Origin of the sequence: Terrabacter sp. 2YAF2 (assembly GCF_052114705.1) — a bacterium.
Classification (GTDB): Bacteria; Actinomycetota; Actinomycetes; order Actinomycetales; family Dermatophilaceae; genus Terrabacter.
Map to the genome: position 1 here is coordinate 112,967 of NZ_JBFRFG010000008.1, position 48,008 is coordinate 160,974.

Annotated in this window: 44 protein-coding genes (1 of these 44 cut by a window edge); 26 read left to right on the forward strand and 18 right to left on the reverse strand. The window is 71.7% G+C overall.

What is annotated here, in order from left to right; translation table 11 throughout:
* Window positions 1-1,264, forward strand: partial view of an MDR family MFS transporter gene (locus tag AB4030_RS11835; RefSeq protein ID WP_442279414.1) — the 3' portion only. 881 nt of this gene lie to the left of the window's left edge; 1,264 of the gene's 2,145 nt are visible here — the last part of the coding sequence; its start codon lies beyond the left edge, outside the window; the stop codon is at window positions 1,262-1,264.
* Window positions 1,265-1,468: 204 nt separating this feature from the next.
* Window positions 1,469-2,290, forward strand: coding sequence for an oxidoreductase (locus AB4030_RS11840; RefSeq protein WP_442279415.1), 822 nt, complete (start codon window positions 1,469-1,471; stop codon window positions 2,288-2,290).
* Here the strand turns inward: AB4030_RS11840 and AB4030_RS11845 are convergent.
* Window positions 2,272-3,183: a LysR substrate-binding domain-containing protein gene (locus tag AB4030_RS11845; protein WP_442279416.1), complete on the reverse strand. Its 912-nt coding sequence runs from the start codon at window positions 3,181-3,183 to the stop codon at window positions 2,272-2,274. The genes AB4030_RS11840 and AB4030_RS11845 overlap by 19 nt on opposite strands.
* A gap of 98 nt (window positions 3,184-3,281) precedes the next feature.
* Between AB4030_RS11845 and AB4030_RS11850 the strand changes: the two genes are divergently transcribed.
* Complete coding sequence (locus AB4030_RS11850) at window positions 3,282-4,349, forward strand: YeiH family protein (protein WP_442279417.1); 1,068 nt, start codon at window positions 3,282-3,284, stop codon at window positions 4,347-4,349.
* A gap of 140 nt (window positions 4,350-4,489) precedes the next feature.
* Here the strand turns inward: AB4030_RS11850 and AB4030_RS11855 are convergent, their stop codons facing one another.
* The 3 genes from AB4030_RS11855 to pdhA are packed head-to-tail and all read right to left on the reverse strand — an operon-like array spanning window position 4,490 to window position 8,091.
* Complete coding sequence (locus AB4030_RS11855; protein ID WP_442279418.1) at window positions 4,490-5,935, reverse strand: dihydrolipoamide acetyltransferase family protein; 1,446 nt, start codon at window positions 5,933-5,935, stop codon at window positions 4,490-4,492.
* 15 nt (window positions 5,936-5,950) lie between these two features.
* Window positions 5,951-6,937 carry an alpha-ketoacid dehydrogenase subunit beta gene (locus AB4030_RS11860; RefSeq protein ID WP_442279419.1) on the reverse strand — a complete coding sequence of 329 codons (987 nt, stop codon included), beginning with the start codon at window positions 6,935-6,937 and terminating at the stop codon, window positions 5,951-5,953.
* A complete protein-coding gene (gene pdhA / locus AB4030_RS11865) occupies window positions 6,937-8,091 on the reverse strand; it encodes a pyruvate dehydrogenase (acetyl-transferring) E1 component subunit alpha (RefSeq protein ID WP_442279420.1) in 1,155 nt (384 codons plus the stop codon). Before pdhA ends, AB4030_RS11860 begins: the two co-directional genes overlap by 1 nt.
* A gap of 235 nt (window positions 8,092-8,326) precedes the next feature.
* Here pdhA and AB4030_RS11870 point away from each other — a divergent pair, with 235 nt between their 5' ends.
* Window positions 8,327-8,710, forward strand: a complete 384-nt coding sequence (locus tag AB4030_RS11870; RefSeq protein WP_442279421.1) for a hypothetical protein — start codon at window positions 8,327-8,329, stop codon at window positions 8,708-8,710.
* A gap of 54 nt (window positions 8,711-8,764) precedes the next feature.
* On the opposite strand, the gene AB4030_RS11875 is transcribed toward AB4030_RS11870, so the two are convergent.
* The 5 genes from AB4030_RS11875 to hisC all read right to left on the reverse strand — a co-directional run bounded on the left by AB4030_RS11875 (window position 8,765) and on the right by hisC (window position 13,215).
* Complete coding sequence (locus AB4030_RS11875; protein WP_442279422.1) at window positions 8,765-10,141, reverse strand: AAA family ATPase; 1,377 nt, start codon at window positions 10,139-10,141, stop codon at window positions 8,765-8,767.
* A 42-nt stretch (window positions 10,142-10,183) separates the two neighbouring features.
* Window positions 10,184-10,612 carry a glyoxalase superfamily protein gene (locus AB4030_RS11880; RefSeq protein WP_442279423.1) on the reverse strand — a complete coding sequence of 143 codons (429 nt, stop codon included), beginning with the start codon at window positions 10,610-10,612 and terminating at the stop codon, window positions 10,184-10,186.
* A 62-nt stretch (window positions 10,613-10,674) separates the two neighbouring features.
* On the reverse strand, window positions 10,675-11,388 hold the full coding sequence (locus AB4030_RS11885; RefSeq protein WP_442279424.1) for a hypothetical protein: 714 nt from the start codon (window positions 11,386-11,388) through the stop codon (window positions 10,675-10,677).
* Window positions 11,385-12,062 carry a hypothetical protein gene (locus AB4030_RS11890; protein ID WP_442279425.1) on the reverse strand — a complete coding sequence of 226 codons (678 nt, stop codon included), beginning with the start codon at window positions 12,060-12,062 and terminating at the stop codon, window positions 11,385-11,387. The genes AB4030_RS11885 and AB4030_RS11890 overlap by 4 nt, the downstream gene beginning before the upstream one ends.
* Before the next feature lie 64 nt (window positions 12,063-12,126).
* Window positions 12,127-13,215, reverse strand: coding sequence for a histidinol-phosphate transaminase (gene hisC, locus AB4030_RS11895; protein ID WP_442279426.1), 1,089 nt, complete (start codon window positions 13,213-13,215; stop codon window positions 12,127-12,129).
* A 148-nt stretch (window positions 13,216-13,363) separates the two neighbouring features.
* Between hisC and AB4030_RS11900 the strand changes: the two genes are divergently transcribed.
* Both AB4030_RS11900 and AB4030_RS11905 read left to right on the forward strand, forming a co-directional pair.
* Entirely contained in the window at window positions 13,364-14,452 is a 1,089-nt protein-coding gene (locus AB4030_RS11900; protein ID WP_442279427.1) for a 6-phosphofructokinase, read from the forward strand.
* Between the two features lie 4 nt (window positions 14,453-14,456).
* On the forward strand, window positions 14,457-14,834 hold the full coding sequence (locus tag AB4030_RS11905) for a phage holin family protein (RefSeq protein WP_442279428.1): 378 nt from the start codon (window positions 14,457-14,459) through the stop codon (window positions 14,832-14,834).
* An 83-nt stretch (window positions 14,835-14,917) separates the two neighbouring features.
* On the opposite strand, the gene AB4030_RS11910 is transcribed toward AB4030_RS11905, so the two are convergent.
* The 4 genes from AB4030_RS11910 to AB4030_RS11925 are packed head-to-tail and all read right to left on the reverse strand — an operon-like array spanning window position 14,918 to window position 18,508.
* Window positions 14,918-15,778 (reverse strand): biotin-dependent carboxyltransferase family protein, encoded by an 861-nt coding sequence (locus tag AB4030_RS11910; protein ID WP_442279429.1) that lies wholly within the window; start codon window positions 15,776-15,778, stop codon window positions 14,918-14,920.
* Window positions 15,775-16,404, reverse strand: coding sequence for a 5-oxoprolinase subunit B family protein (locus AB4030_RS11915; RefSeq protein WP_442279430.1), 630 nt, complete (start codon window positions 16,402-16,404; stop codon window positions 15,775-15,777). Before AB4030_RS11915 ends, AB4030_RS11910 begins: the two co-directional genes overlap by 4 nt.
* The gene (locus AB4030_RS11920; RefSeq protein ID WP_442279431.1) at window positions 16,404-17,171 is read right to left on the reverse strand and encodes a LamB/YcsF family protein; all 768 of its coding nucleotides are present in this window, start codon (window positions 17,169-17,171) and stop codon (window positions 16,404-16,406) included. Before AB4030_RS11920 ends, AB4030_RS11915 begins: the two co-directional genes overlap by 1 nt.
* On the reverse strand, window positions 17,168-18,508 hold the full coding sequence (locus AB4030_RS11925) for an MFS transporter (RefSeq protein WP_442279432.1): 1,341 nt from the start codon (window positions 18,506-18,508) through the stop codon (window positions 17,168-17,170). Before AB4030_RS11925 ends, AB4030_RS11920 begins: the two co-directional genes overlap by 4 nt.
* Before the next feature lie 239 nt (window positions 18,509-18,747).
* Here AB4030_RS11925 and AB4030_RS11930 point away from each other — a divergent pair, with 239 nt between their 5' ends.
* The 4 genes from AB4030_RS11930 to AB4030_RS11945 all read left to right on the forward strand — a co-directional run bounded on the left by AB4030_RS11930 (window position 18,748) and on the right by AB4030_RS11945 (window position 24,232).
* Entirely contained in the window at window positions 18,748-19,413 is a 666-nt protein-coding gene (locus AB4030_RS11930; RefSeq protein ID WP_442279433.1) for a GntR family transcriptional regulator, read from the forward strand.
* Window positions 19,414-19,493: 80 nt separating this feature from the next.
* Window positions 19,494-20,690: an exonuclease SbcCD subunit D gene (locus tag AB4030_RS11935; protein ID WP_442279434.1), complete on the forward strand. Its 1,197-nt coding sequence runs from the start codon at window positions 19,494-19,496 to the stop codon at window positions 20,688-20,690.
* A 1-nt stretch (window position 20,691) separates the two neighbouring features.
* Entirely contained in the window at window positions 20,692-23,685 is a 2,994-nt protein-coding gene (locus tag AB4030_RS11940) for an AAA family ATPase (RefSeq protein WP_442279435.1), read from the forward strand.
* Between the two features lie 166 nt (window positions 23,686-23,851).
* Entirely contained in the window at window positions 23,852-24,232 is a 381-nt protein-coding gene (locus AB4030_RS11945; protein WP_442279436.1) for a DUF1304 domain-containing protein, read from the forward strand.
* Here AB4030_RS11945 and AB4030_RS11950 read toward each other — a convergent pair.
* A complete protein-coding gene (locus AB4030_RS11950) occupies window positions 24,225-25,580 on the reverse strand; it encodes an MFS transporter (RefSeq protein WP_442279437.1) in 1,356 nt (451 codons plus the stop codon). The genes AB4030_RS11945 and AB4030_RS11950 overlap by 8 nt on opposite strands.
* A gap of 7 nt (window positions 25,581-25,587) precedes the next feature.
* Window positions 25,588-27,312: a phenylacetic acid degradation protein PaaN gene (gene paaN, locus AB4030_RS11955; protein WP_442279438.1), complete on the reverse strand. Its 1,725-nt coding sequence runs from the start codon at window positions 27,310-27,312 to the stop codon at window positions 25,588-25,590.
* Window positions 27,313-27,416: 104 nt separating this feature from the next.
* Between paaN and AB4030_RS11960 the strand changes: the two genes are divergently transcribed.
* Window positions 27,417-28,649, forward strand: a complete 1,233-nt coding sequence (locus tag AB4030_RS11960; protein ID WP_442279439.1) for a 3-hydroxyacyl-CoA dehydrogenase NAD-binding domain-containing protein — start codon at window positions 27,417-27,419, stop codon at window positions 28,647-28,649.
* Window positions 28,646-29,107 carry a hydroxyphenylacetyl-CoA thioesterase PaaI gene (gene paaI, locus AB4030_RS11965; RefSeq protein ID WP_442279440.1) on the forward strand — a complete coding sequence of 154 codons (462 nt, stop codon included), beginning with the start codon at window positions 28,646-28,648 and terminating at the stop codon, window positions 29,105-29,107. The genes AB4030_RS11960 and paaI overlap by 4 nt, the downstream gene beginning before the upstream one ends.
* A 350-nt stretch (window positions 29,108-29,457) precedes the next feature.
* Here the strand turns inward: paaI and AB4030_RS11970 are convergent, their stop codons facing one another.
* Entirely contained in the window at window positions 29,458-31,035 is a 1,578-nt protein-coding gene (locus AB4030_RS11970; RefSeq protein ID WP_442279441.1) for a DEAD/DEAH box helicase, read from the reverse strand.
* Between the two features lie 377 nt (window positions 31,036-31,412).
* Here AB4030_RS11970 and AB4030_RS11975 point away from each other — a divergent pair, with 377 nt between their 5' ends.
* The 7 genes from AB4030_RS11975 to AB4030_RS12005 all read left to right on the forward strand — a co-directional run bounded on the left by AB4030_RS11975 (window position 31,413) and on the right by AB4030_RS12005 (window position 38,164).
* Window positions 31,413-32,546 (forward strand): ScyD/ScyE family protein, encoded by a 1,134-nt coding sequence (locus tag AB4030_RS11975; protein ID WP_442279442.1) that lies wholly within the window; start codon window positions 31,413-31,415, stop codon window positions 32,544-32,546.
* A gap of 204 nt (window positions 32,547-32,750) precedes the next feature.
* A complete protein-coding gene (locus AB4030_RS11980) occupies window positions 32,751-33,653 on the forward strand; it encodes an ABC transporter substrate-binding protein (protein WP_442279443.1) in 903 nt (300 codons plus the stop codon).
* A gap of 5 nt (window positions 33,654-33,658) precedes the next feature.
* Window positions 33,659-34,603, forward strand: coding sequence for an amino acid ABC transporter permease (locus tag AB4030_RS11985; RefSeq protein ID WP_442279444.1), 945 nt, complete (start codon window positions 33,659-33,661; stop codon window positions 34,601-34,603).
* Window positions 34,604-34,650: 47 nt separating this feature from the next.
* A complete protein-coding gene (locus AB4030_RS11990; RefSeq protein ID WP_442279461.1) occupies window positions 34,651-35,481 on the forward strand; it encodes an amino acid ABC transporter ATP-binding protein in 831 nt (276 codons plus the stop codon).
* 41 nt (window positions 35,482-35,522) lie between these two features.
* A complete protein-coding gene (gene paaK, locus AB4030_RS11995) occupies window positions 35,523-36,842 on the forward strand; it encodes a phenylacetate--CoA ligase PaaK (RefSeq protein WP_442279445.1) in 1,320 nt (439 codons plus the stop codon).
* Between the two features lie 74 nt (window positions 36,843-36,916).
* Entirely contained in the window at window positions 36,917-37,342 is a 426-nt protein-coding gene (locus tag AB4030_RS12000) for a nitroreductase/quinone reductase family protein (protein WP_442279446.1), read from the forward strand.
* A 21-nt stretch (window positions 37,343-37,363) separates the two neighbouring features.
* Complete coding sequence (locus tag AB4030_RS12005) at window positions 37,364-38,164, forward strand: DUF402 domain-containing protein (RefSeq protein ID WP_442279447.1); 801 nt, start codon at window positions 37,364-37,366, stop codon at window positions 38,162-38,164.
* Between the two features lie 425 nt (window positions 38,165-38,589).
* Here the strand turns inward: AB4030_RS12005 and AB4030_RS12010 are convergent, their stop codons facing one another.
* Window positions 38,590-38,958, reverse strand: a complete 369-nt coding sequence (locus tag AB4030_RS12010) for a GntR family transcriptional regulator (RefSeq protein WP_442279448.1) — start codon at window positions 38,956-38,958, stop codon at window positions 38,590-38,592.
* A gap of 158 nt (window positions 38,959-39,116) precedes the next feature.
* On the opposite strand from AB4030_RS12010, the gene AB4030_RS12015 reads away from it, so the two are divergent.
* From AB4030_RS12015 to galE, 7 genes are read left to right on the forward strand one after another with little or no spacing between them, the layout of a single operon-like run.
* Window positions 39,117-40,595: a cytochrome ubiquinol oxidase subunit I gene (locus tag AB4030_RS12015; protein WP_442279449.1), complete on the forward strand. Its 1,479-nt coding sequence runs from the start codon at window positions 39,117-39,119 to the stop codon at window positions 40,593-40,595.
* A 16-nt stretch (window positions 40,596-40,611) separates the two neighbouring features.
* Window positions 40,612-41,661 (forward strand): cytochrome d ubiquinol oxidase subunit II, encoded by a 1,050-nt coding sequence (cydB, locus tag AB4030_RS12020; RefSeq protein WP_442279450.1) that lies wholly within the window; start codon window positions 40,612-40,614, stop codon window positions 41,659-41,661.
* A gap of 43 nt (window positions 41,662-41,704) precedes the next feature.
* Window positions 41,705-43,306 carry a thiol reductant ABC exporter subunit CydD gene (cydD, locus tag AB4030_RS12025; protein ID WP_442279451.1) on the forward strand — a complete coding sequence of 534 codons (1,602 nt, stop codon included), beginning with the start codon at window positions 41,705-41,707 and terminating at the stop codon, window positions 43,304-43,306.
* Entirely contained in the window at window positions 43,303-45,084 is a 1,782-nt protein-coding gene (gene cydC / locus AB4030_RS12030; RefSeq protein ID WP_442279452.1) for a thiol reductant ABC exporter subunit CydC, read from the forward strand. The genes cydD and cydC overlap by 4 nt, the downstream gene beginning before the upstream one ends.
* 12 nt (window positions 45,085-45,096) lie before the next feature.
* Window positions 45,097-45,507: a BlaI/MecI/CopY family transcriptional regulator gene (locus tag AB4030_RS12035; protein WP_442279453.1), complete on the forward strand. Its 411-nt coding sequence runs from the start codon at window positions 45,097-45,099 to the stop codon at window positions 45,505-45,507.
* Window positions 45,508-45,545: 38 nt separating this feature from the next.
* On the forward strand, window positions 45,546-46,442 hold the full coding sequence (locus tag AB4030_RS12040) for a M56 family metallopeptidase (protein WP_442279454.1): 897 nt from the start codon (window positions 45,546-45,548) through the stop codon (window positions 46,440-46,442).
* Window positions 46,443-46,483: 41 nt separating this feature from the next.
* Window positions 46,484-47,500, forward strand: a complete 1,017-nt coding sequence (gene galE / locus AB4030_RS12045) for a UDP-glucose 4-epimerase GalE (RefSeq protein WP_442279455.1) — start codon at window positions 46,484-46,486, stop codon at window positions 47,498-47,500.
* 235 nt (window positions 47,501-47,735) lie between these two features.
* Here the strand turns inward: galE and AB4030_RS12050 are convergent.
* Window positions 47,736-48,008 (reverse strand): IS30 family transposase (locus AB4030_RS12050; RefSeq protein ID WP_442279456.1); only part of this gene is annotated, 273 nt, incomplete at its 5' end.

A 48,008-nucleotide genomic window follows, 5' to 3' on the forward strand; every position in this document is an offset into this window, starting at 1 on the left:
CTCCAACATCGCGGCCTTCATGGTGTCGGTCATGATGTTCGGCGCGATGATCTACCTGCCGGTCTACGCCCAGGGCGTGCTCGGCGCGTCGGCCACCAACTCCGGCCTGATCCTCATGCCGATGTCGGTCGCAATGATCGGCCTGTCGATCATCTCCGGCCTCGTGATCACCAAGACCGGCCGCTACAAGCTGCAGACCATCGCGGGCATCCTCATCATGGGCGTCGGCTTCTGGCTGCTCACCCAGCTGCACTACGGCTCGAGCCAACTCGACCTGACGCTGTCGATGATCGTCTTCGGCGTCGGCCTCGGCATGGCGCTGCAGGTCTTCACCCTCATCATCCAGAACTCCTCGCAGCGCAAGGACCTCGGCGTCGCCACCGCGTCGACACAGTTCTTCCGCAACGTCGGCTCGACCGTGGGCACCGCCGTGTTCGGCACGATCATGACGAGCGGGCTCGCGGGCAACATCGCCGCGCACCTGCCGGCCTCCGTCGTCAAGCAGATGCAGGCCTCGGGCCAGCAGGTCAGCGCCGGTTCGGTGCTCGACCCATCGGCCCTGGCCACGCTGCCGCCGCAGGTCGCCACCGGCGTGCAGCAGGGTCTGGCCGACTCGCTCCACACCGTGTTCGTCTGGGGCCTCGTGCCGTTCGTGCTCGCGCTGCTCGCCGCGCTCTTCATCAAGGAGGTGCCGCTGCGCGACACCGTCCACACCCCCGACGAGGCGGGCATCGAGCTGCTCGACACGATGTCGCAGTCAGCCGTCGACGACGAGCTCAAGGTGCCGCTCGGCCGCGAGGCCGGCAACACTCGGACGCACGAGCGCCTGCTCGGCCTGCGCCTGGGCCTGCTCGCCGACTCGGCGCTCCGCGGCGACCGTCCGCTCCTGACCCGGGCCGTGACGCAGCTCGGCGAGGGCGACCTCGACGCCGGCGCGGCGCTGCTGCACCGCACCTCGCGGATGCTGACCTCCGAGGACCCCGCGCTCGTCGCCGAGACGGAGCGGTTCGCCGTCGAGGTCGCGGCGCGGGCCAAGGTCTCGGGCGGCATCCTCGACGAGGCGCTCAAGGGCGAGCTCGCCACCGCCGTGGCCGAGCGTGACGCCCGCACGGTCATGACGACCGTCGAGCCGACCGTGGCCGAGCGTCACGAGGCGGTCGACGTCCGTCTGCTCTCCGCGGTCGGTGACGACCTCACCGCCGCCTACCTCGTCGACCGACAGAACGCCCGGGTCGCCGAGCAGGCCGAGGCCGCGGCGCGCTGACCTGACCCGACCTGACCTGACCCAACCTGAACCGTCGAGAGGCCACGTCTTGTCGCCTCCCGCACGTCGAGAGGCCAGTTCTCGCCCCCGAGGACTGGCCTCTCGACTGTCACGAGGCGACCACTGGTGGCCTTTCGACGTTTGAGGGGGGTGCTGGGAGTGGGCGGTGAGGCTGGACCCGGCGACGCGGCATACGGTGTCGGGATGAGCAAGGTAGCCCTCGTCACGGGCGCGTCGTCCGGCATCGGCGAGTCCATCGCTGTCCACCTCGTCGAGTCGGGGTGGACGGTGTATGCCGTCGCCCGCCGCGTCGAGCGCATGACCGCGCTCGAGTCCCGCGGCATCATCCCCTTCGCGATGGACGTCACCGACGACGCGTCGATGGTCGCAGGTGTCGACCGCATCATCAGCGAGCAGGGCCAGATCGACGCCCTCGTCAACAACGCCGGCTACGGCTCCTACGGTCCGGTCGAGCACGTGCCGCTCGACGAGGGCCGCCGGCAGTTCGAGGTCAACGTCTTCGGCCTGGCGCGGCTGACGCAGCTCGTCATCCCGCACATGCGCACCCGGCGCCGCGGGCGAGTCGTCAACATCTCCAGCATCGGCGGCAAGATCTACGAGCCGCTCGGCGCGTGGTACCACGCGACGAAGTTCGCGGTGGAGGGCTTCAGCGACAGCTTGCGCATCGAGCTCGCACCCTTCGGCATCGACGTCGTCATCGTCGAGCCGGGGCCGATCATCTCGGAGTGGAACACCATCGCCCGCGAGAGCATGGTCGAGCGGTCCGTTGGAACCGTCTACGAGGACCTCGCCCGCCGGATGGCCGTCATGTTCGAGCGCGTCGACACCCCGAGGATGAGCGCCGGGCCGGAGGCCGTGGCGGAGAAGGTGGTCAAGGCGCTCGAGGCCGCGAACCCGGCGGCCCGCTACCCCGCCGGCAAGGGCGCTCGGGCCATCGTCACGGCGCGCAGGGTCCTGCCCGACAAGGCGATGGACCTGCTCGTCCGTCAGGCCTTCAAGGGCTGACCGAGCCGCCGCGCCGTCGCGACCAGCTCGGCGGCAGGCCCCGTGAGGCGACGAGGTTCGCGCCACACCGCTCGCAGCCGTCGGGTGAGAACCAGGCCCTCCACCTCGACGACCCGCAGGGTGCCGGCCTCGACCTGGTCGCGCACCGCGAGGGTGCTGACCACGGCAGGGCCGACGCCGGCGAGCACGCTCGTGCGGACGGCCGCCCCGCTGGCCAGCTCGAGCAGCGGCTCGGCGCGGGGGAGGTCGCGCAGCGCGTCGTCGAGCGTCGTTCGCGTGCCGGAGCCCGGCTCGCGCACGACCAACGGCGTCGCGGCCAGCTCTTCCGGGAGCAGTCCCCTCCGTCGCCGGGCCCATGGGTGGGCGGGCGTGACCACGACGACGAGTCGATCGTGCGCCACGGTGCAGCTGTAGAGACCGCGTGGCACCGAGGGGGACTCGACGAAGCCGACGTCGCACGCGCCGGCCTCGACCTGTTCGAACACCTGGGTCGAGTTGTGCACCTGGAGCTGGATGCGCAGGTCCTCGTGGTGCCGACGCAGCTCACCGAGCCACGCCGGGACGAGGTGCTCCGCCACCGTCATGCTGGCGCCGACCGCCAGCTCTGCCCGGCGAGCTTCCCGGAGCGTCTCGGCTGCCTCGAGCAGCCGACCTGCGTCGGCGACCACCTCACGGGCCCAGTGCACCACCACGGTGCCCTGCGGGGTGAGCGCCGAGCCGCGCGGCCCCCGTCGGAGCAACGGCACCCCCAGCTCGCTCTCGAGCCTGCGCACCGCACGGCTCGCGTTGGGCTGGGCCATCCCCTCCCGTCGTGCCGCCGCACCAAGGCTGCCGAGGTCGTCGACGGCCACGAGGACGGCCAACACCGAGAGGTCGGGCCACAGGCGTGACATGCGTGGAGCATATGGCTTCACTCCCCATATCAACGAGATATGTATCCATGCAGCATGTCCGGCTACCGGGACCAGGCCGGTGCGACGAGGCTGGCACCATGTCGACCTCCGTCACCCCGCGGCACGCGAAGACCCCCGCTCGACCTGCGGCTGTGGCGGCTCGCGTGCTGCCCGGCCTCGCCGTGGCTGCCGGGGTCTCGGCGGCGGCCCTCGGCGTCAGCCAGTGGCTCCCCTCGCTCAGCCCGCTGCTGCTCGCCATCGTCGCGGGCGCCGCGCTCGCCAACGCCGGCTGGCTCAGCCCGCGCCTGGAGCCGGGCCTCGCCGTGGCATCGCGACGACTGCTGCGCCTCGGTGTCGCGCTGCTCGGGCTCCAGCTCGCGCTCAGCGACGTGCTCGGGCTGGGGTGGGGAGTCATCGGGGTCGTGGTGGCCGTCGTCGTGCTCGGGATCGCCGGCGCGATGGCCGTGGGGCGGCTGCTCGGACTCAGCCGCTCGCAGACCCTGCTCATCGCCGGGGGCTTCTCGATCTGCGGCGCCGCTGCCGCTGCGGCCGTCGACGGCGTCATCGACTCCGAGGACGACGAGCTCGTGACGTCCGTCGCCCTCGTCGTGCTCTTCGGGACGGCGATGATCCCGCTGCTCCCCCTGCTCGCGGGCTGGATCGGGCTGGGCCCGGAGCGCGCCGGGATCTGGGCCGGCGCGTCCATCCACGAGGTGGCCCAGGTGGTCGCCGCCTCGGGCGTCATCGGTGGCGGCGCACTGGCGCTCGGCGTCGTCGTCAAGCTCGGCCGGGTCCTCATGCTCGCGCCGGTGCTGGCTGTGATCAGCCTCCGTGAGCGGCGGTTGCGCTCCCGGGCCGAGGCTTGTGGCCCCATCGACGGCGCGGCAGCCGTCGGCCGCGGCGGTCGTCCTCCGCTCGTGCCGCTCTTCGTCATCGGATTCGTCGCGCTCATGGTGGCGCGGACCTGCGGGCTCGTGCCGTCTGCAGCCCTCTCGCTGGCCAAGCCGGCGGAGACCGCCCTGCTCACCATGGCGATGTTCGCCCTCGGCACCGGGGTGCGGGTCGGCTCCCTGCGGCGGGTGGGTCCGCGGCCCTTCGTGCTCGCGGCCGTGACGACGGCGTGGGTGGCGACGGTCTCGCTCGGCGGCATCCTCCTGGCCACCTGATCGTCCCGCGCCGACGGCGGCCGTCGTCCGCGGGTCCCGGCCCTGCACGTCGAGAGGCCAGCTCTCGCGACGAGAACTGGCCTCTCGACTGTCGTCAGGCGGCCAGACGTGGCCTTTCGACGGTTGGGGCTGGTGGGGGGTCAGCCCCAGACGAGTGCCTGCGCCGGGTCGGCCATGATGGCGGCGAGGTCGCTGAGGAAGCGGCTGCCGAGCTCGCCGTCGATGAGCCGGTGGTCGAAGCTGACCGCGAGCTGCGTGACGTTCCGGATCGCGATCTCGTCGTTGCCGTCGGCGTCGGTGACGACCCACGGCTGCTTGCGGATCGCGCCGAAGCACACGATCGCCGACTCACCCGGGTTGATGATCGGGGTGCCGCTGTCGACGCCGAAGACGCCGACGTTGGTGATCGTCATCGTGCCGCCCGACATCTCGGCGGGCTGGGTGCGCCCCTCACGGGCCGTCGCCGTCAGGGCACCGATGGCCTGCGCCAGCTCGAGCATCGTCATGGCGTGGGCGTCCTTGATGTTGGGGACGATCAGGCCACGTGGGGTCGCCGCAGCGATGCCCAGGTTGACGTAGTTCTTCTGGACGATCTCCTGGTTGGCCTCGTCCCACGTCGCGTTCATGCCGGGGTTGCGCCTGACCGCGAGGACGAGTGCCCGGGCGAGCACGAGCAGCGGGGTCACCTTGACGTCCTTGAACTCGCGGCTGCCCTTGAGGCGGTCGACGAGCTCCATCGTCTTCGTGACGTCGATGGTGATCCACTCGGTGACGTGCGGCGCCGTGAAGGCCGAGCCGACCATCGCCTGCGCGGTCATCTTGCGGACACCCTTGATCGGCGTGCGCTCCTCGCGCTCACCCGCGCCGAACGGCATGCGGTATGCCGTCGCGGCAAGGCTCGTGGTCGAGTCCGCCTGCGCTGCAGCGCCATTCACGGACGCGCCGCTTGCGTGGTTGGTCACGTCGTCGCGGGTGATGACCCCGTCGGCGCCCGTCGGGGTGACCGACGCGAGGTCGATGCCGAGGTCCTTGGCGAGCTTGCGCACGGGCGGCTTCGCCTTGGGCCGACCGGCAGGAGCAGCGCCCGCGTGGACGGCGGGAGCCGGTGACTCGACGCGAGCGGCAGGAGCAGCGGGTTCGGCGATCGGCGCGGCGGCAGCGATCTGCTCGGTCTCCGTGCGGGCAGCAGCCACCGGAGCGGCGACCATGCCCTTGCGTGCCCGACGGGCGGTGGCGCCGGCCTTGGCGCCGTAGCCGACGAGGATCGCCTCGGAAGCACCTTCGGCCGGAGCCGCCTTCTCGCCCGGGATCGACGGCGCGGCCGCGGGAGCCTCGTCGCCGCCCAGGCCGTCGTCGATCGAGATGATCGGCGTGCCGACGTCGATGGTCTGGCCGACCTCGACGAGCAGGTCCTTGACGGTGCCGGCCCACGGGATGGGCAGCTCGACGAGCGACTTGGCGGTCTCGATCTCGAGCACCATGTCGTTGACCTTGACGGTGTCGCCGGGCGAGACCTTCCACTCGACGATCTCGGCCTCGACGAGGCCCTCACCGGGGTCAGGCAGGTTGAACGTCTTGATTGCCATGTGTCGCAGCCCTTCTCAGTACGCGAGCGCGCGGTCGACGCCGTCGAGGATCCGGTCGAGGTCGGGGAGGAACTCCTCCTCCATCCGGCTCGGCGGATAGGGGATGTTGGCGCCGTTGACGCGGATGACCGGCGCCTCGAGCTCGTAGAAGCACTGCTCGGTGACCTGCGCGGCGATCTCGGACGCCATGCCAAGGAAGCTGCTCGCCTCGTGGACGACGACGAGCCGGCCCGTCTTGCGCACGGACGCCACGATGGCCTCGATCGGCAGCGGCGAGAGGGAGCGCAGGTCGATGACCTCGATGCTCGTGCCCTCCGCCCCTGCAGCGGCGGCCGACTCGAGCATCGTCTTGACGACGGGGCCGTAGCCGACCATCGTCACGTCGCTGCCCTGACGGATCACGTTGGCCTCGAAGAGCCCCCGAGGCGCCGACGCAGCGGACGTTTCGTACTCGGCGCGGTCGTGGTAGCGCCGCTTCGGCTCGAAGAAGATCACCGGGTCGTCGCACGCGACGGCCTGCTGGATCATCCAGTGAGCGTCCTCGGGGTTGCTGCACGCGACGACGCGCAGGCCCGCGGTGTGGGCGAAGTACGCCTCGGGGCTCTCGGAGTGGTGCTCCGGGCTGCCGATGCCGCCGCCGAACGGGATGCGGATGACCATCGGGATCTTCACCGCGCCGAGCGCACGGGCGTGCATCTTGGCGACCTGGCTGACGATCTGGTCGAAGGCCGGGTAGACGAAGCCGTCGAACTGGATCTCGCAGACCGGGCGGTAGCCGCGCAGCGCCATGCCGACCGCCGTGCCGACGATGCCGGACTCGGCGAGCGGGCTGTCGATGACGCGGTCCTCGCCGAAGTCCTTCTGGAGGCCCTCGGTGATGCGGAAGACGCCGCCGAGCTTGCCGATGTCCTCACCGATGAGCACGACCTTGGGGTCGGCCTCCATGGCCTTGCGCAGGCCGTTCGTGATGCTCTTGCCGAGGGTGACCTTCTCGAGCGCCATCAGTTCGCCTCCTCGAAGCTCGCCTTGTAGGCGAGGTAGGCGGCACGCTCCGCCTCCATGACGGGGTGGTCCTCGGCGTAGACGTGGTCCCACATCGTCTCGCCGGGCATCGTCTCCATCGTGACGCAGCCCTCGCGCAGCTCGGCGGCGAACTGGTCGGCCTCCTCGTCGATGCGGGCGAAGAAGGCCTCGTCGGCCATGCCCTCGTGGGCGAGGAGCGTCTTGAGACGCAGGATCGGGTCGCGGAACTTCCACTCCTCGACCTCGGCCGAGACGCGGTACTTCGTCGGGTCGTCGGCGGTCGTGTGCGCACCCATGCGGTAGGTGTAGGCCTCGATGAGCAGGGGGCCGTTGCCGTTGCGCGCCTCGTCGAGACAGTGCTGCGTCACGGCATACGTGGCGAGGATGTCGTTGCCGTCGACGCGGACGCCGGGGAAGCCGAAGCCGCGGGCGCGCTGGAAGAGCGGGATGCGGGTCTGCTTCTCGACGGGCTCGGAGATGGCCCACTGGTTGTTCTGGCAGAAGAAGACGACCGGCGCGTCGAAGCTCGCCGCATAGACGAACGCCTCGTTGACGTCACCCTGCGAGGAGGCGCCGTCTCCGAAGTAGCAGATGACCGCGGTGTCGCGGTCGGGGTCGCCGGTGCCGACGTTGCCGTCCATCCGCACGCCCATCGCGTAGCCGGTGGCGTGCAGCGCCTGGGCCCCGATGACGATCGTGTAGAGGTGGAAGTTGTTCTCCTGCGGGTCCCATCCGCCCTGGCTGACACCGCGGAAGAGCTGCAGCGAGCTCTGCGGGTCCATGCCGCGCACGAAGCCGACGCCGTGCTCGCGGTAGGTCGGGAAGACGAAGTCGTGCGGCTTGAGCGCGCGACCGGAACCGACCTGGGCGGCCTCCTGGCCGAGCAGGCTGGGCCACAGGCCGAGCTCGCCCTGGCGCTGCAGGGCGTAGCCCTCGGCGTCGAGGCGCCGGATGAGGACGAGGTCGCGGTAGAAGCTGCGCAGGTCCTCGGGGGTCAGGTCCGCGACGTACTTGTCGTAGTCGGGGTGGGACACGCGCTGACCCTCGGGGGTCAGCAGCTGGATCATGTCCGGGCCACCGTCGCCGACCGCGGGGGTCGGCTCCTGCAGCTCGGCGACAACCTTGTCGCTCACTGGGGCTCCTTCGCCGGTGAGACCGGCCTACTCGTTCGGCCCGCAAACGGGGGTCTCCCGCTCGTCGGCTTCTGGGGGCGCAAGGCCGCCGTTCGTGACGACGGACACGTGCTTGGTCCTCGGACCGGAACTTACCGGAGAGCCCTGCGAATCTCACAATGCGGGATGGTTCCGCGCCCGGCACGGACGGCGCGCGTGTGGCAGCATGCTCCTCAGCTCACGACAGGGGATGGACATGTCAGCCGAGGGGACCAACGGCGCACGCGCCGCGCGCAAGGCCTGGCGGTCACTGCCGCGACGGACCCGGCGTGAGCTGGTGCTCGCGGCCGTGAAGGGGCAACGACCTCGGACGGACCCGGCCACCTGGCGAACGGCACTCGACTGGGCGCAGCTGTACCCGGCCCAAGCCCTACCCCAGGTCTTGATGGCCGCCTGTTTCCTCTACCTCGCCATCCGCGGGATCTACGACCAGTTCAGCTGGCTGGTCGTGGGCTTTGCCTGCCTCCTGGTGGTCGACGCCGCCTGGACGGCGATCGCGGCCTCCCGGATCCGACGCAGCCCGGGGCCAGTTGACCCCGGGCAGCCCTCGGCGCGCACGGTCGGCCACGGCACGCCCTGACCCGTCGCGATCGATGGCGTATGCCGCGTGCTCGGGTCACGCCCACCGGTGGCGTCAGCGGCGGGTGCCCCACGTCCAGGCCGGGGTGGTGAGCAGGCCCTGACCCTGCACGACGGTCTCGCCGAGATCCTTGACGAGGGTGACGCCCCGCGCAGGTGAGCCGAGCCCCACCGGGACGTCCTGCTCGTCGGCGTCCACCACGTCGAGCTCGCGGACCAAGGCGTCGGCGTGGGAGACGACCATGACCTGGCTGCGCTCGGCCGCGGCTCGGATGAGCCGGGCGAGCGGCGCCAGCAGGTCGGGGTGCAGGGACGTCTCGGGCTCGTTGAGGACCATGAGCGGCGGCGGGTCGGGGGTCAGCAGGGCCGCGACGAGGAGCAGGTAGCGCAGCGTCCCGTCGGAGAGCTCGGCTCCGGCGAGCGGGCGCAGCATCCCGGGCTGGTGGAGGGCCACGTCGAACCGCCCGTTGTCGACGGTCACCCCGAGGATCGCGCCGTCGAACGCGTCGGCGACGGCGCGGTCGAGCTCGGACCGGCCGTTCTCACGGATCGTCTGCAGCGCCGCCGCGAGATCGCGGCCGTCGTCGGCGAGCACCGGGGTGCGGGTGCCGACCTGAGGCGTCCGGACCGGCGCCTCGGCGTCGGCACGGAAGCCGTCGTAGAAACGCCATCCCCGGATCATCCGACGCACCCGGAGCAGCTCTGGTGCGCGCTCGGGGTCGGCGAGCTCGGTGAGCATGCTCTCCCACGGGCGGATCGACCGCGTCAGCTCGGTCCACCCCGGACGGGCCGTGCGCCGGGCCGCTCGCGCTCCGGACCCCTCGGAAGCCTTGTAGGCGGCCGGGGAGCCGGGCTCCGCGACGGGGTCGGACTCCCACTCCGCCGACTCGTCGTCCCCGCCGCCTCCCCACTCGGAGGCCCAGTAGTCGTCGCCACCGACAGCGGCACGGGTCTCGACGACGCCCCACCGCCGCCTCACGAGGACGGAGCCGGGACGCATCACCGGGCCGGACCACACGACCTCGCGCTTGATCTCGGGGTCGCGCAGGAAGGCCGACGGCGAACCGGCGCCGGCGTCGCTGCCGGAGGCCTGTTGCGGCAGACCGAGGTCGACGAGGTAACCGAAGTCGTCGGAGGCGAAGCCGAGCTGCAGGCTGATCGGCCCCTTGCGCCGCGTGCCCTGGACACCGTGGCCGCGATCGCGGGCACCCCCGAGCGTTGCCGGACCGGCCCAGAGCGCGGACTGCAGGCCGCCCTCGCGGGCCAGCGTGCCGATGACGTCACCCCGACCGCAGCCGGCGAGCAGCCGAAGCGACCGGTAGAGGCTGGACTTGCCGCTGCCGTTGGCGCCGGTGACGACGTCGAGCCCGTGCAGCGGCACGACGACGTCTCGCAGGGAGCGGTAGCCGGACACGGCGACGGCGGTGAGCATGTCCCGACGGTAGGCCGCAGGTCCGACAGCGAGCGGCCGCCGTCAGCCGGGCGCCGACTCGCCCGAGGCGCCGTCCGAGCTGCCGGTCCCACCTGCTCCGCTCGACCAGGCTGGGAGCTCCTGCAACGCCCATCGGTTGCCGTCAGGGTCGCTGAAGTGGACGAAGCGGCCCCACGGCTGCTCCTCGACCTCGGACACCTCGACGCCACGCCCGACGAGCTCGGCGCGCACCGCCTCGGCGTCGGCGATGACCAGCTGCAGGTTGTCGAGGCCGCCGGGCACGATCTGCGTCAGCCCCTTGCCGATGGCGATCGAGCACGCCGACCCGGGCGGAGTGAGCTGCACGAAGCGGATCTCGTCGCTCACCGTGTGGTCGTGGTCGGCGTTGAAGCCGACCCTTTCGACGTAGAACTCCTTGGCCCGGTCGACATCGGTCACGGGCACCGCCACCAGCTCGAGCTTCATGTCCATGCATCGACGGTAGGCCCGAGCGCCGACACGCGGGGGCGATGGCCGCCGCCCTCCCGCGCGCGTCAGTCGGGGTCGTCGCTGAACCCCACTGATGGCGTATGCGTACTGCCGGGCGCCGCGTCAGCGCGCGGTGCCGCGTCAGCGCGCAGTGGCGCGAGGCGCTGCAGCACGAGGGAGGCACGGTGCTCCAGAGCCGCGCTCGGGCCCGGCAGCACGACCGGGACGACCACGAGCCCGAGCGTCACCGCGAGCACCCCGACTGACACCGCCTCGAGCCAGGCCGCTGTGGTCGTGATCTCGACGAGACCTGGCTGCGGACCCATCGACCGGTCGTCGAACGACACCCCCTCGACAACGGACCCCGTGACCGTCGCGAGCGCGACGCCGAGCCCCACGGCGGCCGTCAGCTCCCCGCGCCGCCCCGGTACGACGACCCACGTCGCAAGCCCGGCTGCCGCGAGCACCAGCACGACGACGAGGAGCACGAGCCGGGCCACCGGGTTCGGTCCGCCGAAGGCATCGAGCAGGACCCCGTCGGACGAGTAGACGACCTGCCTGCCCCAGGACCAGATGCGCTGCTCGTACCCCTTGGTGAAGTCGCCGACCTCGGGCGCCCGGACGGCGAACACGCGGGTCGGCCACACGGTCGTGGACGCGGCCAGCAGCACACCGACGCCGCCGAGCGCGGCGCCGGCCAGACGCATACGCCAGCCGTCCCGGCGCGATCCGTCCTCTCGGGCGGACGGCTCGGCGCCCGCCTCCCCCTCGGTCATCATGGCCGTCGGATCTCGTCGGGCTTCCCCGTGTCGTCGAACGACACCGGCGACGAGGCCAGATGCTCACCGGCCGGCCGCAGACCGGGCGGTTCGCCTGCGCCCGCTGCGGACCGAGGGCCAGGGGCCTGCGTCGCACCGAGCTCCACGACCCGCCCACCGAGGCCGGTCGTCGCGACCATGAGCACCAGGGCGACGAGCAGCACGACCGCCGCAACCGTCTCGAGCGTCCCGGCTCCCGTCATCTGCGAGCGGACCGTGAGGCCAGAGGCGCCCTGGTCGACCTCCCCGAGCGAGCGGCCGAGACGGTCGGCCACCGTCGTCAGCACACGCCCCGTGAGCAGGGCGACGGTGACGAGCGCGGCGCCGCGCCCCCAGCCGACCCGTCGCGACGCCCAGGCGGCGACGCCGACGAGAGCCGCGACGAGGAGCACCACGAGCACACCGAGGGCTATCGGGTTCCAGTCGTCGCGCAGCTCGACACCCTCCAGACCGGTGACGCGCACCCGACCCCAGCTCCACTCCCACTGGCGGGACAGGAGGGAGCCGTGCTCGCGGTCCGACACCGACATCTCCCACGTCGGCGAGAGCAGCGACGGCACGACGAGCAGGATCGCCGCGAACGCGACGCCGGCCGCGAGCCATCGGCCGGCCGGCCCGTCACGCACCGTGCCCATGCCGACCTCCGACCCCAGCGACACCTCCGCGCCTCGGCGCGCGGCTCACCTCATTGTCGCCCCGTCAGCGGGCGCCGAACGCCGCCGCGACCTCGACGAGCCGAGAGTTGGCCTCGACCTCGCCGATCGTGACACGTACGCCGTCGTCGCCGTACTGGCGCACCGTCAGTCCCGCCTCGGCGCAGGCCTGCGAGAAGGCGGTGGAGTCGGCTCCGAGGGGGAACCAGACGAAGTTCGCGTCGGACTGGGGCAGCTTCCAACCCTGGTCCGAGAGCGCCTGGACCACCCGGTCGCGTTCGGCGACCAGTGACTCGACGCGCTCGTTCAGCTCGTCGAACGCATCGAGCGAGGCGATGGCGGCGACCTGTGCGACCGAGTTGACGCCGAAGGGCGTGGCCGTCTTGCGGAGGGCAGCGGCGACGGGAGGGTGCGCCACGGCATACCCCACCCGGAGGCCGGCGAGGCCGTACGCCTTGGAGAAGGTGCGCAGGACGACGACGTTGGGGCGGTGGCGCCACACGTCGAGCCCGCGCACGGCCTCGGGGTCGCGGACGAACTCGACGTACGCCTCGTCGACGACGACGATGACGTCGCTCGGGACCTTGTCGAGGAACGCCTCGAGCTCGGCCTGGTGCACGCACGGACCCGTCGGGTTGTTGGGCGTGCAGACGAGGATGACGCGGGTGCGGTCGGTGATCGCCGCGAACATCGCGTCGAGGCGGTGCCGGGCCTGCTCGTCGAGGCCGACCATGACCGGCTTGGCGCCAGCCAGCTGCGTGACGATCGGGTAGGCCTCGAACGAGCGCCACGCGAACACGACCTCGTCGCCGGCGTCGCACGCAGCGTTGACGATCTGGGCCAGGACGGCGACCGAACCGGTGCCGGTGGCGATGCACTCCGTCGGCACGTCGAGCGCCTTCGCGAGGCGGGCGGTCAGCTCGGTGACCGCCATGTCGGGGTAGCGGTTCACCGTCGCCGCGGCGTCGTCGATCGCCGCGAGCACCGACGGCAGCGGACCGTAGGGGTTCTCGTTGGACGAGAGCTTGTATGCCGTGACCCCGCCGGGTGCCGCCGCGGGCTTGCCGGGCTTGTAGTCGGGCATCTGCGCGAGCACCTCGCGCAGACGGACGGTGTTCTCGGCCGTGTCGCTCATACTCGAACTGTAGAGGCAGTGTCCACGGGAGCGACCGGCCCATGGACGCTCCCCTGACGTGGGACCCGGTCTGTGGCTAGGCTCACATCGTCGCGCCACCGCCGCCTCGACGCTCTTGTTCATGCCCGCTCTTTCCGAAAGTCAGATCATGCGCATCGGCATCCTCACCGGGGGCGGGGACTGTCCCGGCCTCAACGCCGTCATCCGCGGCGCCACCCGCGCCGCCGAGGTCACGTACGACAGCACCGTCATCGGCTTCCGCAACGCGTGGCGCGGGGTCATGGACAACGACTACGAGATCCTCGACGTCGACCGGTGCCGCGGCATCCTGCCCCTCGGCGGCACGATCCTCGGCACGAGCCGTGACCAGCCCTTCGCCCACGAGGACGGTCTCAAGCGCGTCCGCAAGGCCTACGACCGGCACGGCCTCGACGCCATCATCGGTGTCGGCGGTGAGGGGTCGATGGGTGTGGTCAACCGCTTGCACGAGAACGGCTTCCCCGTCATCGGGGTGCCGAAGACGATCGACAACGACATCTCCCTGACCGAGATGACGTTCGGCTTCCAGACGGCCGTCCAGATCTGCACGGACGCGATCGACCGCCTCCACACGACGGCCGAGTCGCACCACCGCGTCCTCGTCGTCGAGGTCATGGGCCGGCACGTCGGCCACATCGCGATCTGGTCGGGCCTCGCGGGAGGTGCGGCCATCACGCTCGTGCCGGAGGAGCCCTTCGACATCGACGAGGTCTGCGAGCGGATCGTCCACCGCCACAAGAAGGGCCGCTTCGCCACCATCGTCGTCGTCGCGGAGGGGGCGGTGCCCAAGGCGGGCACCATGGAGATCCCGGCTCCCGAGATCGACAAGTACGGCCACCAGATCCTTGGCGGCATCGGCTCGATCCTCGCCCGCGAGATCCAGGGCCGCACCGGCATCGAGAGCCGGATGACCGCCCTCGGCCACATCCAGCGCGGCGGCTCGCCCGTGGCCTTCGACCGCGTCCTCGGCACGCGTTTCGGGGTCGCCGCTGTCGAGGCCGCCCTCGACGGGGCGTGGGGCCAGATGGTTGCGCTCCAGAAGGGCCGCATCGAGCGGGTGCCCGTCGCGGACGCCGTCGGCACCCTCAAGACGGTCGAGCCCGACCTGCTCCGCCTCAACGCGATGTTCCAGCCGCGCATCCCCGGCGACGAGCACCCCGGACTTCCCGCAGAGGCGCCCACCCCCATGGAACACTGAGCGCATGCTCATCAACTTCGCGCTGCAGACGGTCATCAACGCCGTCGCCCTGTGGGTGGCTGCGTGGGCCATCCCCGGCATCACGTTCGGCGGCGGCTCGACGGGTCAGGTCGTCAAGACCGTGGTCATCGTGGCACTGATCTTCGGCATCGTGAACATGTTCATCAAGCCGCTCCTCAAGCTCATCTCACTGCCGTTCATCATCCTGACGCTGGGACTCTTCGTCTTCATCGTCAACGCGCTGATCCTGCAGCTCACGTCGTGGCTGGCCGGCACGTTCAACCTCGCCTTCCACGTCGAGCACTTCTTCTGGGACGCCGTGTTCGGCGCCCTCATCATCACCTTCGTGTCGATGATCCTCAGCTTCGTCAAGACCGACTGAGCCCGGTCACTCCGGTCCGCCGTGAGCCCGCCTTCCGTCCGGAAGGCGGGCTCACGGCATACGACCCCTCTCACACCCGAGGGTCAGAGCAGCGGGCGGTGGAGCGCGAAGCGCAGTGGCTGGCCGGGCCGGGCCTGGGCCGCGTGGGCGACGTCGTCGGGGTGCACGACGGCGACGACGGGGTAGCCACCGGTGACGGGATGGTCGGCGAGGAAGATCACCGGGCGACCGTCCGGAGGCACCTGCACCGCGCCCTCGACGATGCCCTCGGACGGCAGCTCGTGGGTGCGCTGCCGCGTCAGCGCCGGGCCCTCGAGCCGCAGCCCGATCCGGTCGGACGCTGCAGTCACCTCGTAGGTGGCGCGGCCGAGGCGGGTGAGCGAGTCGGCGGTGAACCAGTCGGCGCGTGGACCGGGGACGGCACGCAGCACGACCTCGTGGGGAAGGGGCGCCACCGCGGCGTGGTCGACGCCGGGCATCGGACCCGCGGGCCGGCCCAGCTCGACGGTGTCGCCGTCGCGCAACGGGGCAGGGCCCAGGCGCGAGAGGAGGTCGGTGGCGGCCGACCCGAGCACGAGCTCGCACGCCACGCCACCGCGCAGCGCCAGGTACGTGCGCACGCCGCGGGTCGGCATCCCCAGCTCGAGCACCTGACCTGCCCTGACGGTGACGGGCGTGCAGCAGGCGTGTGCCCGACCGTCGACGCACAGCGGGGCCGGTGCGCCGGCGACCGCGACCGTGGCTGCCTCGGTGAAGCGCAGGACCAGCCCGCCGAACGTCGTCTCGAGCGCCGGTGCGCCCTCGGCGTTGCCGACCAGGCGGTTGGCGAGGCGGAGGCTCGGCCGGTCGACCGCGCCCGAGCGACCGACGCCCAGGTGCGCGAGGCCGGGACGGCCGAGGTCCTGGAGCGTCGTCAGCGGCCCGGCCCGCAGCACCTCGATCACGGGTCGAGCCTGGTGAAGCGGACCCGGGTGCCCGGGGCGAGCAGGGCCGGCGGCTCACGGTCGAGGTCCCACAGGGGCGCCTCGGTGCGGCCGATGAGCTGCCAACCGCCCGGCCCCTCCCGCGGGTAGATGCCGGTGAACTCGCCGGCCAGGGCGACGGAGCCCCGGGGGACGCGCGTGCGCGGGGTGGTCCGGCGCGGCACGACGAGGGCGGCGTCCCCCCCGACGATGTAGGCGAAGCCGGGCGCGAACCCGGTGAAGGCCACGCGGTAGGTGGCGGCGCTGTGGCGGCGCACCACCTCGTCGACCGACAGGCCGGAGAGGCTCGCGACCTCGTCCAGGTCGTCCCCGTCGTACGTCACGAACACCTCGACCTCGTGGTCGGGCCGGTCCTCGTCACCCCGGCGCACGTCGAGCGCGGCGAGCGCCTCGGCCACCCGGCCGTGTGAGGCGGTGTCGTCGAAGGTGATGAGCACCGTCCGGGCCGCAGGCACGAGGTCGACGACGCCAGGGAGCGCGCCGGCGCCGCGTGCCTCCTCGAGCGTCCGGTGGAGCGCCATGACTTCCGGGAGGTCGTCGCACTCGACGAGCAGCCCGCGGTGACCGGCAGCCAGAGTGCGCATCATCAGGGCACTTCCGTGAACGGGCGGAGGACGACGCCGGCGTCGTCGACCGCGCGACGCACGGCGTGCGCCATCTCGACGGCACCGGGGGTGTCTCCGTGGATGCAGATCGACTGTGCCGCAACGGAAATGGTGCTCCCGTCGATGGCGACCACGGTGCCCTCCGTGGCCATCTGGACGCAGCGGCGCGCGACCACGTCGGCGTCGTGGATGACGGCTCCGGGCTGATGACGCGGGACGAGCAGACCGTCGGGGTTGTAGGCGCGGTCGGCGAAGGCCTCGGCGACCGCGATCAGCCCGTCGGCCTCCGCCCGGATGAGCAGCTCGGAGCCGGCGAGGCCCAGGACCGGCATCGACCGGTCGAAGAGGGCGACCGCCTCCGTGACGGCGCCGGCCGTCACGGAGTTGCTCGCTGCCGCGTTGTAGAGGGCGCCGTGCGGCTTGACGTAGCTGACGCGGGCTCCCTCGACGCCGGCGATGCCGTGCAGGGCCGCGATCTGGTAGATCAGCTCGTCGACGAGCTCGGCCGGGTCCATCTCGATGTGGCGCCGACCGAAGCCGGCGAGGTCCCGGTAGCCCACCTGGGCGCCGACGGCCACGCCGAGCTGCGCCGCGCGGGCGCACACCCGCCGCAGGATGCTGGGGTCGCCGGCGTGGAAGCCGCAGGCCACGTTGGCGCTCGTCACGACGCGGAGCATGGCCTCGTCGTCGCCGAGGGTCCACCGTCCGAAGCCCTCGCCGAGGTCGCTGTTGAGGTCGATGGCACTCATGTGGCGGACCGTACCGTCGCCTCGCTGGGCTGCTCTCCGTGGGTGTCGCGGGTGTGGCGGGTGTCGCGGTGCAGGTCGTCACGCGCCGTCTCGGGTGCGAGCAGGACGCACACCACGGTGACGGCCAGCATCGCCGCGACGTAGGTGGCCACGGCATACGCGCTGTCGAAGTGGGCCAGCAGTGCGGTGGCGACGATCGGCGCGATGCCGCCCCCGACGATCCCGGCCAGCTGGTAGCCCATCGACGCACCGGTGTAGCGCACGCGGGTCGGGAACATCTCGCTGATGAAGGCGGCTTGCGGGCCGTACATCGCCGCGTGCGCGACGAGTGCCACGACTGCGGCGACGAGGATGAGCACGAAGTTGCCGGTGTCGAGGAGGCGGAAGAAGACGAAGACCCAGACGGCCGCCGCCACGGCTCCGGCCAGGTAGACCGGGCGCCGACCGAAGCGGTCGGAGAGGTGGCCGAACCACGGGATGGCCACGACCTGCACGCCGGCCGCGACGAGGACGGCGTTGAGGGCGTACTGCTTCGGCAGGCCGAGGTAGGTGGCGACATACGTGGCGATGAAGAGGACGAACGTGTAGAAGGCGACGTCGACGCCGACGCGCGCGCCGATGGCCAGCAGCACCTGGCGCCAGTAGCGACGCAGCACCTCGACGATGGGCGCCTGGGGCGCACCCTGGTGCTCGACCTCCTTGAACATGGGGCTCTCGCTGAGTGTCCGGCGGATCCAGATCCCGACGATGACGAGCAGCCCGCTCAGCAGGAACGGGACGCGCCAGCCCCACGACCGGAACGTGGCGTCGGACGTGAGGACCCCCATGAGCGCGAGCACGCCGTTGGACAGCAGCAGGCCGATCGGCACGCCGACCTGGGGCCAGCTGGCGTTGAGGCCGCGACGGTGGCCGGGGCCGCTCTCCAGGGTCATCAGGACCGCGCCACCCCACTCGCCGCCGAGGCCGAGGCCCTGGATGAAACGGAGGACGACGAGACCGATCGGGCCCCACACGCCGATGGCCGCGTACGTCGGCAGGAGGCCGATGGCGAAGGTCGCGAGACCCATGAGCAGCAGGGTCACGACGAGCACGTTCTTGCGCCCGAGCCGGTCCCCGTAGTGCCCGAAGACGATGCCGCCGAGCGGCCGCGCGATGAAGCCGACGGCGAAGGTGGCGAACGCCAGGATGGTGCCGACCAGCGGGTCGAAGGTGGGGAAGAAGAGCTTGTTGAAGACCAGCGCCGCGGCGGTGCCGTAGATGAAGAAGTCGTACCACTCGAGCGAGGTGCCGATGAGGCTGGCGGCGATCACGCGGCGGACCGAGGACACGGAAGACACGGAGGACACCGAGGACACGGAGGACACGGAGGACACGGTGGACTTCGAGGACCCTGGGGACACGGGCGGGGTCGGACTCATGTCGGCTGCTCCTGACGTCGGGCGCTGACGGCGGTGTCAACGACTGCGGACGACGGTAGTGGATTGTTGAGCAATCCAACAAGACCACAATGGAACATTGTCGCGCCGCCCCGGCTATGCTCGGGCCGTCACGGCGCAACGACACGGATGGCAGGACGATGACCCAGACGGAGCCCGCACTGCCCACGCTTCCCCGTCGGGCCAGCACGGCTGAGGCTGTGGCCGAGGTCCTGCGTGTCCAGATCGCCGAGGGCCGACTGCGGCCGGGAACGCAGCTGCGCGAGGAACACATCGCCGGGGCGATGGAGGTCTCGCGCAACACCGTCCGCGAGTCCTTCCGCCTGCTCGGGCACGCTCGCCTCGTCGAGCACGCCCTGCACCGGGGAGTGTTCGTCCGCACGGTCGGACCGGACGAGATCCGGGCGATGTACCGCACGCGTCGGCTCGTCGAGCCGCTCGGCCTCGTGCGCGTCGACGCCCGCGGTGTCACGGCGCTCCACGAGATCGTCGAGCGCGCGGAGTCGGCTGTCTCGCAAGCCGACTGGAGCGCGGTGGGGACGGCGGACATCGACTTCCACCGACGGGTCGTGGCCGCCTGCGACAGCGTGCACCTCGCCGCGATGTTCGAGGGGCTCCTGGCCGAGCTGCGCCTCGGCTTCCTGCGCCTGCCCGACGCGCAGGCCCTCCACGAGCCCTTCCTGCAGCGCAACCGGCGGCTGCTGGTCCTGCTCGAAGCAGGCGACCTCGAGGCGGCCGTCGCCGAGCTCGACGACTACCTCGTGACGGCGGAGGCCAACCTGCTCGAGGCGGTCCGCGACCGCTGACACGGGCTGTGCGCGAGCCGCCCATGACCCATCGGGGTGTCGGTGGTGAGGGTGTCGGTGCAGGGTCCTACCGTCGTGGCATGCGGTTGCTCCACACCTCCGACTGGCACCTCGGGCGCACGCTCCACGGCGTGAACCTCCACGAGGCGCAGTCTGCTGTCCTGGAGCGCATCTGCGAGCTCGTCGAGGAGCCGCCCGACGGGGTGCCGATCGATGCCGTGCTCGTCGCCGGCGACGTCTACGACCGCGGCGTCCCGCCCGTCGAGTCCGTGCAGCTCTTCGAGTGGACCCTCTCGCGGCTGTCGGCGGTCACGACCGTCGTCGTCACCTCGGGCAACCACGACTCCGCGATCCGCCTCGGCTACGGCGCCGGCCTCTTCCGCGACAGCATCCGGATGGTCACCGACCTCGGTCAGCTCGACCTGCCGGTGCTGCTCGAGGGGAGCGACGGCGTGCGGGCCGCCGTCTACGGCATCCCCTACCTCGACCCCGACCACGCGCGAGTTGCGCTGGCCCGCGGCGGGGAGCCTCTGCCGCGCTCACACCAGGCCGTCGTCGGGGCGGCGTGCGACCGCATCCGGGCCGACCTCGCGGACCGCCCCGGCGTGCGCTCGGTGGTGCTCGCGCACGCGTTCGTCGCCGGGGCCGAGCCGAGCGACTCCGAGCGCTCGATCATGGTCGGCGGCGTGGACCGGGTAGCGGGCACGGTCTTCCACGGCATCGACTACGCCGCGCTCGGGCACCTCCACGGCCCGCAGGCCCCGGACTCGGCGGACGGGTCGGTCGTGCGCTACGCCGGTTCGCCGCTGCGCTACTCCTTCTCCGAGCAGGAGCACGAGAAGGTCGTCCTCCTCGTCGACGTGGACGCCTCGGGTCCTGCCCGTGTGACCCCGGTCGAGATCGTCCAGCCGCGCGCCATGGCGACGCTCCGCGGCCGCCTCGACGACCTGCTCGAGGCGCCCGCGTTCACGGCCGCCGAGGACGCGTGGGTGCGGGTCACGGTCACCGACCGGGTCCGGCCGGACTCGCTCATGGACCGCCTCAAGTCCCGCTTCCCGCATGCCCTGCAGGTCTTCCACGAGCCCGAGGGCGCCATCGACCGCGGGCGCGCCGGCACGACCCTGGTCAGCGAGCGCGACCCGCGCGAGCTCGGCTCGGACTTCATCGCCTACGTCACCAAGACCGAGGCGAGCGGCGGCGAGGTCGACGTCTTCGCGGCGGGCTTCGAGGCGGCCGTCAGGGCCCAACACCGGGCCGAGGCGCAGGAGGTGGCGTGACGTGCAGCTGCACCACCTGTCCATGACGGCCATCGGGCCGTATGCCGGCACCGAGGTCATCGACTTCACCACCGTCGGGCGCGCCGGCCTCTTCCTGCTCGAGGGCCCCACGGGCTCGGGCAAGTCGACGATCATCGACGCCATCACGTTCGCCCTCTACGGCAAGGTGGCCCAGGCGTCGGCCGACGTCGAGCGCATCCACTCCCACCACGCCGACCCGCGCACCGTGCCCGTCGTCGTGCTCGTCTTCGAGACCCAGTCGGGGCTCTTCCGCGTCCAGCGCACGCCGCGCTTCGAGCGACCCAAGTCGCGCGGCCCAGGCACCACCGTGCAGCAGCCGACGATCAAGCTGTGGCGACTGCAGACGCCCGACGACCTCGCGGGCGGCGAGCTGCTCTCGACCAACATCGGCGACTGCGACGACGAGATCACCCGCGCCGTCGGCCTGACCCGCGACCAGTTCGTGCAGACCGTGATCCTGCCGCAGGGCGAGTTCGCGACGTTCCTGCGGGCCAGGTCCGAGGACAAGGGCAAGCTCCTCGAGAAGGTCTTCGGCACGGCCTTCTTCCGCCGGGTCCAGGACGAGATCGTCGAGGCCGGGCGGGCCGCGCAGGCGCGGCGCCAGTCGGCCGTCGACGAGATCCGCCTCGCCGCCCACGCCCTGGCCGTGTCGGCCGGGCTCGAGACCGAGCGCCGGGACGTGCTCGAGGCCCTGAGCCGCACCGCCCCCGAGTCCCTCGACGCCGAGCTGACGCAGGTCGTCGACGAGCTGACCACGCGCGAGCGCCACGCGGGCAAGGCCAGCCGCGAGGCGATCGAGACCCACAAGCAGATGGCCGACATGGTCAGCGACGCCCGGCTGCGCATGCAGCGCCGCGAGCGGCTGAGGCAGCTCCAGCAGCAGGAGCACGACCTCGGCAAGCAGGCGGTGGCCTTCCGACGGCTCGGTGAGGAGGTCGCGCGTGCCCGCCAGGCTCGTCCCGTCGCCGGCGCCGTCCGCACCCTGGCCCAGTCCGAGGCGACGCTCAAGCGCGCCGAGGTGGCCCTGACGCAGGCCCGGGAACGGGTCCAGCCCGCCCTGCGCGACCGCGGTCCGGCCGCCCTGCGCGAGGCCGCGGCCCAGGCCCGTGAAGTCGTCGGCTCCCTCACCGGCGCCATCGCCGTCGAAGGGGCGTTGCCCGGCCGCGTCAGGGAGCTGGCGCTGCTGCGCGAGCGGCTCGACGGCATACGCCGGTCGGTGGCATCCGTGTCGACCGAGCTCGAGGCGTTGCCGGCAACGATCGCGATGCACGACGCGGCCCTGACCGAGGCGCGCCGCGTCGCAGCGCTCCTCGACGGACGGGCGGCCGAGGGCGAGCGCGCCCGGGACCGGCTCGAGGCAGCTGTGGCCCACGAGGCCGCGGCATCCCGGGTGCCCCGCGCCGAGTCTGCTGCGGCTGCGGCGCTGTCGACGGTGGCGGTGGCGGAGACGTCGCTCGCCGGGTTGCGCCGGGCTCGCATCGACGGCATCGCCGGCGAGCTGGGTCTCTCTCTCGTCGAGGGCGACCCATGCCCGGTCTGCGGCTCCGTCGAGCACCCGTCCCCGGCCCACCCGACGCTCGATGCCGTGACGCCCGAGCAGATCGACGCCGAGGAGTCCCGGGTCGGGCAGCTCCGGGAGCAGGCCACCCAAGCGGTCGAGGCGCTCGGCACCCTGCGGTCCGAGGTGCGTGAGCTCGCGGCGCGCTGCGACGGACTCGACGTCGCGACGGCCCGGGCGCGAGCCGAGTCCGCTGCTCACGAGCTCGCCGCGTCGGTGCAGGCTCGCTCCGACGTCGAGGCGGGGGCGGCCCGCGTGGCCGACCTGCGCCGACGCGTCGACGAGCTGTCGGCGCAGAAGAGCAGCCTCGGGGCCGACGCCGCCCGCACCGAGCAGTCCGCGGCCGACCTCGAGGCGCGCGTCACCGAGGAGACGTCTCTCGTCGAGCAGGCCCGCGACGGCCACCCCAGCGTCACGGCCCGGCGTGACGACCTCGTCGCCGCTGCCGCCCGCGTCGACGCCCTCGTCGACGCCCTCGCACAGCGCGACGTGGCGGCCGCGTCGGTCGCCGAGGACACCGCGGCGCGCGACGCCGACCTCGCCCAGTTCGGCTTCGCCGACGTCGCCGAGTGGATGGCGGCCGACCGTGGGGCGGAGTGGATCAACGCCAAAACGCGTGAGATCGCCGAGTTCGAGCGTGCCTGCACCCAGGTCCGGGCGGGGCTCACCGGTCCCGAGCTCGCCGACGTCCAGCTCGACGCCCTCTTCGACGACATCGAGCAGCTCGAGGCGCTCGCCGCCGCCGCCAAGAAGGAGCTGGAGGCCGCGACCAACGCGCACGGCAGCCTGCGCGACCAGGTCAGCCGCACCAAGCGACGCGTCACCGACGTGCGCGAGGCCATGGCGCGCAACGCAGCCGTCATCACCGAAACGGCTGACGCCGTCCGGGTCGGCCAGCTCGTCGCGGGCAACGGCGACAACCAGCTCAACCTCGACCTGGCCAAGTACGTCCTCATCCGCCGCTTCACCGAGGTGCTCTCTGCCGCCAACACCGAGCTGGGGCGCTTCTCCGGGGGCCGCTACACGCTCGAGCACACCGACGCGAAGAAGGGCAACGCCAAGTCGGGCCTCGGCGTGCGTGTGCACGACATGCACACCAACCAGGTCCGCGAGGTCGGCACGCTGTCCGGCGGCGAGACCTTCTACGTCTCGCTGTCGCTCGCGCTCGCGCTCGCCGAGGTGGTCCGGGCCGAGTCCGGCGGGGTCGACCTCGGCACGCTCTTCGTCGACGAGGGCTTCGGGACGCTCGACCCCGACGTGCTCGACGACGTCATGCACACGCTCGAGGGGCTGCGCGAGGGCGGCCGCACGGTCGGCATCGTCAGCCACGTGACGGAGCTGAAGGCGCGCGTGGCCGACCGCATCGAGGTGCTCGTCCGGCCCGACCGCACCAGCACCTTGCGCATCACCGCCTGACCGCCCAACCGCCCAACCGCCCAACCGCCCAACCGCCGGACCGCCCAACCGCCGGACCGCGACGCGAACAGCGCACCGGACCAGGGCGGTCCTCCACCCCAATCGAAAGAGCGATCCGTCCGCTCGGCACACGGCGCCGGAGGGCGCACCGCCCTACGCTCCGGGCATGAGGATCGCCGCGAGCGTGTTCGTCGGGCTGGCCGCACTGCTGCACGCCTACATCTTCTGGATGGAGAGCTTCGGCTGGACCCGGCCGACCGTCTGGAGGCGCTTCGGCGTCGCCGACCAGGCCGCGGCCGAGCTGACCCGGCCGATGGCCTACAACCAGGGCTTCTACAACCTCTTCCTCGGGCTCGGCGCCGCCCTCGGGCTCGTGCTGTGGTGGTCCGGGCACGACACGGCCGGCCGCACCCTCGTGCTGTTCTGCACCGGCTCGATGGCCCTCGCCGCGACCGTCCTGGTGACGACGGGGCTGACCTACCTGGGGGCCGCGTTGACCCAGGGCACGCTGCCGCTCATCGGCTTCGCACTGACGCTGCTCAGCTGACCTCGGCAGCGGCCTGGGTCACGCGCGCCGCACCGACCACGAGGATGACGACGCCGATGACGGCCGACCCGCTGGCGAGGGCGGAGTAGCCGAGCGAGCCCACCACGACTCCAGCCGCCACACCCCCCGCGGCGCCCGCCAGCCCCATGAGCACGTCGGCAAGACCCTGGGTCGCCGGACGCTCGTCGGTCGTGACGACGGAGGTGAGCAGGGTCGAGCCCGACACGAGCGTGCACGACCAGCCGACCCCGAGCAGGAAGAGCGCGACGAGCAGCAGCCCGGACCAGCCCGCCTGTGATCGTGAGGCGAGCAGTGCGGCGAGGGTCAGGATCACGCCGCCCGTCATGGCGACGGACGCAGGGCCCCAGCGGTCCACCGCGGCGCCGACGAGGGGCGACAGCGCGAACATTCCGAGGATGTGCATCGAGATGACGAAGCCGATGACCTCGAGGTCGGCGTGCCCGTGCTGCATGTGGATCGGCGTCATGACCATCACGCTGACCATCACGAGGTGGCCCAGCGCCATGACGAGCATCGCCTGGAGGGCCCGCGGGTTGCCGCGCACCACAGCCAGGCCGCGACGCATCGACCCGTCGTGGTTGGGCGCCTCCGCCGGGCCCGCGGTGGCCGAGACGACGACGTCGACCGGCTGAGCGCCGCCGTCGGCGGTCGGGTCCGGCGCCTGCGCTCGTCGGAGCTCGGCCCGCGCCTCGGCGTCGAGCGCGCGGGCGGTGAGCAGCGGGTCGGGTCGCAGCAGTCGGTCGACGACGAGCCACGCGAGCACGAAGCCGACGAGCGAGAAGAGGAACGTGCCGGCCAGCTCCGGCAGGCCCAGGCGCAGCGCGAGCGCCTTGCCCGGTCCGACGAGGTTCGGACCGGCGACGGAGCCGATGGTCGTGGCCCAGACGACGATGGACAGGTCACGGCCCCGGTGCAGGGGCGCGGCGAGGTCGGCTGCGGCATACCTCGCCTGGTTGTTGGCAGTGGTGCCGCCGCCGAAGAGGAACATGCCGACGGCGAAGAGCGGGAACGAGCGCAGCACCGCCGCGACGAGGACGAGCGCCGCACCGACGAACGCCACGGCCAGGCCCCAGCGCAGGCCGACGCGACGCCCCCGGGCGGCCGTCGCGCGCGCGACGGGGATCGTCAGCAGGGCAGTGCCGAGGACCTGCGCGGTCGTGCCGACACCCGCGAGGGCCTCGGTGCCGCTGAGGTCCTCGGCGAGCAGTGCTCCGACGGCGATGCCGCAGGCCATCCCGACCCCGCTGAGGATCTGCGACCCCACGAGGGTCCGGACGACCTTGCGCTGCACGGTCGTCCGGTCGAGCTGGGCAGGAGCAGAGACCACCCCGGCCTCAGACGTGTCGGCGCGACGTGATGACGCGGAAGCGGTTCGCGACGAAGGCGGCGTCGGTGTAGGCGGCGTTCGCGGCCGGGTTGGCGCCGGTGCCGTGAAGGTCGGAGAAGGCTGCCGTCTGGTTGACGAAGATCTGGCCGGTGAGGTTCTCGGACAAGGCGACTCCTCCCTCGGCGGCGGCGTCCCGCGCGGCGTCGAGGACCGCGTCGCTCGTGGAGTAGACGGCAGCCGTCATGGCTCCGTGCTCGCGCACGGTGTCAGCGAGCTGCGCGAGCGACTGCTCCGTCGACGCCGTGCGGATGAGGAAGCCGACCGGCCCGAAGCACTCCTGCGTGTAGATGTCCTCGCGCGCTACGTCCACGGCGACGAGACCCGGGGCGCGGACGACGGCGTCGGCCCACCCCGGGTGGGTGATGCGACGAGAGTCGAGCACGACGCGACCACCCGCATCCTCGGCGATCGACGCGAGCGACTCCGCGTTGTCACGGACCTGGTCGTTGACTGTGGCCCCGAGCAGCTCGACGGCCTTGGCGTCGTCGCCGGTGAGCCGGCCGACGGCCCCGGCCAGCCGCTCGCCGAACTCGTCGAAGGACAGGTGGCCCTCGTCGGTGTCGATCCCACTCTCGGGGACGTAGAGGTTCTGCGGCGCCGTGCACATCTGGCCGGAGTAGAGGGTGAGGCTGAAGGCGAGGTTGCCGAGCACGCCCTTGAGGTTGTCGGTCGAGTCGACGACGATCGAGTTGAGGCCGGCCTTCTCGGTGTAGACGAGCTTGCCGTGGGCTGCCGCCGACTGCTCGAGCCAGGCGCCGAAGGTCGGGCCGCCGGTGTAGTCGATGATCGCCACCTCGTCGCGCTCGGCGAGGGTCTTGGCGAGACCCTGCCCGTCGGCCTCGGCGGCGAGCTGCACGAGGGCCGGGTCGAAACCGGCCTCCTCGAGCACCGTCCGCGCGATCTCGACCGAGATCGCGAGCGGCAGCACGGCACGCGGGTGTGGCTTGACGACGACGGCGTTGCCGGTGACGAGCGAGGCGAAGATGCCGGGGTAGGCGTTCCACGTCGGGAACGTGTTGCAGCCGATGACGAGCGCGATCCCGCGCGGGACGATCCGGTAGTCCTTCTGCATCCGGGTCGGCGCGGGGTTGCCCTCCCGGTCACGGCCCGGCTTCTCCCAGAGCACCGACGCGGGCACGCGCTCCTGCTCGGCCAGCCCGGCCGCGACCGCCTCGATCGCGCGGTCCTGCGCGTGCGGGCCACCGGCCTGGAACGACATGACGAACGGCTGACCGGACGTGTGCATGACGGCGTTGGCGATCTCGAAGCTGCGCTTGTTGATCCGGTCGACGATCTCGACGCACACCGCGGCGCGCACCTGCGGGCCCGCGTCACGCCAGGCCGGCATCGCCGCCCGCGCGGCCGCGAGGCCGGCGTCGAGATCGAGCGCCGGGTAGGTGACCCCGAGCGTCGGTCCGTAGGGCGAGACCTCGCTGCCCACGAAGGTGCCGTCGGTCGGCTGACTCGAGAGGGCGGCATACGCCGTGTTCAGGTGCGCCTCGTGCGCGGCCAGCCCCTCGGCGGCGGCCGCCTCGCCGTAGACGCGGGGGCTCGGCGACTCGGGGTAGCGGGAGTACCAGCTGCGGCTCGCCAGGGCCTGACGGATCTCGTCGAGGACTCCCGCGTGCGCGTCGAGCAGGGGGTGGGTGGGCGTCGTTGCCGGTGCAGTCACGGGTCGATGCTAGCCCCGGCGGACACCGCGGTCGTATGCCGTCGGCCGCCGTCTGGCGACCGCCCGCCGCGCACGCGGGCGGGCGACCCGGCAGGATGGCGGGCATGGACACGGACCTCACCGAGCCCGACCGACCACGCCCCGCCGCCGCTGACGAGGGGTCGGCCTTCGGCCCCGTCGGCGTGGTCGGCGCCGGCGCCATGGGGGCCGGCATCGCGCAGGTCGCCGCGACCGCCGGTCACGCCGTCGTGCTCGTCGACGCGCTACCCGGCGCTGCTGCAGGTGCCGTCGAGAGGATCGGCGCTGCCGTGTCGCGCCTCGTCGAGAAGGGCCGACTGCCGGCCGACGAGGCGAACGCGGTGCTGGCGCGGATCACCCCCGCGGAGTCCCTCCACGATCTGCCCAGCTGCGGGCTCGTCATCGAGGCCGTGCCCGAGGACCTCGACCTCAAGCGCCGCATCTTCGCCGAGCTCGCCGATCGACAGCCGTCGACCACGGTCCTCGCGACGAACACCTCCAGCATCGACATCGACGACATCGCCGCTGACGTGGCCGACCCGGAGCGCGTGCTCGGCCTGCACTTCTTCAACCCGCCGCCCGTCATGAAGCTCGTCGAGGTCGTGCACGGCGAGCGCACCGCCCAGGCCTACGTCGAGCACGCCACCGCGCTAATGACGTCCTGGGGCAAGACGCCGGTCCGATGCAGCTCGACCCCGGGCTTCATCGTCAACCGGGTGGCGCGTCCCTTCTACGGCGAGGCGCAGCGGATCGTCGAGAGCGGTGTCGCCGACGCGGCGACGGTCGACTGGATCCTCCGTGAGCGGGGAGGCTTCCCGATGGGGCCGCTCGAGCTCACCGACTTCATCGGTCAGGACGTCAACCTCGCCGTCGGCACGTCGGTGTGGGAGCAGACGGGTCGCGACGAGCGCTACACGCCGACGACCTTCCAGCAGGACCTCGTGTCGGCTGGTCGTCTCGGTCGCAAGTCGGGCCGGGGCGTCTATACGTATGCCGCCGACGGCTCCGTCGACGGGCCCGAGCCGGACGTCGAGCTCGCCGAGCGGCTCGTCGGCGGACCGGTCGCCACCGACCCGCTCGCCCGGACGCTCGCGATGATCGTCAACGAGGCTGTCGACCTCGTGGCCCGCGGCGAGGCGAGCCCCGACGACGTCGACACGGCCATGCGGCTCGGGACGCGGTACCCGAAGGGCCCCCTCGCGTGGGGACGCGAGATCGGGTTCGACGTCGTCGCCCGTCAGCTCGCCGAGCTCGACGAGGCCTATCCGGGGGGCCGTTACCGGCCCAGCCCGGCCCTGACCGACGGGAGCCTCACATGAGCGAGACGCAGCTGCCCGCGGGTGGCGGGGAGGGTCTGGACGGCACCGACCCGGACGCCGGTGTCGCCTTTGCCCGGCAGATGTGGGCAGACGACGAGGCCTCGCGGCGCCTCGGCATGGAAGCCGCCCTCGTCGAGCAGGACCACGCCGTGGTCCGGATGGCGATCCGCGAGGACATGGTCAACGGCCACGCCATCTGCCACGGCGGCTACATCTTCACCCTGGCCGACTCGTGCTTCGCGCTCGCCTGCAACTCGCGGGGGCGCCTCACGGTGGCTGCCGGGGCCGACATCTCCTTCACCGCACCGGGCCGGCTCGGCGACGTGCTCGTCGCCGAGGGGCACGTGCGCTCGGCCTTCGGACGTAGCGGCATTACCGACGTCACGGTCAAGCGGGAGTCGGACGGTCAGATCATCGCCGAGTTCCGCGGACGCAGCCGCTCCCTCAAGCGCTCCTGACCCCACCGTCGAAAGGCCACGTGTGGCCGCGTGCCGAACGTCGAAAGGCCACGTGTGGCCGGGTGCCGAACGTCGAAAGGCCACGTGTGGCCGGGTGCCGAACGTCGAAAGGCCACGTGTGGCCGGGTGCCGAACGTCGAAAGGCCACGTGTGGCCGGGTGCCGAACGTCGGAAGGCCAAACCCCGCGACGGGGTTTGGCCTTCCGACAGTTACGGGGGCGACTACACGTGGCCTCTCGACGGTTGCGAGGCGACTACACGTGGCCTCTCGACGGTTGCGAGGCGACCACACGTGGCCTCTCGACGGTTGCGAGGCGACCACACGTGGCCTCTCGACGGTTCAAAGGGGGTCAGCGGGAGCGGCGGGTGCCGGCGCGGGAGCCGGCGGAGAACGACGCTGCGCTGCCACCGCTGCTCGTCGAGTAGACGGTCGACGAGCCGCCGCGACGGCCGGAACCACCGGCGCCACCAGCGCTGCCGGCACCGCCGGAGCGACGACCACCCTGGCCACCACCCTGACCACCACGGCCACCGCCAGCGCCACGACCGGCACCGGCTGCGCGGACCGAGCCTTCGTCGCCGCGGCCTCGACCGCGACCACCCTCGCCGGCCGGACGCGCGGCTCCGGCACCACGGCCACCGGCGGACGCCCCGCCGTTGCCGCCGCGGCCGCGACCGCGCCCACGACCGGCGCCGCCACGGGCTGAGCCGTCACCCGAGCCCGACGGAGCGACCTCGCGGACGAGGCCACCGGCATACGACCGGTCGCCGGGGGCGAGCTCGGTGAGGAGCGGGTGTCCGAGCTGGACGCGCGTCGTCGTCGGCTTGATGCCGGCCTTGCGCGTCAGGTCACGCACGTCGCGCACCTGGTCGTCGAGCATCATCGTGACGACGGTGCCGTCGTTGCCCGCGCGGGCCGTGCGGCCCGAGCGGTGGAGGTATGCCTTGTGCTCGACGGGCGGGTCGGCGTGGATCACGAGCGCGACGTCGTCGACGTGGATGCCGCGGGCGGCGATGTCGGTCGCGACGAGCGTCTGGGCGCGGCCGGAGTGGAAGTCGTCCATGTTGCGCGTGCGGGCACCCTGGCTGAGGTTGCCGTGCAGCTCGACGGCCGGAACTCCCGAGGCGTTGAGCTGCTTGGCGAGCTTCTTGGCCCGGTGCTTGGTGCGCGTGAAGACGACGGTGCGCCCCGGCGCGGCGGTGAGGTCCAGCAGCACGGGAAGGTGCGCGTCGGCACCGACGTGAAGCACGTGGTGGCTCATCGTGGACACCGGCGACTGGGCCGAATCGGCCTCGTGCGTCACGGGATTGGTGAGGAAGCGCTTGACGAGGACGTTGATCGCACCGTCGAGCGTCGCCGAGAAGAGCAGGCGCTGGCTCTTCGGCGGCGTCTTCTCCATGATCCGGCGGACGCCGGGGAGGAAGCCGAGGTCGGCCATGTGGTCGGCCTCGTCGAGGATCGTGATCTCGACGCCGTCGAGGAAGACGTGACCCTGCTGCATGAGGTCCTCGAGGCGGCCGGGGCAGGCGACGATGACGTCGACGCCGTTCCGGAGCCCCTGGACCTGCGGGTTCTGCCCGACGCCGCCGAAGATCGTCTGCGACGTGAGGCCGAGCGCCTTGGCGAGCGGCGCCATGGCCGTGTCGATCTGGGTGACGAGCTCACGCGTCGGCGCGAGGATCAGGGCGCGGGGACGGCGGGCCTGGCGGCGCTGGCCCGACTGGGACAGGCGCGTCAGCAGCGGCAGCAGGAACGCGTACGTCTTGCCGGAGCCGGTGCGACCGCGGCCGAGCACGTCGCGGCCGGCGAGCGAGTCAGGCAGCGTCGCCGCCTGGATCGGGGTGGGGACGGTGATGCCGAGGTCGTCGAGGACCGTGACGAGGTGGACGGGGACGCCGAGGACGGCGAAGTTCGTGTCAGTGGACACAGGTGGGTACTCCAAAGAATGTGGAAGCGGTCGTTCTGCCCGGCGCGACGGCCTCGGCTGTGAGGTGTCGCGGCGCAAGAGCGAATCGACGGGGCCGGCGACACTCCGCCTGGCCAAGAAGAAGCGACCCGAGGCAGAACTGGGCGGGCCGCTGGTGACAAGTCTACCCGAGCGCGACCCGTGCTGCTCACGGACCCCGTTCCCCGCGAGCGCGCGAATCTTTCCTGTCTTTCGGACATACCTCACGAACGGCGGAGGGGAAACGAAAAAAATGTGACGGCCGCCACAACGCTTCCCTACCGTCGAAGATGCGGCGTCGCCGAACGCCGCGGGAGCTCGCCGATCTACTGCTCTCAAGGACAACGAGGGGCAACCACATGTCAAGCAAGATCCGTGCCATCACTGCTGCCGTCGCCGCGTGCACGACAGCCACCGCGTTCAGCGCCCTCACGGCGTCGAGCGCCTCCGCCCACGGCTCCGGGGACGGTCCGGCGCACTCGCCGAAGGTCCTGAACAGCCGTGTCATCGCGCCGTTCGGGATGTCGATCTCGGGCCAGGACGTCTGGTACACCGACGGATTCGTCGGCACCGTCAACAAGATCTCGAAGGGGGCCGACACGGTCGTCACGACGGGGCCGCAGCCCGAGGTCGCCGGCATCGACGTGATCCAGGGGGGCGCGACCTACGCCTTCACGTCGTCCAACGACGACCACTCCTCCACCTCGCTGACGATCCGCAGCAAGGGCCGGCCGGACGTCGTCGCCGACTTCAGCGGCTACGAGAAGACGGTGAACCCCGACAAGCACGCCACCTACGGCATCGTCTCCGGGGGCAAGAGCTGCGCACCCGGGGAGCTCGATGCCTTCTTCATGAAGGCCTTCCAGATCCCGGCGACCTACAAGGGCCAGGTCGACTCCCACCCGTATGCCGTCGCCTACCTCGGGGACGGGGCGTGGGCCGTGGCCGACGCCGGGGGCAACGACATCCTCCGCGTCGACCGTCGCGGTCACGTGTCGACGATCGCGGTCCTGCCGCCTCAGCCCGTCACCATGACGGCTGCGCAGGTCGCCGCCATGGGGGCGCCCTCCTGCCTGGCCGGAGCGAAGTACAACTTCGAGCCCGTCCCCACCGACGTCGAGCGCGGCGCGGACGGGAAGCTCTGGGTCTCGACGCTGCCCGGCGGTCCGGAGGACCCGAGTCTCGGAGCCCGCGGATCCGTCTACTCCGTCAACCCGTGGAAGCACTCGACCCAGCGCATGGCCACCGGCTTCCTCGGCGCGACCGACCTCGCCCTGGGCCAGGACGGCGCCGTCTACGTCGCCGAGCTCTTCGGCGGCAAGGTGACGAGGCTGAAGCACGGGCGGACCTCCACCGTCGTCACGACCGACCGACCGCTCTCGATCGAGGTCCAGGGGGAGTCGCTCTACGTCGGCACCCTCGCGGACGTCACGTTCGGGCCGGCCGGCCCCGTGGTCAACGCTCCCGGCAGCATCACCCGCTACCGCCTCTGACGAGACCACCGCTCACGATGCGGGGGTGGGTGTCGCCACGCACCCCCGCATCGCCCCCCTGACGCGACCAACATCGCGATCCGCATACGATCACGCCCAACCCGGTGCCGGTCCGGGCCATGAGTGGCAGGATCGGCCGCACCGAAGGCGCATCGAGGCGCCCGCGGTCAGCCCGTTCGCCAGTGCTCGGAAGGACCCCTTCTCATGCGTCGCATGTCCCTCATCGCCGTCTCCGGCTTCGTCGCCGCCGGCCTCACTCTCTCCGCCTGCGGCTCGAACTCGCTGTCCACCTCGCCCGGCGCGGGCAGCACGCCTGCAGGGACGGCCGCCGGCGGCGGCGTCGACCAGGCCCTTGCGGCCAAGGTCCCCGCCAAGCTCAAGTCGGCCGGCAAGATCGTCGTCGGCACCGACCCGACCTACGCCCCCAACGAGATGCTCGCCACGGACGGCAAGACGGTCGAGGGGTGGGACGTCTCCCTCTTCGACGCGGTGGCCGCCAAGCTCGGCCTCAAGACCGAGTACGTCCCGGCCGGCTTCGGCACGATCATCCTCGGCGTGACAGGCGGCAAGTACGACATCGGCGTCTCGAGCTTCACCATCAACCCGGACCGCAAGAAGGAGGTCAACATGGTGAGCTACTACAGCGCCGGCACGCAGTGGATCGTCGCCAAGGGCAACCCCGAGAAGGTCAGCATCGACGACGCCTGCGGCAAGAGCATCGGCGCGCAGAAGGGCACCGTGCAGGCCGAGGACCTTGCCGCGCGCAGCAAGAAGTGCACCGACGCCGGCAAGCCCGGCATCACGCAGGTCATCCAGACCGGCCAGGACCAGGTCACCGCCGACGTCGCCAGCGGCAAGACGGCCGCCATGCTCGCCGACTCGCCGGTCGGGCTGTATGCCGTGAAGCAGACCGGCACGCTGGAGGCGCTCGGCAAGATCTACGACTCGGCTCCCTACGGCTACGTCGTGCCCAAGGACCAGACCGACTTCGCCAACCTCCTCGTCGACGCCCTCAAGGCCGCCAAGGCCGACGGCAGCTACGAGGCGGCCCTGAAGAAGTACGCCGTCGAGGCCGGCGGGATCGACAACTTCGCCGTCAACCCCTGAGCGCCATGACCGACGCGACGTCAGAGCGCCCCGGCGTCATCCACGCCCGGCCGGTGCGCCACCCGGGCCGGTGGGTCGCCCTTGCCGTGATCATCCTGCTCATCGGGATGATGATCAGCTCGTTCGTGACCAACCCGCGCTGGGACTTCTCCAAGGCGCTCGAGATCATGCAGCAGACCCCGGTGATCGAGGGGCTCTGGAAGGGCACCATCATCGGCACCGTCGGCTCGATGGCGATCGGCATCGTCGGCGGCGTCATCATCGCCGTGCTCCGCCTGTCGCACAACCCGGTGCTGCGCGGAGTCTCGTTCGTCTACACGTGGTTCTTCCGCGGGATCCCGCGCCTGGTCCTGCTCGCGATGATCGGCAGCGGCGTCGGATTCCTCTACAACAAAGTCGATTTCGGCGTCCCGTTCGGCCAGCAGCTCGCCTCGTTCATGGGACTGTCGAGCGACTTCACGTTCTTCACCCTCAACGTCAACCAGTTCTCGAGCACGCTGCTCGCCGGCATCATCGGCCTGGGCCTCTCCGAGGCCGCCTACATGGCCGAGATCGCCAGGGCCGGCATCCTGTCCGTCGACCAGGGCCAGGCCGAGGCGGCTGCCGCGCTCGGCATGAGCCGGGGCAAGGCGATGCGCCGGGTCGTGCTTCCCCAGGCGATGCGCGTCATCGTGCCGCCCACCGGCAACGAGACGATCGCCATGGTCAAGGACACCTCGCTGCTCTCGGCGATCCCCGTCATCACCGAGCTCTTCTACCAGACGAGCGCGATCGGCAACCGGACGCTGCTCATCATGCCGGCGTTCGTGGCCGTCACCGCGTGGTACCTCATCGTCGGGTCGGTGCTCATGGTCGGCCAGTACTTCCTGGAGAAGCGCTTCGGCCGCGGCTTCGGCACCGGGGCCCCCAACAAACGCTTCGCGCGGCCGGCCGGGGCGGGAGGCGCCTGATGTCCGACACCACGAACACCCCGATGGACGTCGCGACCAGCAGCACCATGGCCGTCGACCGCTCTCGCACCGAGGGAGAGCAGCCCCTGGTCCGCGCCGTCAACGTCATGAAGAGCTTCCACGGCACCGAGGTGCTCAAGGGGATCGACCTCGACGTCCGTCGCGGCCAGGTGGTCGTCCTCCTCGGTCCCTCCGGCTCGGGCAAGACGACCCTTCTCCGGTGCATCAACCAGCTCGAGGCGATCGACGGTGGCCGCATCTGGGTCGACGGCGACCTCGTCGGCTACCGCGAGAAGGACGGCCACCTGCACCACCTCACCGACAAGCAGGTGGCGGCGCAGCGTCGCGACATCGGCATGGTGTTCCAGCGGTTCAACCTCTTCCCGCACATGACGGCTCTGCAGAACGTCGCCGAGGCGCCGGTGCAGGTCAAGGGCGTCGACAGGAAGCACGCACGCGAGCGTGCCGTCCAGCTGCTCGAGCAGGTGGGCCTCGGCGACAAGCCGGACGCCTACCCGGCGCAGCTCTCGGGCGGCCAGCAGCAGCGGGTGGCGATCGCGCGGGCCCTGGCGATGGACCCGAAGCTGATGCTCTTCGACGAGCCCACCTCGGCCCTCGACCCCGAGCTCGTCGGCGAGGTGCTGCGCGTCATGCGCGACCTCGCCCAGCAGGGCATGACGATGATCGTCGTGACGCACGAGATGGGCTTCGCCCGTGACGTCGCCGACCACGTCGTCTTCATGGACGGCGGTGTCGTCGTCGAGGAGGGCAAGCCGAAGGACGTCATCCGCAATCCGCAGCACGAGCGCACCAAGTCGTTCCTCGCGCGGATGCGCACCGAGGACGAGGAAGAGACGACCGACGCCCAGAAACCCTGAGCCGCAGACGCAGCCGCAGCGGGCGTGGGCAGAATGGGCCCATGACGACGGAGTCACCCTCGAGCCGACCGGCACTCCCCGACCACGAGATCCCCACCCTCGAGGTGGGTGAGCTGCGCGACCTGCAGCTCGAGCGTCTGCGACGGGTGGTGCGGACGGCATACGACAACGTCTCGCACTATCGCGATGCCTTTGACGCCAAGGGTTTCCATCCCGATGACCTGCGGTCGCTCGACGACGTGAGTCGTATGCCATTCACGACCAAGGCGGACCTGCGGGCCAACTACCCCTTCGGGATGTTCGCCGTCCCGCGGGAGCAGGTCGTACGCGTGCACGCGAGCTCCGGGACCACGGGACGTCCCACCGTGGTGGGCTACACCAAGGCCGACATCGACACGTGGGCCGACCTCATGGCCCGCTCGATCCGGCTCGCCGGCGGCCGTCCCGGCGACATCGTCCACGTCGCCTACGGCTACGGCCTGTTCACCGGCGGTCTCGGAGCCCACTACGGCGTCGAGCGGCTCGGTGCGACCGTCGTGCCGGTCAGCGGCGGCATGACCGAGCGCCAGGTCCAGCTCATCCAGGACTTCCGGCCGCGGGTGATCATGGTGACGCCGAGCTACTTCCTCAGCCTGCTCGACCAGATGGAGCGCGAGGGCATCGACCCTGCCGGCACGAGCCTCGAGGTCGGGATCTTCGGCGCCGAGCCGTGGACCGAGTCGATGCGCCAGGAGATCGAGCGCCGCACCGGCATGGACGCCGTCGACATCTACGGCCTCTCGGAGGTCATGGGCCCCGGCGTCGCGCAGGAGGCCGCGACGACGAAGGACGGGCTGCACATCTGGGAGGACCACTTCTACCCCGAGGTCATCGACCCGATCACCGAGGAGGTCCTGCCCGACGGCGAGGTCGGCGAGCTCGTCTTCACGTCGCTGACGAAGGAGGCGATGCCGGTGATCCGCTACCGCACCCGAGACCTGACGCGCCTGCTCCCCGGCACGGCCGTCCCGTCGATGCGCCGGATGGAGAAGATCACCGGGCGCACCGACGACATGATGATCATCCGCGGCGTCAACGTCTTTCCGACCCAGATCGAGGAGCACGTGCTCGCCGAGCCGCGGCTGTCGCCCTACTTCCAGTGCGTCCTGACCCAGCCCGGCCGGATGGTCGAGCTGACGGTGCTCGTCGAGCCGCTGACGCGCCTGGAGGCCGGCGCCGCCGACGAGATCGCCCGCACCCTCCAGCACGCGATCAAGACCCACATCGGCACGACCTGCCGCGTCGAGGTGCGCGACCCCGGCTCGATCGAGCGCTCGATCGGCAAGGCCCGTCGCATCGTCGACGAGCGCGGCAAGGGCTGACGCGAGCCGTCGCAGAGTGCTTGACTCGGACCACAGGGGGCCTGCGGACCGAGTGAGGGATGAGCATGGGCACGATGACTCGACGACTGTGGCGGGCGGGGAACGCGGGCGCCACCTGGACCTACCGACACACCGGCGGGCGGATCGGCGGCCGGGCCCGTGGCGGCAGCCCCGTCCTGCTGCTCACGGCTCCCGGACGCAGCGCCGGGCAGCTGCACACGGTGCCGGTCGCGTACGTGGAGCGCGACGGCGCCTACTACCTCGCCGCGACGGCGGGAGGGCAGCCGAAGGAGCCGCAGTGGATCCGCAACCTGCGCGCGACTCCCACGGCCACCATCCAGGTGGGCCGCCAGCAGATGCCGGTCTCGGTCGAGGTGCTGGCCGGTGCCGCCCGTGAGGCGGCTTGGCACGACTTCGTCAGCACCTACCCGAGCTTCGCCCCGTACGAGCAGAAGGCCGGCCGCCGCATCGCCATCGCGAAGGTGACCCCGACCCGTTGAGGCAGCCCGTAGGGTGTCCGGATGCCGGAGGTCCTGCCGATGCCCGATGCCTCGCCGCCGATCGACGGGCCGGTGCTCGCGCCGTATCCCGTGACGGTGCCGGAGGGTGCACGACCGCTCGGCGTCGCGCCCTTCCTCGGGGTCGGTGACGTCGTCATGTGGCGCTATCGGGACCACGGGTGGCGCAGCGGAGGCCCCGAGAACACCTCACCGATGCGTGTCGTCCGCGACGACGAGCGCGGCCTCGTCGCCTGGCTGGCACCGGGCACCGTCCAGCTGACGAAGAGGTATGCCGACGGCTCGGACCTGCGTGACGTGCCGATGGGTGAGCGGTTCCTCCGGGACGCCCAGCGCGTCCAGGCCCGGACACGGTGGCGCGGAGCCGGCATCCTGCGGATCGCGCCGGCCGACGCCCCCTGGTCCGTGTGGCTCTTCTGGGACGTCCCGGAGGAGCACGACCCGGCGGACCCGGCCGCGCACGACAGCTGGGAGTTCGGCGGCTGGTACGTCAACCTCGAGACGGCCCACCAGCGTGCCGGGCACGAGACCTTCACCGGCGACCACGTGCTCGACCTGTGGATCGAGACCGACGGGACGATCAACGTCAAGGACTCCGACGAGCTCGAGGCGGCCGTCGAGCAGGGGCGGGTGACGGCCGGGCAGGCCCGGGCGATCCGGCTCAACGGTGAGCACGGGCGGGCGTCCTTCGCGCGCGGCGACTGGCCGTTCGACGACGAGTGGACGCGGTGGCGGCCGGACCCGGCGTGGACGGCACCCAGCCTGCGTCCCGACGAGCACTGGGACATCGACCTCGTCGACTGAGCGCGCGTGAGCCTCGCCCGCGTGTGCACCTCTCGTTGTCCTGACAACACGAAGTGCACACACGGGACTACCTCGGCAGGAACCGCCGGCGAGGGGCGAGGTATCAGCAGGACACCACCCCGCTCTGAGCTGTGGGAGCGATCAGCACCCCCTTCCCGCCGCACAAGGAGCACGTCATGGGCATCCCTCCACACGCAGCCCGCCTCGCCGGCGCCTGGGCCGTGAAGTCTGCGGCTGCCCAGCAGTCCGTCCATGAGTCCGGACCTGTGTCGGATCTGCCAGCGGGTCCCGAGCCGACCCCAGCACCGTCACCTCGGCCCCAACGCGACCGATCGCACCGCATCGCCGTCTCGCGCATCCTGCACCCGCTGCACCGGCACGCCTGACGCGGCGACCCGGCATACGGCCTCCGCTCGGGTCGGCTGTCAGGCCCCGCGCTGGGCGCGACGGACGATCTCGACGGCTGCGGCATCGCCCACACCCGCCTGGCGGGCCGCCGCCACGAACCGCTCGGCGAGCACCGCGAGCGCCGCCTCGGCAGCGTGCTCCCCCGAGGCGACCACCGTGCCGGCCCGGCCGCGCGTCTCGACGAGCCCAGCGGCCTCGAGCTCCTTGAAGGCGCGGGCGACCGTGTTGGCCGCGAGGCCGAGATCGACGGCGAGCGCCCGGACCGTCGGGAGCCGGTCGCCGGGCACGAGCCGGCCCGAGCGGATCAGCGCCTCGACCTGCGAGCGCACCTGCTCGAAGGGGGCCTCCCGGGAGGCGGGGTCGACGACGACGTCGAGTTCGGTCACCCGGGAAGTAAGGCAGCGGGGCGCGGCGCTGTCAACGCCGACCCGCGCGTGAGCGGCGTCACGCTCCAACGCTGGACACCTGCGGGGTCGGTCCTCGGACCAGCCGCTAGCATCTACTACGTCATGTAGTTTTGGTGCTGACCCCTTGCGGAGCCCTCATGGATGCAACGGACCTGGCCCGGTGGCAGTTCGCCATCACCACCGTGTACCACTTCCTCTTCGTGCCGATCACGATCGGCATGTCCCTCATCGTCGCCGTCTTCCACACCGCCTGGGTGCGCACGCACAACCCGCAGTGGATGAGGCTGGCGAAGTTCTTCGGCAAGCTCTTCCTCATCAACTTCGCGCTCGGGCTCGTGACGGGCATCGTGCAGGAGTTCCAGTTCGGCATGAACTGGAGCGACTACTCGCGCTTCGTCGGCGACATCTTCGGTGCGCCCCTCGCCATCGAGGCGCTGCTCGCCTTCTTCCTCGAGTCGACCTTCCTCGGCCTGTGGATCTTCGGCTGGGGCCGGCTGCCGGAGAAGCTGCACGCGGGGACGATGTGGCTGGTGCACATCGGGACGGTGCTGTCGGCCTACTTCATCCTCGCCGCCAACTCCTTCATGCAGCACCCGGTCGGCTACACGTACAACAAGGCGAGCGGCCGCGCCGAGCTCACCGACTTCTTCGCGGTGCTGACCAACAAGGTCCAGCTCGTCACCTTCCCGCACGTCATCTTCTCGGCGTACATGGCGGGCGCCGGCGTCGTCATGGGCGTCGCGCTGTGGCTGATGCGCCGCGAGGCCAAGCGCGCCGCTGACGATGCGCAGGAGGTTGCCCGCACCGACGCACCGCTGTACCGCCGGGCGACCCGGATCGCCGCGGTCTTCACGCTCGTCGCGGCCGTCGGCGTCGTCATCTCCGGCGACGCGCAGGGCAAGATCATGACCGAGGTCCAGCCGATGAAGATGGCGGCGGCCGAGGCGCTCTACGGCTCCGTGCCCGGGGGTGTCGGAGCGCCCTTCTCGGTGCTGACGGTCGGCTCGCTCGACGGCTCGCACGCCAACGCCATCATCGAGGTCCCCGGCCTGCTCAGCTTCCTCGCGACCGGGGACTTCAAGGGCGCGGTGAAGGGCATCAACGACCTCAAGGCCGCGTACGCCCAGACCTACGGGGCGAGCGGCAACCCTCGCGTCGCCGACACCATCACCGCCTACGTCCCCAACATCCCGACCACCTACTGGTCGTTCCGTCTCATGATCGGGCTGGGCGTCGTGACGGCGCTCATCGCGCTCGCCGTCCTGTGGCTGACCCGCAAGGGGCGCACCCCGACGTCGAGGTGGCTGGCGTATGCCGCCGTGGCCGCTCCGCTCCTGCCCGTCTTCGCCAACAGCTTCGGCTGGATCTTCACCGAGGTCGGCCGCCAGCCCTGGCTCGTCTTCGGCCTCATGACGACCGCCAACGGGGTCTCGCCGAACGTCTCGATGGGCGAGGTCATCACCTCGATGGTCGTCTTCACGCTCCTCTACGGGGCGCTGGCCGTCGTCGAGATCAAGCTCTTCCTGCACTACGTCCGCAAGGGGGCCGAGCCCTTTGAGGAGCCGCAGAACCCCGCCGACCGGGACGAGGACGCACCCCTCGTCTTCGCCTACTGAGAGGGGCTGAGCTGCAATGGATCTCGCCACCTTCTGGTTCATCGTCATCGGCGTCCTCTGGACGGGGTACCTCGTCCTCGAGGGCTTCGACTTCGGCGTCGGCATGCTGATGCCCGTGCTCGGCGGCAAGCGCTACGCCTCCGACGCCGTCGACGCCGAGAAGCGCCGCCGCGTCCTGCTCAACACGATCGGCCCGGTGTGGGACGGCAACGAGGTGTGGGTGCTGACCGCCGGCGGTGCGACCTTCGCGGCCTTCCCGCACTGGTACGCAACGCTGTTCAGCGGTTTCTACCTGCCGCTGCTGCTCATCCTCGTCGCCCTCATCGTGCGCAACCTCGGCTTCGAGTACCGCCACAAGCGGCCCGAGGCACGGTGGAAGGCGCGCTGGGACCTGGCGATCTTCTGGGGCTCGCTCGTGCCCGCGCTGCTCTGGGGTGTCGCGCTGACGAACATCGTGCGCGGCGTGCCGATCGACGCGAACAAGGAGTACACCGGCAACCTCTTCACGCTGCTCAACCCGGCCGGCCTGCTCGGCGGACTCGTCTTCGTGGCGCTCTTCCTCACGCACGGCGCGGTCTTCGTGGCGCTCAAGACCGACGGCAAGATCCGTCACGAGGCGCGCCGGATCGCCGAGCGCGTCGGGGTCGTCGCCGCGGCGCTCGCGGTCGTCCTGCTCGTCTGGATCGGCCTCACCGACGGCAAGCTCGCCTCGTGGGTGACCACCGTGGTCGCGGCCGTCGCGCTCCTCGGGGGGCTCGCAGCCAACCGGGCCGGGCGCGAGGGATGGGCGTTCATCGGCACGGCCGTCACCATCGCCATGGCGGTCGCGACGTACTTCCTCGTGCTCTTCCCCAACGTCATGCCGAGCTCGACGAACCCGGCCTGGAACCTGACGATCCACAACGCGTCGAGCACCGACTACACGCTCAAGGTCATGACGATCGTCGCGCTGATCTTCACGCCGATCGTCCTGATCTACCAGAGCTGGACGTACTGGGTCTTCCGGAAGCGCTTGACGGTCAAGCACATTCCCGAGGACGCGCCCCTCGAGAAGGTCCCGCACTGACTCGCGACACACCATCACCGACACTCGAGAGAGCACGGACCCCGTGAAGCCCTTCGACCCACGACTCCTCCGGGTGGTCCCGGCCGCCCGGAGGCCGGTCGTCGTCCTCGCCGCCGCCGGCATCGTGAGCGGCCTGACGACGATCGCGACGGCCTTCGCACTGTCGGCGGTCGTCGTGGCCGTCGTCGAGGGGCGTGACCTCGCCACTCCCCTCGCCTGGCTGCTCGGGCTCTTCGCGGTGCGGGCCGTGCTCGCTGCGGTGACGGAGCGGGTGGCCGCGTGGGCCGGCGTCTCCGTGTCGTCGGCGCTGCGAGCCTCGCTCTTGGGTCGCTGGGGCACCGTCGACGCGGACGACCGCCTCGAGCCCGGCGCCGCCGTCTCGCTCGCGACCGCGGGCACGGCAGCCGTGGAGCCCTATGCCGCCCGCTTCCTCCCGACACTCGTGACCGCCGCCGTCGTGCCGGCTCTCGCCATCGCGACGCTCGTCGTCGTCGACTGGCCGAGCGCTCTCGTCGTGGCGCTCACCCTGCCGCTCCTGCCCGTCTTCGCCGCCCTCATCGGCAAGGCGACCGCCGAGTCGACCGATCGGCGGTGGTCGGCACTGGCGGCGCTCTCGGGCCACTTCCTCGACGTCGTCCGCGGCCTGCCGACGCTCGTCGCCTACGGGCGCGCCCGGCGGCAGGTCTCGACGGTCCGTGAGGTCAGCGACCGGCACCGCCGCGCCACGATGGAGACGCTGCGCATCGCGTTCCTGTCGTCGGCCGCGCTCGAGCTGCTCGCGACGATCTCGGTCGCACTCGTCGCGGTGACGGTCGGCCTGCGCCTGTCCACCGGGTCGATGGCCCTTGGTCCGGCGCTCGTCGCGATCCTGCTCGCCCCCGAGGCCTACTGGCCGGTGCGCCGGGTCGGAGCGGAGTACCACGCCGCCGCCGACGGCGCCGTGGCCCTCGACGCCATCCTCGCCCAGCTGGAACCCGCTCCCTCCGACCTCTCTTCCAGCTCCCCGTCGGGGAAGGACGCTGGACGTGTCGGGGAGGTGCGGCTGCGCGCCGTCTCCTACGCGGATGCCGGGTCGCCGGCCCCCGTCATCCGTGACCTCGACCTCGTGGCCGGCCCCGGGCTCACGGTCGTGACCGGCCCGTCCGGCGTCGGCAAGTCGACGCTGCTCGACCTGGCAGCCGGACTGCGTCGGCCGACGGCCGGCACGGTCGAGGCGCCGGCCTCGCACTACGTGACACAGCGGCCGTTCCTCGCGACCGGGACCGTGCGTTCGGCGCTGACGATCGGCCATCCGGCCACCGACGACCAGCTCTGGGAGGCCCTGCGCGCGGTCGAGGTCGACGGTGTCGTCGCCGCCCTGCCCGGTGGCCTGTCCGCCGACCTGGGCGACGACGGCTTCGGCCTGTCCGCCGGGCAGCGCCAGCGTCTCGCCCTGGCCCGTGCCTGGCTCGCGCCCGAGACCCTCCTGCTCCTCGACGAGCCCACCGCCCACCTCGACCCCGAGGGCGCCGAGCACATCGCTGCTCTCGTCGCCGAGCTCGCCGAGCGCCGTGTTGTCGTCGCCGTCACCCACCGCGACGAGCTGCTCGCCCACGCCGACCACCACCTCGTCCTCAGCAGCTCCCGAGAGGAGGCCTCACGATGATCAGCCCCACCCGGCGGGTCTGGTGGCCCTCTGCCGGCACGGTCCACGGCGGCTTGCTCGGTGGCATCGCGACCGCCGCCGGCATGGCCCTCACCGCGACATCGGGCTGGCTCATCGTCCGAGCGTCCGAGCACCCGGTGATCCTCACGCTGCTCACCGCGATCGTCGCCGTCCGCGCCTTCGGCATGGCGCGACCCGTGTTCCGCTACTGGGAACGGCTCACGAGCCACGACGCTGCCCTCGCGCTTCTCGCCGAGCGCCGGACGTCGGCCTACGAGGCCCTCATCCCACTCACTCCGGCCCGCCTCGGACGACGCCGTCGATCCGACGTGCTCACCGGGGTCGTCGACGACCTCACCGACGTCGTCGACGCCCAGGTCCGGGTCACGGTCCCGGTCATCTCGACGGCCGTCGCCGGCGGCATCGTCATCGCCCTGACGATGGTGCTCGCTCCCCCCGTGGGCCTCGTCATGCTGGGGCTCGGGCTCGTCGTGTGCCTCATCAGCGCGTTGGCCGTTCGACTCGAGTCCCGTTCCCTCCCAGAGCTGCTCGCTGCCCGCGCCGAGGTGATGCGCGTCAGCGAGCTCATGTCGAGCCAGGCCGGTGAGCTGCGTGCCGTCGGCGGCTGGCACACGGCGCTCGGCTGGCTGCACGACGCCCACGCCGCGCTCGACCGGGCCACGCGGCGCATCAGCGCCGGCCGCGCGGCCGCATCCGCCCTCTTCCTCGTCGCCGTGGGCTCAGCCGTCGCGGTGACCGCGGTCATCGCCCAGGACCTCGCCGTCTCGACCCCCGTCAAGGCGCTCCTCGTGCTCACGCCGGTCGCGGTCACCGAAGCCATCACCCCGCTCGTCGACGCCATGCGCGCCCTGGCCCGGGCCCGGGGCAGCGAGCACCGCATCGACGCCCTGCTCGACCTCGCGCCGGCGGTTGCCGACACCCACTCCGGCATCCCCGGCCATGCGGACGTCGACGCGTCGGGCACCCGGCCCTGGCACACGGCATACGCCCGCAGTGACGTCGAGACTCGCGGGCTCACGGCCTCGTGGACGGGCGCGCGCACCGACCTCACGGCGACAGACCTGGACGTGCCGGCCGGCAGCCGCATCGCGGTCACCGGCCCCAACGGCAGCGGCAAGTCGACCCTGCTCGCCGTGCTCGCCCGCCACCTCGACCCGTCGGGTGGCACCTACCGGTTCGACGGCACCGACGCGCTCGAGCAGCCCCTCGAGGAGACCCGCTCGCGCATCGCCGTCGTCGACGACGAGACCCACGTCTTCGCGACGACGCTGCGGGGCAACCTCGCGCTCGCCCGGCCCGGCGCGGACGGCGCAGCGATGGAGCGCGCCCTGCGCGCCGCGGGCCTCGCGCCCCTGCTCGAGAGCCTGCCCGACGGGCTCGACACGACGCTCGGCTCCACCGGCCGCGGCCTCTCCGGGGGTGAGCGCGCCCGGCTCGGCATCGCCCGCGCCCACGTCAGCGGGCGCCCCGTCGTGCTCCTCGACGAGCCCGTCGCACACCTCGACCCGCCGACGGCCCGCGCCGTCGTCGAGGACCTGATCCGAGGTGGTGCCGCGCCGGGTACGACACAGGTGGCGGGCACCGACACGCCCGCGCAGACGATCATCATGGTGACCCACCGCGACGACGGAGCCGAGCTGTTCGACCGTGTCGTCGAGGTGCGGCGCCAGCCATCGGGGACGATGGCGAACACCACCGCAGGACCGGATGCCCACCTGGGCGACCGCACGCACGAAGCCGACCCGCCACGTCGGTAGATTGGACCCGCCATGCCCACCACTCCGCGAAACCGTCTCGGCGACCTCGAGCGCGCCGTCATGGAAGAGCTCTGGACCACCGCCGACGCCCACCCCGAGGGCCGGACGGTGCGCGAGGTCCATGACGCGATCGGGGTCGAGCGCGGACTCGCCTACACGACCCTCATGACCGTGCTGGACCGGATGGCGAAGAAGGAGCTCGTCCACCGTGAGCGCGACGGCCGCGCCTGGCGCTACACCGCCGCGTCGACCCGGGCCGAGCTGACGTCGGAGACGCTGCACCACACGCTCAGCGAGCTGGCCGGCGACAAGCGCCGCACCGCCCTGCTGCACTTCCTCGACGAGTCGACGGCCGAGGAGATCGACGAGCTCAAGGCGGCCCTGGCCGCGCTCGAGGCCCGCCGACCCGAGCGCGCCGGCTGATGGCCGATCACGTGGCCGGACGCCGCCCCACCTGAGCCGTGCTTGTCGTCGCGGCCCTCGTCGTCCTCGCGGTCCTGCTCGCGTGGCCGGTGCCGCGCGCCCTGGCCCGGGCCACGTCGTTGCGCCGCGCCCCCCGGTCCGCGCTGGTGCTCTGGCAGGCCACGGCGGTCGCCGCCGTGCTCGCCGCGCTGCTCGCCGCGCCGGCGGCGATCCCCCTGCTGGTCGGCCGTCAGGTGCGGCTGTCGGAGCACTGGGTCGTGGTGGTCGTCGCCGCCGCACTCAGCGGGCTCGTCGCGGTGCGCCTGCTGCTCTCGGGCGACCGCGTCGGCCGCAACCTGCGTGCCGCACGCCGCCGCCACCGGGATCTCGTCGACCTGCTCGGCGTCCCTGGTGAGGGCGCCGACCGGCACATGCGCGTCCTCGAGCACACGACCCCGACCGCCTACTGCGTCCCGGGCGTACGCCGTCGCGTCGTCCTGACGCAGGGCACCCTCGACCGGCTCGGACCCGACGAGCTCTCGGCGGTCCTGGCCCACGAGCGCGCCCACCTCAGTGCGCGGCACGACCTCATCGTCGAGTTCTTCACCGTCGTGCACGAGGCGGTCCCCGGCTTCCTGCGCTGTGATGCGGCACTCCGGGAGGTGCTCCTGCTCATCGAGGTGCTCGCCGACCGCGCCGCCGTCCGGCGGGCCGGCCCGGTCAGCACGGGGCGGGCGATCGTCGCCATGGCGGGCGGTCCGAAGCCTGCGGGCGCCATGGCGATGGCCGACAGCACCCGGGTCGCCACGGCACGCATCGGGTTGCTCGATGCCGAGCACATCGCGGGGCTGCCGGTCCCCGTCGTCGCCGCGGGGATGTATGCCGTGTCGGCCGTCCTCGTCGTGGCGCCCCTCGCGCTCTACCTCGCCGCGATCGCCGGGCTGACCGTCGTCTGAGCCGCTCCCGGGCGGCGGACCCGAGTCGATAGGGTGGCGCCATGCGCGTACTCGTCAGCGGCGGAGCCGGCTACATCGGCTCGCACACCGTGGTCCAGCTCATCGCCGCCGGGCACGACGTGCTCATCGTCGACAACTTCGCCAACAGCAAGCCGACGGTGGTCAACCGTCTCGAGGCGCTGACCGGCACGCACCTGCCCGTGCACGCCTTCGACCTGACCGACCACGACAAGACCGAGCACCTCTTCGCCACCGAGAAGATCGACGCCGTGATCCACTTCGCCGGGCTCAAGGCCGTCGGGGAGAGCGTCGAGCTGCCCCTCGAGTACTACGAGAACAACCTCGGCTCGACCTTCTCCCTCGTGCGCGCCATGCGCCGCCACGGCGTCGACAAGCTGGTCTTCAGCTCGTCCGCCACGGTCTACGGCACCAACCAGGAGGCCGCCACCGAGGACCGCACGACCTCGGCGACCAACCCCTACGGCTGGACCAAGGTCATGCAGGAGCAGATCCTGCGCGACGTGGCCGCGGCCGACCCGACCATGCGCTTCGCCCTGCTGCGCTACTTCAACCCGGTCGGCGCCCACGCCAGCGGCACCATGGGCGAGGACCCGCAGGGCATCCCCAACAACCTCGTGCCCTACATCTCGCAGGTCGCGGTCGGCCGCCGCGAGTACCTCCAGGTCTACGGCGACGACTACCCGACGGCGGACGGGACGGGCGCCCGGGACTACATCCACGTCGAGGACCTGGCCGCGGGACACCTCGCCGCGCTGACGAAGCTCGGCACGATGGAGGAGCCGGTCGGCGTGTGGAACCTCGGCACCGGCCACGGCACCACCGTCCTCGAGATGCTGCACGCGTTCGAGCGGGCCGTGGGCCGCGAGCTGCCCTACCGCGTCGTCGGCCGGCGCGCCGGCGACGTCGCCGTGTCGTTCGCCGACCCGGCCAAGGCCAACTCGGAGCTGGGCTGGCGCGCGACCCGCACCATCGACGACATGTGCGTCGACACGTGGCGGTGGCAGAGCGCCAACCCCACCGGCTACCCCGACGCCTGACCCACCCTCCCCGTCGAGTGCGCAGTTCCCGACGCGGGCGCCCGTCGCGAAGTGGGCACTCGAGTGAAGCTGCCCGTCGAGTGCTCAGTTCCCCACGCCGCGGCCCGTCGGGAAGTGGGAACTCGAGTGAAGGTGGCCCTCGAGAAGTGGGCACTCGAGTGGAGCTGCCCGTCGAGTGCTCAGTTCCCCACGCGGCGAGCCCGTCGGGAAGTGGGCACTCGAGTGAAGGGCGGTCTCAAGTCGTCTGCGCAACGGTGAGTAGTTCGTTGAGCCTAACGGCGGGGGTGTGGAAGCCGAGGGTGGCTCGGGGTCGGGTGTTGAGCAGGTGTTCGACGTGGGCGACGCGTTCGTCGGTGACRGTGGTGAAGTCGATGCCTTTGGGGAAGAACTCGCGGATCAGGCCGTTGGTGTTCTCGTTGGTGCCGCGCTGCCACGGTGAGTGCGGGTCGCAGAAGTAGACCTTGCAGTCGGCCGCGACGGCGAACCGGGCGTGCTCGGCCAGCTCGGC

What these genes read in the sequence shown, in the direction of transcription:
- AB4030_RS11840 (WP_442279415.1), top strand. Translation starts at nt 1,469, where the DNA reads ATGAGCAAGGTAGCCCTCGTCACGGGCGCGTCGTCCGGCATCGGCGAG.
- AB4030_RS11845 (WP_442279416.1), bottom strand. Translation starts at nt 3,183, where the DNA reads ATGTCACGCCTGTGGCCCGACCTCTCGGTGTTGGCCGTCCTCGTGGCC.
- AB4030_RS11850 (WP_442279417.1), top strand. Translation starts at nt 3,282, where the DNA reads ATGTCGACCTCCGTCACCCCGCGGCACGCGAAGACCCCCGCTCGACCT.
- AB4030_RS11855 (WP_442279418.1), bottom strand. Translation starts at nt 5,935, where the DNA reads ATGGCAATCAAGACGTTCAACCTGCCTGACCCCGGTGAGGGCCTCGTC.
- AB4030_RS11860 (WP_442279419.1), bottom strand. Translation starts at nt 6,937, where the DNA reads ATGGCGCTCGAGAAGGTCACCCTCGGCAAGAGCATCACGAACGGCCTG.
- AB4030_RS11870 (WP_442279421.1), top strand. Translation starts at nt 8,327, where the DNA reads ATGTCAGCCGAGGGGACCAACGGCGCACGCGCCGCGCGCAAGGCCTGG.
- AB4030_RS11875 (WP_442279422.1), bottom strand. Translation starts at nt 10,141, where the DNA reads ATGCTCACCGCCGTCGCCGTGTCCGGCTACCGCTCCCTGCGAGACGTC.
- AB4030_RS11880 (WP_442279423.1), bottom strand. Translation starts at nt 10,612, where the DNA reads ATGGACATGAAGCTCGAGCTGGTGGCGGTGCCCGTGACCGATGTCGAC.
- AB4030_RS11885 (WP_442279424.1), bottom strand. Translation starts at nt 11,388, where the DNA reads ATGATGACCGAGGGGGAGGCGGGCGCCGAGCCGTCCGCCCGAGAGGAC.
- AB4030_RS11890 (WP_442279425.1), bottom strand. Translation starts at nt 12,062, where the DNA reads ATGGGCACGGTGCGTGACGGGCCGGCCGGCCGATGGCTCGCGGCCGGC.
- hisC (WP_442279426.1), bottom strand. Translation starts at nt 13,215, where the DNA reads ATGAGCGACACGGCCGAGAACACCGTCCGTCTGCGCGAGGTGCTCGCG.
- AB4030_RS11900 (WP_442279427.1), top strand. Translation starts at nt 13,364, where the DNA reads ATGCGCATCGGCATCCTCACCGGGGGCGGGGACTGTCCCGGCCTCAAC.
- AB4030_RS11905 (WP_442279428.1), top strand. Translation starts at nt 14,457, where the DNA reads ATGCTCATCAACTTCGCGCTGCAGACGGTCATCAACGCCGTCGCCCTG.
- AB4030_RS11915 (WP_442279430.1), bottom strand. Translation starts at nt 16,404, where the DNA reads ATGATGCGCACTCTGGCTGCCGGTCACCGCGGGCTGCTCGTCGAGTGC.
- AB4030_RS11920 (WP_442279431.1), bottom strand. Translation starts at nt 17,171, where the DNA reads ATGAGTGCCATCGACCTCAACAGCGACCTCGGCGAGGGCTTCGGACGG.
- AB4030_RS11930 (WP_442279433.1), top strand. Translation starts at nt 18,748, where the DNA reads ATGACCCAGACGGAGCCCGCACTGCCCACGCTTCCCCGTCGGGCCAGC.
- AB4030_RS11935 (WP_442279434.1), top strand. Translation starts at nt 19,494, where the DNA reads ATGCGGTTGCTCCACACCTCCGACTGGCACCTCGGGCGCACGCTCCAC.
- AB4030_RS11945 (WP_442279436.1), top strand. Translation starts at nt 23,852, where the DNA reads ATGAGGATCGCCGCGAGCGTGTTCGTCGGGCTGGCCGCACTGCTGCAC.
- AB4030_RS11960 (WP_442279439.1), top strand. Translation starts at nt 27,417, where the DNA reads ATGGACACGGACCTCACCGAGCCCGACCGACCACGCCCCGCCGCCGCT.
- paaI (WP_442279440.1), top strand. Translation starts at nt 28,646, where the DNA reads ATGAGCGAGACGCAGCTGCCCGCGGGTGGCGGGGAGGGTCTGGACGGC.
- AB4030_RS11975 (WP_442279442.1), top strand. Translation starts at nt 31,413, where the DNA reads ATGTCAAGCAAGATCCGTGCCATCACTGCTGCCGTCGCCGCGTGCACG.
- AB4030_RS11980 (WP_442279443.1), top strand. Translation starts at nt 32,751, where the DNA reads ATGCGTCGCATGTCCCTCATCGCCGTCTCCGGCTTCGTCGCCGCCGGC.
- AB4030_RS11985 (WP_442279444.1), top strand. Translation starts at nt 33,659, where the DNA reads ATGACCGACGCGACGTCAGAGCGCCCCGGCGTCATCCACGCCCGGCCG.
- AB4030_RS11990 (WP_442279461.1), top strand. Translation starts at nt 34,651, where the DNA reads ATGGCCGTCGACCGCTCTCGCACCGAGGGAGAGCAGCCCCTGGTCCGC.
- paaK (WP_442279445.1), top strand. Translation starts at nt 35,523, where the DNA reads ATGACGACGGAGTCACCCTCGAGCCGACCGGCACTCCCCGACCACGAG.
- AB4030_RS12000 (WP_442279446.1), top strand. Translation starts at nt 36,917, where the DNA reads ATGACTCGACGACTGTGGCGGGCGGGGAACGCGGGCGCCACCTGGACC.
- AB4030_RS12005 (WP_442279447.1), top strand. Translation starts at nt 37,364, where the DNA reads ATGCCGGAGGTCCTGCCGATGCCCGATGCCTCGCCGCCGATCGACGGG.
- AB4030_RS12015 (WP_442279449.1), top strand. Translation starts at nt 39,117, where the DNA reads ATGGATGCAACGGACCTGGCCCGGTGGCAGTTCGCCATCACCACCGTG.
- cydB (WP_442279450.1), top strand. Translation starts at nt 40,612, where the DNA reads ATGGATCTCGCCACCTTCTGGTTCATCGTCATCGGCGTCCTCTGGACG.
- cydC (WP_442279452.1), top strand. Translation starts at nt 43,303, where the DNA reads ATGATCAGCCCCACCCGGCGGGTCTGGTGGCCCTCTGCCGGCACGGTC.
- AB4030_RS12035 (WP_442279453.1), top strand. Translation starts at nt 45,097, where the DNA reads ATGCCCACCACTCCGCGAAACCGTCTCGGCGACCTCGAGCGCGCCGTC.
- galE (WP_442279455.1), top strand. Translation starts at nt 46,484, where the DNA reads ATGCGCGTACTCGTCAGCGGCGGAGCCGGCTACATCGGCTCGCACACC.